This is a genomic window from Paraburkholderia sp. EB58 (assembly GCF_050436665.1).
Taxonomy (GTDB): Bacteria; Pseudomonadota; Gammaproteobacteria; order Burkholderiales; family Burkholderiaceae; genus Paraburkholderia.
Genome location: NZ_JBNDMQ010000028.1, coordinates 1 through 56,389, shown reverse-complemented (window position 1 = coordinate 56,389; position 56,389 = coordinate 1). Strand labels below are relative to the sequence as shown.

The window sequence follows — 56,389 nt, the reverse complement described above, 5'->3', positions numbered from 1 at the left end:
ACGCCCTGCTTCCTATCCATTCGGTGCCGCGCAACCGCGCGGCGTTTTCACCCGCCAGCGTCTCTACCGAACGCCGGCATTCAAGAGAGACCGTCATGAGCCTACTCGATACATTTGGTTCCTTGCTCGGCCAGTCGCCCCAAGGCGGCGGCGGACAGCAGGCCCTTCTCAGCACCGCGCTTGAGTTCGTCAATAACCAGCCGGGCGGCCTGAATGGCCTGATCCAGCAGTTCAAGGACAAAGGCGCTGGCGACATCATCAGTTCTTGGATCAGCAACGGCGAGAATCAACCCATCGCCGCAGACACGCTGCATAGCGTGCTCGGCTCGGATACCGTCACCAACCTTGCGGCCAAGGCTGGCGTGCAGCCCGATCAGATCACGGGACTGCTGTCGCAGATCCTGCCGCACGTCGTCAATGCGGCCACGCCAACCGGTGAGGTCCCCGCGGAAGGCCAACTGAACGCGACGAGCGTACTGGGCGCACTCGGTGGTCTGGAGTCGCTGCTCGGCAAGGGCAACGCGTAACATCTGAACGTATCACCCGCTGGCTGCCGATTCGGGCGCGCCGCGGCAAATACGCCTCGACAAATAAAAAGGGCAACGAATCGAATTCGTTGCCCTTTTGCCTTCGCTCGTCAGGCGCGGCTTAACCATCGCCGCCCCGCAGATCGCGCTTAGTGCACGACCCGGTCGAACACCAGCTTGCCGCCCTCGACCTCGACCGGAATCACATCCTTCGGGCCGAACTTGCCGGCGAGAATCAGCTTGGCGACCGGATTCTCGATCTCCTGCTGGATCGCACGCTTCAACGGCCGTGCACCGAACAGCGGGTCGTAGCCAACCTTGCCGATCAGATCGAGCGCCTCGTCCGACACGACCAGTTGCATGTCGAGCTTCGCCAGCCGTTCATGCAGCCGTTGCAACTGGATCTTCGCGATCGACTGGATGTTCGAGCGATCGAGCGCATGGAATACGACGACATCGTCGATCCGGTTGAGGAATTCGGGGCGGAAGTGCAACTTCACTTCTTCCCACACCGCATCCCTCACGGCTTCCTGCGGTTCGCCGACCATCGACTGGATCACCTGCGAACCGAGATTCGACGTCATCACGATCACCGTGTTCTTGAAGTCCACGGTGCGCCCTTGCCCATCGGTCATGCGGCCATCGTCGAGCACCTGCAACAGCACGTTGAAGACGTCCGGATGGGCCTTCTCGATCTCGTCGAGCAGGATCACGCTGTACGGCTTGCGACGCACGGCCTCGGTCAGGTAACCACCCTCTTCATAGCCGACGTAGCCCGGTGGCGCGCCGATCAGCCGCGCGACGCTGTGCTTCTCCATAAACTCGCTCATGTCGATACGGATCAGATGATCTTCCGAATCAAACAGGAACGACGCCAGCGCCTTGCACAGTTCGGTCTTGCCCACGCCCGTCGGGCCGAGGAACAGGAACGAGCCATACGGACGATTCGGGTCCGACAGGCCCGCACGCGAACGGCGGATGGCATCGGCGACCGCTGTGATCGCTTCGTCCTGACCGACCACGCGGTCATGCAACTTTGCTTCAATCTGCAGCAGCTTTTCGCGCTCACCCTGCATCATGCGCGAGACCGGAATGCCGGTGGCACGCGACACGACTTCGGCGATTTCCTCGGCGCCCACTTGCGTGCGCAACAGACGGGGACGGGTCGGGTTGTTCTGCTCCTTCGCTTCGGCCTGTGTCACTTCCTTCAACTGCGCTTCGAGCCCCGGCAGCTTGCCGTACTGCAGTTCGGCGACCTTCTCCAGTTTGCCTTCGCGTTGCAGCCGGATGATTTCCGCGCGGGTCTTCTCGATCTCTTCCTTCAGCTGCGCGCTGCCCTGCACGGCGGCTTTTTCCGCGGTCCAGATTTCTTCGAGGTCCGAATAATCGCGGTTCAGCTTCTCGATTTCTTCCTCGATCAATTGCAGGCGCTTCTGCGACGCTTCGTCTTTTTCCTTCTTGACGGCTTCGCGTTCAATCTTCAACTGGATCAGGCGGCGATCGAGCCGGTCCATCTCTTCGGGCTTCGAATCGATTTCCATCTTGATCTTCGAAGCCGCTTCGTCGATCAGGTCGATGGCCTTGTCCGGCAGAAAACGGTCCGTGATGTACCGATGCGACAGTTCCGCCGCCGCGACGATCGCCGGGTCGGTAATATCCACGCCGTGGTGCAGCTCATACTTCTCCTGCAAGCCGCGCAGAATGGCGATGGTCGCCTCCACTGACGGTTCGTCGACCAGCACCTTCTGGAAGCGGCGTTCGAGCGCGGCATCCTTTTCGATGTATTTGCGATATTCATCGAGCGTGGTCGCGCCGACGCAGTGCAGCTCGCCACGCGAGAGCGCCGGCTTCAGCATGTTGCCTGCATCCATCGCCCCTTCGGCCTTGCCCGCGCCGACCATGGTGTGGATTTCGTCGATAAAGACGATGGTCTGGCCTTCGTCCTTGGCGATATCGTTCAGCACGGCTTTCAGGCGCTCTTCGAATTCGCCGCGATACTTGGCGCCGGCCAGCAGCGCCGCCATATCGAGCGACAGCACGCGCTTGCCTTTGAGCGTTTCCGGCACTTCGCCGTTGACGATACGCTGCGCGAGGCCTTCGACGATGGCCGTCTTGCCGACGCCCGGCTCGCCGATCAGCACCGGGTTGTTCTTGGTACGGCGCTGCAGGATCTGAATCGACCGACGAATCTCGTCGTCGCGGCCAATCACCGGATCAAGCTTGCCCGCGCGCGCACGTTCGGTCAGATCGACGGTGTATTTCTTCAGCGCCTCGCGCTGGCTTTCGGCGTCCTGGCTATGCACTTGCGAGCCGCCGCGCACCGCGGCAATGGCCGCTTCGAGCGACTTGCGCGACAAGCCGTGCTGACGCGCGAGGCGCCCGGCTTCGCCCTTGTCGTCGGCGACCGCGAGCAGGAACATTTCGCTCGCGATAAATGTGTCGTTGAGCTTCTGGGCTTCTTTATCGGCCTGATTGAGCAAACCGGTCAGTTCGCGGCCGATCTGGACGTTGCCGTCAGTGCCTTGGACCTGCGGCAGACGCGTAATCGCGTCGTTGAGCGCCGTTTGCAACGGCTGAACATGCACGCCAGCGCGCGACAGCAGCGAGCGAGCCGCCCCGTCCTGTTGCGCGACCAGCGCAGCGAGCAGGTGGAGCGGTTCGATGTATTGATTGTCATGGCCAACGGCCAGACTCTGCGCATCCGCCAACGCTTCCTGGAATTTAGTGGTGAGCTTGTCGACTCTCATCAAGAGACCTCCAATTTTCGAATATCACCAAAATGAGGCGTTTTTTGCGGGTTTCAAGCGCTTTTTTGCACGCGGGAGCAAGTATTTAACAATTGACGCGAACAACCGCTTCATTTCGGTCAATCGACGGGCGCCGTCCCGCCGTCGCCGGAGGTCGCCATGGCAATCGGGATGACCTGCCGCATGCCGAGCAACGCCGCGAGCGGTCCCGCGGGCTCGGCCAGTTCACCGATTGTGTGGCGATCCAGTTCGGACAGAAAGGCGTGGCGCGCCACCTCCAGCACGCCTTTCAGCCGGCATTGCGACTGGATGACACAATCCCGGTGGCTCCCGCCTTCGACCGGGAAACAGCCCACCAGCGCGAAATCGCTCTCGGTCGCGCGCACCACTTCTCCGACCGTGAGCGAGCCCGAGTGCTCGAAGAGCCGCAGACCGCCATTGCGGCCACGCACCGTCTCCACCCAGCCCAGTTCTCCGAGCCGCTGAACGACCTTCATCAAATGGTTCTTCGAAATACCGTAGGCGTCCGAGATATCCTGGATCGTCGCCAATCCCTCGGCGCGAACTGCGAGGTACAGCATGACGCGCAGTGAATAGTCCGTGTAGTCAGTCAGTCTCATAAGCGCAAAGCCACGATGAGCGACGGCGGCGATCCGCTGAAAGACCGTGTCGACGCGAGGGTTGTCCGTCAAGCCGCTTCGCAATAACATGCAGTAGTCGCGCATGTTATTGAGGGCTTTCCGTAATGTGTTCCATTCTGAATGGTATCGTTTGACCGTAGCGTTATTTTTCTGAATAACGCGGGTGGGAAGCACTATTTCTCGCAGTACTCATTGCATTTGAGTTTGTCCCTGGTCACCGCATGAATCCGACTTTTACCCCTGTGGCTGCTGCACCGCGACACACGGAACCAAACGAAGCCAATATTCGCGAGCTCGTCTACGCGTTCTATGACCGCGTGCGGGCCGATTCCGTCCTCGGTCCCGTCTTCGAGCAGACGCTTGCAGGACGCTGGGACGAGCATCTGCCGAAGATGTGCATGTTCTGGGCGAGTCTGGTGCTCGGCGCGAAGCAGTATCGCGGCAATGTGCAGCAGGCGCACCAGCCGCTGCCGGGCCTCGAGCCCCAGCATTTCAGTCACTGGCTCTATCTGTTTCTCGACACGGTGGAGTCGCGCTACGAGCCGGCGGCCGCGATCCGTTTCATGGAGCCGGCGTTGCGCATTGCGCAGAGTCTGCAATTGAGCCGTTTTGGGTGGAATTACACCATTCCCGCCGAGCAGCAGGATTTACTCGACCGTATCGCACCCGCGAGGCGTGAGCGCGAGGAAGGCGATCCGTCGGCGCACGCCGCAGCGGCCAAACCGCGCGGTGAACCGTTTCCGGCGAAGATCATTGGGCGCTCGAATGACGCCTAGCTGAACGAAGGACCGCCCTTCATTCGGACTTCGTATTAATCGAGCCGATACCCCAGCGCGCGAGCGCGGCGTCATCGGTTACACGGGCATCGACCCAGCGCTCGCCTTGGTCGGTCTTTTCCTTTTTCCAGAAGGGCGCCTCGGTTTTCAGGTAGTCCATCACGAACTCGCACGACGCAAACGCGTCGCCGCGATGCGCCGACGTCGTCGCCACCAGCACGATCTGGTCGAGCGGATACAGCTTGCCCACGCGGTGGATGATCAGCACCTCGATGCCCGGCCAGCGCCCGCGTGCCGCTTCGACGATCGCCGCGAGCGACTTCTCCGTCATGCCCGGATAGTGCTCGAGTTCCATGGTTTCGACCGCGCTGCCGTCGTTCAGATCGCGCACGGTGCCGACAAAGCAGGCCACCGCGCCCACCTTGGGATTCTGCGCGCGCAAGGCCGCCACCTCGGTGGTCAGGTCGAAGTCTTCTGTCTGGACGCGAACCGTCATGCCATCTACCTCAACCGCCCGTTACGGGCGGAAAGAACGCGACCTCGCAGCCTTCGGTAATGCGGGTGCCGGCGTCGGTCATCACGTGATTGCAGGCCATGCGCAGCGCGCGCCCCTCGGTGAGCGTCTCCGCCCAGATGCCGCCGCGCGCCCGCAGCCACACCCGCACGTCGCCCACCGTGGCCACGCTGTCGGGCACATCGACCGTTTCGTCGGCGGTACCGAGTGCTTCACGCACGCTTGCAAAAAATTTCAGCTGGATCTTCATCTGGGTCGTCGCCGGACGTTGCCGGCGTCAGTTCAACAATTCGGAAAAGGGAATGAAATGCACGGTCTCGCCGGCGCTGATCACATGATTGGGCGGGTTGTCGATCAGGCCGTCGCCCCACACCGTCGAAGTCAGCACGGCCGAACTCTGGTTCGGGAACAGATCGAGCCCGCCCGCCGGATTGACCCGGGCGCGCAGGAATTCGTTGCGCCGGTCGCCTTTGGACTGGGTGAAGTCGGCGCGCAACGACAGCGCGCGCGGCGTCACGGTCCGCACACCCGACAGGCGCAGCACGAACGGACGCACGAATAGCAGGAAGGTGACGAAGCTCGACACAGGGTTACCCGGCAGGCCGATGAGGAAGGCTTCTGCCGGCGCCTCGGGGTTGGAGGCGTTTGAGGCGTGCCCAGCGGCCTCGACGGCCGACGCGCCAGAGGCGCCGCCCAGCACGCCCTTGCCGCCCGCGAAAGACGCATCTACGGCATCCACCGTCCCACGCCGCACCGCGCCGAACGCCAGCGGCTTGCCCGGCTTCATGGCGATTTGCCACATCGACAGGCGCCCTTCCGCCTCGACCGCCGGCTTCACATGGTCTTCCTCGCCCACGGAGACGCCGCCGCAGGTAAGGATCAGGTCGTGCGCGTGCGCAGCCTCGCGCAAGGTCGCACGGGTCGCATCGAGCCGGTCGGGGACAATGCCGTAGTCGGTCACGTCACAGCCGAGCTTTTCGAGCAGCCCGCGCAGCGTGAAGCGATTAGAGTTGTAAATGGCGCCGGGCTTGAGCGGCTCGCCCGGCATAGTCAGTTCGTCACCGGTAAAAAACACCGCCACTTTGACGCGCCGTAGCACCGACAGCTCCGCACAGCCCACGGATGCAGCTAGCCCCAGCGCCTGCGGGGTCAGACGCGTACCCGCCGGCAAGATCACCGCGCTGCTGCGGATGTCCGCGCCCTGCAAGGTGATCCATTCGCCCGCTTTCGGCATGTGCAGAATAGTGACGGTATCGTCGGCGGCTTCAGTCTGCTCCTGGATGACGATCGCATCGGCGCCAGGCGGCACCGTCGCGCCGGTGAATATGCGTGCCGCCGTGCCGGCCGCGAGCGGCTGCGGCGCGTGCCCCGCCGGGATGCGCTGCGAAACCGGCAGGCGGCGTTCGCCCTGGGTGAGGTCGGCGATCCGCACCGCGTAGCCATCCATCGCGCTGGTGTTCATCGGCGGCACGTCAAGCGGCGAAACAACATCAACGGCCAGCACCCGGTTCAGCGCATCGAGCGTGGGCAGCGTTTCCTTGCCGGCAACGGCGCTGGCGGCGCCGAGCAGCGTTGCAAGGGCGTCGGCAGTCGAAAGCATCGGGGCGCGAGGCGCGGGAGATGTGGGCGTGGACATCGGTCGGAGGGCGCGGAGGACTGAAAGGAATATTGTAGCGGTCTGCGGCTTTCGCCGGGGCGATGTAGCCGTATGGACAGGTTTTGCGCAGGGTTGCGGAGGCGCGAGAACGCCACAAGAAAAACGGCCATGGGGCCGTCCCTGCCAGCAGGGCCTGCACCATGGCCGTCGAATCAAGCGCGTCGGAGGCTGCCAGCCGTGCGGCGCTACATCGCACCGTTCACGGCGGGCACAAGCGGGCAAACCCTGCGCCCACTCGCGCCCTTATCACCCTCGCCTGTTAATAGCCCGACTCGTCCTTAATCGCCCCTCAGTCGCCCGTGTGGGCGACCACGAAGTCCTTCACGCGCTGCACATCCGCCGGCAGCACCTCGAAGCGCTGCGGCAGCGACTCGATCCCGGAGAACGCCGCCGGCCGCTCCGGCTCGCGCAGCAGCGCTTCGCGGATCGTCTCGCCAAACTTGATCGGCTGGGCCGTTTCCAGCACGATCATCGGGATTCCAGGTTGCAGATGCTCGCGCGCCACCTTCAAGCCGTCGGCCGTATGGGTGTCGATCATCGTGTCGTAGCGTTCGAACACGTCGCGGATCGCCTCGACGCGGTCCGCATGGCTGCTGCGGCCCGACACGAAACCGAATTGCTTGACCCGCACGAAATCGCCACTCGCCGCCAGATCGAAACCGCCCTTCTCTTCAACGTCGCGGAACAGTTGCAGCACCCGCGCCGGATCGCGCCCCAGCAGATCGAACACGAAGCGCTCGAAATTCGACGCCTTCGAAATGTCCATGCTCGGGCTGCTGGTGTGATACGTCTCGGCTGCCTTGCGCACGCGGTAGATACCGGTGCGGAAGAACTCGTCGAGCACATCGTTCTCGTTGGTCGCAACCACGAGCTTCTCGATCGGCAGCCCCATCATCCGTGCGATATGCCCCGCGCAGACGTTACCGAAGTTGCCCGACGGCACCGTGAACGACACGCGCTCTTCATTCGACTTCGTGGCAGCGAAATAGCCCTTGAAGTAGTACACGACCTGCGCGACGACACGCGCCCAGTTGATCGAATTGACCGTGCCGATCTTGTACTTCGCCTTGAACGCGTGATCGTTCGAGACGGCCTTGACGATGTCCTGGCAGTCGTCGAAATTGCCTTCAACCGCGAGGTTGAAAATGTTCGGGTCCTGCAGGCTGTACATCTGCGCCGTCTGGAACGCGCTCATCTTCTTGTGCGGCGACAGCATGAACACGCGAATGCCCTTCTTGCCGCGCATGGCGTACTCTGCCGCGCTGCCGGTATCGCCCGAGGTGGCGCCGAGGATGTTCAGCGTCTCGCCGTGCTTCGCCAAGGCGTACTCGAACAGGTTGCCGATCAACTGCATCGCCATGTCCTTGAACGCGAGCGTCGGGCCGTTCGAGAGCTCGAGCAGCGACAGCGGCGCACCGTCCTCGATGCCGAGCGTTTTCAGCGGCGTGATCTGCTCGGCGCTTTCATCGTCGCGCACGTTGCAGTAAGTCGCGGCCGTGTAGGTGCGGCGTGTGAGCGTGCGCAGGCCTTCGGCCGGGATGTCATCGCTGAATTTCGACAGGATCTCGAAGGCGAGGTCCGCGTACGGCAGCGTACGCCAGCGCGCGAGTTCGTCAGCCGAGACCCGCGGGTATTCCGCTGGCAGATACAAGCCGCCATCCTTGGCGAGACCGCCCAGCAGGATGTCGGAAAACGTATGGCGCTCGCCGGCTCCGGCGCCGCGCGTGGAAAGGTAGTTCATATCAGTCTCTGGCCTAGTTCAGCGCTTCCATGCGCAGCTTGGTCACCTGCGACACCACGGTCTTCAGTGCCTCGATGTTCTTGATCGCGGCATTGACGTGCTTCTCGACCGTTTCGTGGGTGATCAGGATGATGTCGGTTTCGCCCTTGCCGTTGGCGTCGACCTGCTCCGATTCCTTCTGCAGCAACGCATCAATCGAAATGCCGGTGTCCGCGAGGATGCGGGTGATATCGGCGAGCACGCCGGTCACGTCCGCCACGCGCAGGCGCAGGTAGTAGCCGCTCGTCACTTCCTCGATCGGCAGGATCGGCGTGTTCGACAGGCTGTCCGGCTGGAACGCCAGATGCGGCACGCGATGTTCCGGATCGGCAGTGTGCAGACGGGTCACGTCGACCAGATCCGCCACCACGGCCGATGCCGTTGGCTCCGCACCGGCGCCCTTGCCGTAGTACAGGGTGGTGCCGACCGCATCGCCATGCACCACCACCGCGTTCATCGCGCCTTCGACGTTCGCCAGCAGGCGCTTCTCCGGAATCAGCGTCGGATGCACGCGCAGTTCGATGCCCTTGTCGGTACGGCGCGCAATGCCCAGAAGCTTGATCCGGTAGCCGAGTTCTTCGGCATATTTGATATCGATCGCCGCCAGCTTGCTGATGCCTTCGACGTACGCCTTGTCGAACTGCACCGGCACGCCGAACGCGATGGCGCTCATGATGGTCGCCTTGTGCGCGGCGTCCACCCCTTCGATGTCGAAAGTCGGGTCGGCCTCGGCATAGCCCAGTTCCTGGGCGGCCTTCAGCGCGGTCGCGAAGTCGAGACCGCAGTCACGCATCTCCGACAGAATGTAGTTCGTCGTGCCGTTGATGATGCCGGCGATGTACTGGATCCGGTTCGCCGTCAGGCCTTCGCGCAACGCCTTGATGATCGGGATGCCGCCCGCCACCGCCGCCTCGAACGCCACCATCACGCCGTTGGCGCGCGCCGCTTCGAAGATCTCGGTGCCGTGCACCGCGAGCAACGCCTTGTTGGCCGTCACGACATGCTTGCGGTTGGCGATAGCGCGCAACACCAGCTCGCGCGCAATGCCCGTACCGCCGATCATTTCCGCGACGATGTCGATGGACGGATCGTTCACCACGGCGTCGAAGCTATCGGTGACCTCCACCGTGCCGGCTGCGTTGCCGAGCGCCGCCGTGGCCTTGGCCGGATTGCGCACGGCAATGCGCGCAATCTCAATGCCGCGCCCGGCGCGCCGTTTGATTTCTTCCTGATTGCGGCGCAGTACCGTGAAGGTGCCGCTGCCCACCGTGCCGAAGCCCAGCAGTCCAACTTTGATCGGTTCCATGCAGCGTGTGTTTTCGAGTAAGGATTAAGGGAAACGGGTGTCGAGGTCTGTTGCGCGCAGGCTGTGTGGCCGCCGCGTCAGACCGAATGACGTTTTCGATAGCCGTCGAGGAAGCGGGCGATCCGGTTGATCGAATCCGCCAGGTCATCGACATTCGGCAGGAACACGACCCGGAAGTGGTCCGGCGACTTCCAGTTAAAGCCGCTGCCCTGCACCAGCAGCACCCGCTCGGCCAGCAGCAGTTCCAGGATGAATTGCTGGTCGTCTTCGATCGGGTACATTTTCGGATCGAGGCGCGGGAACATGTACAGCGCCGCTTCCGGCTTCACGCAGGTCACGCCGGGAATCGCCGTCAGCATGTCATACGCGAGTTCGCGCTGTTTGTACAGGCGACCGCTCGGCATGATCAGGTCGTTGATGCTCTGGTAGCCGCCGAGCGCGGTCTGGATCGCGTACTGGCCGGGCACGTTCGGGCACAGGCGCATCGAGGCGAGAATGCCGAGCCCCTCGAAATAGTCTTTCGCGCGGCGCCGGTTGTCGCCGGTCAGACCCGAGATGAACATCCAGCCGGCGCGGTAGCCGCACGAACGGTAGCTCTTCGACAAACTGTTGAAGGTCACCGTCAGCACGTCCTCGGAGAGCGCCGCCATCGACGTATGCTGCTTGCCGTCGTAGATAATCTTGTCGTAGACCTCGTCCGCGAAGATCACGAGGCCGTGCTGGCGCGCAATCTCGATCAGGCCGAGCAGCAGTTCGTCCGAGTACAGCGCGCCGGTCGGGTTGTTCGGGTTGATGACGACGAGGGCCCGGGTGTTCGGCGTGATCTTGGCGCGAATATCGTCCAGATCGGGCATCCAGCCGTTCGATTCGTCGCAGATGTAGTGTATGGGCGTACCGCCCGACAGGCTCACGCCCGCCGTCCACAGCGGATAGTCCGGCGCCGGCAGCAGCACCTCGTCGCCGTCGTTGAGCAGGCCCTGCATCGCCATCACAATCAGTTCCGACGCGCCGTTGCCGATGTAGATATCGTCCAGCTCGACGCCGTGCACGCCCTTTTGCTGGGTGTAATGCATGATCGCCTTGCGTGCGGCGAACACACCTTTCGAGTCGGAATAGCCTGACGAACCCGGCAGATTCAGGATCATGTCCTGGATGATCTCGTCGGGGGCGTCGAAGCCGAACGGCGCGAGGTTGCCGATGTTCAGCTTGATGATGCGGTGGCCCTCTTCTTCGAGCCGTTTCGCATGTTCGAGGACGGGCCCGCGGATGTCGTAGCAGACATTTAACAGCTTGTTGGATTTGAGAATCGGTTTCACGGCGGGCACTTCATCCTGGGTAAATAATGGGCCGGCCCGCAACACAACGGGCCAAGGAGCATCTGGGCGCGGAGTGGCCCGAAGTGGTCACTTCGAGGCGCACTCCCGCGGGCTGGTCTGATTCGCGCTGACGGCGGGTTGCGCCGGGGTGCTCGGGGTACTTCAGGGGACCGTTCAAGGAACCCTCAGGAAATCTTAAGAGAGCGCTGATAAGGTGTTTGGCCTTGCCGGATCCGGCGTACCGACCAGTGTCCGGCGTCGGCTTCGGGTGCGGCTTATGGCGGCACGCAAAGCAAGGAGCGCCGCCGGGCGGCTAAAAAGTTATAATTTAGCGGATTTTGGCCGACTTCCGCAATGCACCAAGCGCATGCGGAAGCCCTTTCGGCCCCTTCGTAGCCATTGCGCGACGCCTTTCTGCCGGATCGTCCGGCAAGAACGACTTCGGAAAACGAATTTGAAATTACACCAAGATTCGAGCGGCGCCCTCAACACCGTGACCGGCTACGGCGCCGGCTATGTCGAAATCAATCTCCAGCGCCATGTGGGCAGCATCCTCGTGATGCCGGAAGCGCCTGTCATCCCCTGGCCAGTGGCTTCTTTCGAAGCGCTGACCCCGGAGCATTTCGCCATGCTGGTCGAACCGGCGCCCGAAGTGGTCATTTTCGGCAGTGGCGAACGGTTGCGTTTCCCGCATCCGCGGCTCACCGCGGCGCTCGCAGCTCATCGGATCGGCGTCGAGACCATGGACTTCAAGGCCGCCTGCCGCACCTACAACATTCTGATGGCCGAGGGTCGCAAGGTTGCGGCCGCCTTGCTGATCGAAGGGTAATAGGCGCTGCGCGCCCGCTGCCGCGTCGTGCCGATATCGTAAACTGCGCGTCGGCAGCCGGCGGCCGGCCTTGCGCATCCCTCGCCGCGCGCGACTCGCCGTCCGCAAGCGGCCCTCCGCTCCTAACAACACCGAAACGCCGCCTGTGCGGCGTCGCAAAAAAACAGGCTAACAATCCATGAACGATATGCCTTCCCGGCTACCGCTCAACCGCAGCACCATCCTGCTCCTGGTGCTTGTCCTCGCCGTCGTCTGGTTCGTGCCGCTTGGCTGGCGCCACCTGCTGCCGAGCGACGAAGGCCGCTACGCCGAAATGGCGCGTGAGATGTTCCTGACCGGCGACTGGATCACGCCGCGCTACAACGGCTACAAGTATTTCGAGAAGCCGCCGCTGCAAACCTGGGCGAACGCGCTGACTTTCGCGTGGTTCGGCATCGGCGAATGGCAGGCCCGGCTGTACACGGCCCTGACCGGCTTCGCGGGCGTCCTGCTGATCGGCTTCACCGGCGCGCGCGTCTTCAACGCCGCCACCGGCGTGTTCGCGGCAATCGTGCTGGCGACCTCGCCGTACTGGAACCTGATGGGCCACTTCAATACGCTGGACATGGGCCTGTCGTTCTGGATGGAACTGACCCTGTGCGCACTGCTGCTGGCGCAGCGCCCCAACCTGCCGACCGGTCAGGTGCGGCTGTGGATGTGGCTATGCTGGGCGTCGATGGCGCTCGCGGTGCTGTCGAAAGGCCTGATCGGTGTGATCCTGCCGGGCGCGGTGCTGGTGCTGTACACGCTGATCGCCCGCGACTGGGCCGTCTGGAAGCGCCTGCACCTGATCGGAGGCGTGATCCTGTTCTTCGCGATCGTCACGCCGTGGTTCGTCCTGGTTCAAGAGCGCAATCCGGAATTCCTGAACTTCTTCTTCATCGTCCAGCAATTCAAGCGCTATCTGACGCCCGAGCAGAACCGTCCTGGTGCGTTCTACTACTTCGTGCCGGTAATTCTGGTGGGCTTCCTGCCGTGGCTGTCGGTGAGCGTGCAGAGCATCCGCCATGCGCTGCGCCTGCCGCGCCAGCCGAACGGCTTCTCGCCGGTCACGATGATGCTGGTGTGGACAGTGTTTATCTTCCTGTTTTTCAGCGCGTCGCATTCGAAACTCCTGTCGTACACGCTGCCCATCGCCCCGGCGCTGGCGCTGCTGATCGGCCTGTACCTGCCGCTCGTGACGCCGGCCATGCTGCGCCGCCATCTGGCCGGGTACGCCGTATTTCTGGTGGTGGCGGCGATCGGCGCGTTGTTCATGAGCCGCTTCGGCGACGACCGCAATCCCACCGAGTTGTATGTCGCCTATCGCGTCTGGGTGCTGGCCGCCCTTGGCGTCGCCTTTGCGTTGACGCTTGCAGCGATGTGGCTGAACCGCCACAGCCGCACCGGCATTGTCGGCGCTACCGCCATGTTCGGCGCGGCCTGGCTGCTGCTCGGCACCATCGCCGGCACCGGGCACGATGTCTTCGGCCGCCTGAGCTCCGGCGCGCCGCTCGCGCCCGCCATCAAGGCCGCCATCGCCAAACTGCCGCCCGACACGCCGTTCTACTCGGTCGGCGTGCTCGACCACACGTTGCCGTTCTATGTCGATCACACCATGATCATGGTCGAACATCCGGATGAATTGGCGTTCGGCGTCTCCGTCGAACCGCAGAAATGGGTGCCGACAGTGGACGAGTGGGAGAAGCGCTGGGATGCGGACCGCTACGCCCTCGCCCTGCTCCCACCCGCTCGCTACGACGCGCTGCTGGCTCAGCATGTGCCGATGCAGATCGTCGCCCGCGACTCGCGGCGCGTGATCGTAGAGAAGCCCGTCGCAGCCGGCGCTGACGCGTCCGCCGCGGCCCAGCCCGCCGTAGAAAAACCGCAGCAATGACCCCATATAGGACCTGAGCTCTTGATGAACCCGATTTCGCTCTTCTGTATCCTCGCCGGCGTGACGCTGAACGCCTGCGCGCAGCTCCTGCTGAAGGCCGGCACGAATGCCGTTGGACACTTCGAATTCAGCCGTGCGAACATCCTGCCCATCGGCTTCAAGCTGGCGACGCAATTGCCGATCATCGGCGGCCTGGGTTGCTATGTGATCAGCGTCGCGGTGTGGGTGATCGGGCTGTCGCGGGTGGATGTGTCGATCGCCTATCCGATGCTGTCGCTCGGCTACGTCGTCAACGCTTTCGCGGCGTGGTATCTGTTCGGCGAGGTGCTGTCGGTCCAGAAGCTGGTCGGGATCGGCATCATCCTGCTTGGCGTCGTCATACTGGCGCGCAGCTAGACGCCGCGCGCGTTTAAACGGGTTTGAGCCGGCTCGCGCCGGCCGCTGCCGGAAGCAGTTTGTTCACCTTGAGTAGCGGCACGACAAACCGGGAAGGACTGGCTGGTAAGGGGTGGTAAGCACCCCGCGAGAGACGCCGTATACTCGCTCGCCGCGCCCCGGATTGCCGCAGTATCCTTGCAGATCGCCGTCCTTGTTGGTTGCCGCCCCTATTTCTTTCGAGCGAAGCATTCATGAGCCAGTCATCAGTCCCGTTTTTGCCGTTTGTCCGTCCGGAAATCGATGAAGAGACCATCCAGGGCGTGGCCGAGGTGCTGCGCTCCGGCTGGATCACGACCGGCCCGCAGAACCAGGCGTTCGAAGCCGCGCTGTCGGAGTTCTGCGGCGGCCGTCCTGTGCGCACCTTCAACTCCGGCACGGCCACACTGGAAATCGGCCTGCGCATCGCCGGAGTCGGCGAAGGCGACGAAGTCATCACCACGCCCGCCTCATGGGTCTCCACCAGCAATGTGATCTACGAAACGGGCGCAACGCCGGTGTTCGCCGACATCGATCCGAAGACCCGCAACATCGATCTGGATCTGCTCGAGAAAGCCATCACGCCGCGCACCAAGGCGATCATCCCGGTTTATCTGTCGGGCCTGCCGGTCGACATGGACCGGCTCTACGAAATCGCCCGCGCCTACAAGCTGCGCGTGATCGAGGACGCCGCGCAGGCGTTCGGCTCCACCTGGAAAGGCGAGCGCATCGGCAAGCTCGGCGACATCGTCTCGTTCAGCTTCCACGCCAACAAGAACCTGACTTCGATCGAAGGCGGCGCCTTGGTGCTGAACAACGAGGAAGAAGCCATCCTCGCCCAGAAATACCGGTTGCAGGGCATTACCCGCACGGGCTTCGACGGCATGGACTGCGATGTGCTCGGCGGCAAATACAATCTCACGGACGTGGCTGCGCGCGTCGGCCTCGGCCAGTTGCCGCATCTGGAACGATTCCTCGCCCAGCGCAAGAAGCTCGTGCGGGCCTACTTTGCGGGCTTCGAGGGCGGTGCCGCAGTCAAGCTGGGTATGGGTCTGCCGGTTGCTGACTTTGAAAACAGCAACTGGCACATGTTCCAGATCACGCTGCCGCTGGAAAAACTGTCCATCGACCGCGCCGGTTTCATGGGCGAGTTGAAGGAGCGCGGCATCGGCTCGGGCGTGCATTACCCGGCGATCCACCTGTTCACGCTGTACCGTGCGCGCGGCTTCAAGGAAGGCATGTTCCCGCATGCGGAGCGTTTCGGCGCCACCACGGTCACGCTGCCGCTCTTCACGCTGATGAACGAAGGCGACGTGGCGCGCGTGTGCCGGGCGGTCAATGAAATTTGCGAACAATACGGAAAATAAGCGGAAATGAGTCAAACGGAACATCGCTACCCGATGTCTGATACGCCGGAAGTTTCGGTCATCATCCCGGTGTACAACGAGGAGGCTGGACTGGCCGCGCTGTTCGCGCGCCTGTATCCGGCGCTCGATGCGCTCGGCACCGCCTACGAAGTGATCTTCATCAACGACGGCAGCCGCGACAAGTCCCCCGCGTTGCTGGCCGAGCAGTTCCGAAAGCGCCCGGACACGTCGCGCGTGATCCTGCTCAACGGCAACTACGGTCAGCATATGGCGATCCTCGCCGGCTTCGAGCAGTCGCGTGGCGATATCGTCATCACGCTCGACGCCGACCTGCAGAACCCGCCGGAAGAAATCGGCAAGCTGGTCGAGAAGATGCGCGAAGGCTACGACTATGTGGGCACGATCCGCCTGCAGCGTCAGGACAGCCTGTGGCGCCGCAAGGCCTCGCGCGCGATGAACCGTCTGCGCGAGCGCATCACGCGCATCAAGATGACCGACCAGGGCTGCATGCTGCGCGCGTACAGCCGCCACATCATCGACACGATCAACCGCTGCGGCGAAATCAACACCTTCATTCCGGCGCTGGCCTACACGTTCGCGCAGAACCCGGTTGAAATCGAAGTCGCGCACGAAGAACGCTTTGCCGGCGAATCGAAGTATTCGCTGTACTCGCTGATTCGCCTGAACTTCGACCTCGTGACCGGCTTCTCGGTCGTGCCGCTGCAGTGGCTGTCGTTTATCGGCGTGATCCTGTCGCTCGGCTCCGCCGCCCTGTTCGTGCTGCTGCTGATTCGGCGCTTCATCATCGGCGCGGAAGTGCAAGGTGTGTTCACGCTGTTCGCCATCACGTTCTTCCTGCTCGGCGTAATCATCTTCGCGCTCGGTTTGCTGGGCGAATACATTGGCCGGATCTACCAGCAGGTGCGTGCGCGCCCGCGTTATCTGGTGCAGACGATTCTCGAACAGCGCGACGGCACCACCGTCGCCGAGGCGCCACGCCAGGCCGTGGTGCAGGCGGTCCAGCCCGCGCCGCTCATCGATCAGGGACCCAACCCATGAAGCCACGCGCGGTCGTATTCGCGTATCACAACGTCGGCGTGCGCTGCCTGCAGGTGCTGCTCGCGCGCGGCGTGGAAGTGGCGCTGGTCGTCACCCATGAGGACAACCCGAGCGAGAACATCTGGTTCGGCAGCGTGGCCTCCGTCGCCGCGAGCTACGGCATTCCCACCGTAACGCCGGCCGACCCGAAGAGCGCCGAGCTGCGCGCCGCGGTCAGCGCCGCGCGCCCGGATTTCATCTTCTCGTTCTATTACCGTCACATGTTGCCGGTCGACCTGGTCGCGCTCGCCGCGCGCGGCGCCTACAACATGCACGGCTCGCTCCTGCCGAAGTACCGCGGCCGCGTGCCGACCAACTGGGCGGTGTTGAAGGGCGAAACCGAAACCGGCGCGACCCTGCACGAAATGGCCGCCAAGCCCGATGCAGGCGCGATCATCGCCCAGACGCCGGTGCCTATCCTGCCGGACGACACCGCCGCGCAGGTGTTCGACAAGGTCACGGTGGCCGCCGAGCAGACTCTCTGGCGCGTGCTGCCGGCGTTGCTCGCCGGTGAGGCGCCGCATCTGCCGAACGATCTGGCGCACGGCAGCTACTTCGGCGGACGCAAGCCGGAAGACGGCCGGATCGACTGGAGCCAGCCGGCGCAGGACGTGTACAACCTGATTCGGGCGGTGGCACCGCCCTATCCCGGCGCGTTCACTGAGATCGACGGCCTGCGCTTTATCGTTGCGCAGGCGCGCCTCGCCCGCCCTGGCGCGCTCCGCTCGGATTTGCCCCCGGGCCTCCACGTAAGCGATAATGCCGTTTTTGCGGTGTGCGGCGATGGCCGGGCCATCGCCATCCACGAATTGCGGCGCCAGCACGAGGGCCAAGAGTCCGTCGTCTCCCCAGCCGAATTCACCCAGCTCATTCAATCTTCCCGTCATTCATGAAAAAAGTCCTGATTCTGGGTGTCAACGGCTTCATCGGCCATCACCTGTCCAAACGCATTCTCGAAACGACCGATTGGGAAGTATTCGGGATGGACATGCAGACCGAACGCCTCGGCGACCTCGTCAATCACGAACGGATGCATTTCTTCGAAGGCGACATCACGATCAACAAGGAGTGGGTCGAGTATCACGTGAAGAAGTGCGACGTGATCCTGCCGCTCGTCGCGATCGCCACGCCGGCTACTTACGTCAAGCAGCCGCTGCGCGTATTCGAACTGGACTTCGAGGCGAACCTGCCCATCGTGCGTTCGGCTGTGAAGTACGGCAAGCACCTCGTGTTCCCGTCCACCTCCGAGGTCTACGGCATGTGCACGGACGAGCAGTTCGACCCGGAAGAGTCGCAACTGTCGTATGGCCCGATCAACAAGCCGCGCTGGATCTACGCGTGCTCGAAGCAGTTGATGGACCGTGTGATCTGGGGTTACGGCATGGAAGGCCTGAACTTCACGCTGTTCCGTCCATTCAACTGGATCGGCCCGGGCCTCGACTCGATCTACACGCCGAAGGAAGGCAGCTCGCGCGTGGTCACGCAGTTCCTCGGCCATATCGTACGCGGCGAGAACATCAGCCTCGTCGACGGCGGCGCGCAAAAACGTGCCTTCACGGACATCGATGACGGCATTGGCGCGCTGATGAAGATCATCGAGAACAAGGACGGTGTGGCGACGGGCAAGATCTATAACATCGGCAACCCGACCAACAACTTCTCGGTGCGTGAGCTCGCACACAAGATGCTGGCACTGGCCGCGGAATTCCCGGAATACGCGGAAACCGCCAAGCAGGTGCAACTGGTCGAAACGTCGTCGGGCGCGTACTACGGCGCGGGCTATCAGGACGTGCAGAACCGCGTGCCGAAGATCGACAACACGATGCAGGAACTCAACTGGGCGCCGAAGTCGACCTTCGACGAAGCGCTGCGCAAGATTTTCGAAGCGTACCGCGGACACGTCGCCGAAGCGCGCGCCCTCGTCGAACAGCAATAAGGGCGCTCGCCTTGCCTCGTATCGTTCTGAAGATCGACGTCGACACGCTGCGCGGCACTCGCGAAGGCGTGCCGAATCTCGCCCGCATCTTCGACCGTTTCAAGGCGCGCGCCACCTTCCTCTTTAGCCTCGGGCCCGACCATACAGGTTGGGCGATGCGCCGCGTGTTGCGGCCGGGCTTTCTGCAGAAGGTGTCGCGTACCTCGGTGGTCGAGCACTACGGCATCAAGCAACTGATGTACGGCGTGCTGCTGCCCGGACCGGATATCGGCGCGCGGGCGTCGTCGGACATGCGTGCGATCCACGAAGCCGGTTTCGAATGCGGCATCCATACGTGGGACCACGTTTATTGGCAGGACAACGTGCGCACGCGGGCGCGCGACTGGACCGTCGCGCAGATGCAGAAGAGTCACGACCGTTTCGTCGACATCTTCGGCACGCCGCCCGTCACACACGGCGCAGCCGGCTGGCAGATGAACGGCCATGCGTTCGAGCAGATCGACGCCTGGGGCATGCGGTATGCGTCCGACGGGCGCGGCCATTCGCCGTATTTCCCAGTGGTGGATGGCAAGACGCTCTCGCATGTGCAGATGCCGACCACACTGCCCACGCTCGATGAAGTGCTCGGCGTCGATGGCGTCGAACTGGACAACGTCGCCTCGTGGATGTTGAAGCGCACCGAGAACAATCCGCACGATCAGGTGTTCACGCTGCACGCCGAACTCGAAGGGCAAAAGCTCGCCCCCATCTTCGAGCAACTGCTGGAAGGCTGGCGGGCTCAAGGCCACACGTTTGCGACGATGGGCGACTATCACGCCACGCTGGACCGCAGCACGCTGCCATCGTACCCTGTCACCTGGGGTGAGATATCAGGCCGTTCCGGCGAATTGATCGTGCAGCCATCGTGAGCCGGTCGCGGTAGATCAGCCTGACGCCTGACCATAACAACCGGAGAACCCCGTGCCCATCGCAGTCGACCAACCCGTCCCCGACTTTACCGCCCCCGCAACCGGTGGCGACATCACGCTGTCCAGTCTTCGGGGCAAGAAGGTGGTGCTGTATTTCTATCCAAAGGACAACACGCCGGGCTGCACGACCGAAGGTCTGCAGTTCCGCGACCTGTATCCGAAGTTCAAGAAAGCCGGCGCCGAGATCCTCGGCGTGTCGCGCGACAGCCTGCGCTCGCATGAGAACTTCAAGGCCAAGCTCGAACTCCCCTTCCCGCTGATCTCCGATCCGGAAGAAAAGCTCTGCGCGCTCTTCAACGTCATCAAAATGAAGAAAATGTATGGCAAAGAAGTACGGGGAATCGAACGCTCCACGTTTGTCATCGACAGCGAGGGCGTCCTGCGCCACGAGTGGCGTGGCGTGAAAGTACCAGGTCATGTCGATGAAATTCTGGAGGCTGTACAAGCGCTGTGAGGCGCGTTATATTGGGCTGCAATGAGTGCCTGTCCACCCCATTCTTTCCGCGGCTGCGCCGCACATCATGCCTCAGTGGTTGAGGCAGAGAGGCGCAACGCGATGACCGAAGTCGAGCCGCTTGCCCCGTTTATCGGGGCGGCGGCTTTTTTAATTGCGCGAAGCCGTTCATTTGTTCGGCCACGCGCTCTCGTCAAGGAGCCGATCGAAAACCAGGCGAACCGGCATTTCTAGACCGAAAGCGCGCCTCCGGGCGCAAACTGCGTGTGCCATACGGCACACCGGCAGAATGCGACAGGCGGCGCACGATATGTGACCCGATTTTTTCGAGGGAAACCATGCCTTTGCCTACCGCACCCAGCAAGCTCGGCAATCTCCTACCGCCTGACGAATACAAGGCCAAGGCCACGCCGGCCCGGTCTGCAAAAAAACAGGCGAGCGAAGGGGAGCAAGCAGAGTCCGCCGATTTCGGCCCCGCCAGCGTTGCCACGCCCATGGCGCGCGCTGCCAACGCAGCCACCACCTTGCGGCCGGTCCCAGCCTCTTCTTCCGGCGACACCGTCGAGCAGGCTGCTCCTGCACGTAGCCGGAAAAGCAAACAAACCGCCGCGTTGCTGCAACCGGTGCCGACACCTGCCGTCCGTCAGGAATCGGCTCATGCCGAACCCGCCCAGCCGGCAACGGCCGAACCGGTCGTCGCACGCGCCGGCAAGCAGCCCGCCACCAGCACCACGGCCGCCCCCGCGACGACCACTCGCGGCAGCGCCAAAAAGCGCGGCAGTGCGGCCGAGCAGATCGAAACCCGCAAGCTGTTCGTGCTGGACACGAACGTGCTGATGCACGATCCGACCTGCCTGTTCCGTTTCGAGGAACACGACGTCTATCTGCCGATGATGACGTTGGAAGAACTCGACAACCACAAGAAAGGCATGTCGGAAGTCGCGCGTAACGCGCGCCAGGTCAGCCGCACGCTGGACGCACTCGTGGCCAACGGCGGCAATATGTCGGACGGCATTTCGCTGTCACGCCTAGGCAGCCGCGAGGCCGCCGGACGCCTGTATTTCCAGACCAAGCTGACTGATATCGAACCGGTTGAAGGCCTGCCGCAAGGCAAGGCGGACAACCAGATTCTCGGCGTCGTGCGCGCGCTGCAACGCGACCGCATGGACCGCCAGGTCGTGCTGGTGTCGAAAGACATCAACATGCGGATCAAGGCGCACGCGCTGGGTCTGCCCGCTGAAGACTACTTCAACGACCAGGTTCTCGAAGACAAGGATCTGCTCTATTCCGGTATCCGCGCGCTGCCGCAGGACTTCTGGACCAAGCACGCCAAGGGCATGGAGAGCTGGCAGGACACCAAGACGGGCACCACGTATTACCGTGTGACCGGACCGCTGTGCGCCTCGATGCTGGTCAACGAGTTCGTTTATCTGGAACCGCAGAACGGCGAACCGGCATTTCACGCGCTAGTGCGTGAACTGAATGGCAAGACTGCGCTTCTGCAGACCTTGCGCGACTACGGCCACCACAAGAACAACGTGTGGGGCATCACGGCGCGCAATCGCGAGCAGAATTTTGCGCTGAACCTGCTGATGAATCCGGAGATCGATTTCGTCACGCTGCTGGGTCAGGCCGGTACCGGCAAGACGCTCGTCGCACTGGCGGCGGGTCTCGCGCAAGTACTCGACGACAAGCGTTACAACGAGATCATCGTGACGCGGGCGACGGTACCGGTCGGCGAGGACATCGGCTTCCTGCCGGGTACGGAAGAGGAAAAGATGCAGCCATGGATGGGTGCATTCGACGACAACCTCGAAGTGCTGCAGAAGACCGACGACGCAGCCGGCGAATGGGGCCGTGCTGCAACCCAGGAACTGATCCGTTCGCGCCTGAAGATCAAGAGCATGAACTTCATGCGCGGTCGCACTTTCGTCGACAAGTATCTGATCATCGACGAGGCGCAGAACCTGACGCCGAAGCAGATGAAGACGCTGGTCACGCGCGCGGGTCCGGGGACGAAGATCATCTGTCTCGGCAACATCGCGCAGATCGATACGCCGTATCTGACGGAAGGTAGTTCAGGCCTCACCTACGTGGTAGATCGCTTCAAGGGCTGGGCGCACAGCGGGCACGTGACGCTGGCGCGCGGTGAGCGCTCGCGCCTCGCGGATTACGCGTCCGATATTCTGTAGGCTGAGTCGCCTTACCTTTGTTGCTTGAGTTGTTCGAAAGCCACGCCCGGGTCACACCGGGCGTGGCTTTTTTTCGCCTATACAAGGGCCTGCCGGGATGGGGAGGACCTGGCTTCGATAGCGGGTAAGGCCGGCAAAGCAACACTTAGCGCGTAAACTTCAAGTAATTTATCAACTTTGCTTGCTCACGCCATGGTGGACGGGCTACCATCCCGACATCGCCCGCTTTAAGCGAGTGTTTACGCTCGCCTTGTCTTCATGCGCCGACTTGGGTTTTCGCTGCTGATCCTTCTGCTGCTCGCCGCCTGCTCCAGCGCGCCGCAGCGGGTTTCGCGCAACTCGAGCGGCTCTTCGTCAGCGTCCAACGGCGCCTGGCGCACTACCCCGCCCGGCTTCCCGAACTTCGTCGATCACAGCATTGGACGCGAGGAAATCTCCATCCAGGCGATGAGTCTTGTAGGCATCCCATACCGTTGGGGCGGTAATACGCCCGATAGCGGCTTCGATTGTAGCGGCCTGGTTCGCTATGTCGTCGCGCGCTCGGCCTCGGTGAATCTGCCGCGTACGACCGCCGATATGAGCGGCAGCGGCGCGTCGATCGAACCGGATGAAGTCGCCGCCGGCGACCTGATCTTCTTCAACACGACAGGACGGCCCCATTCCCACGTCGGCATTTATGTGGGCAAGCTGCGCTTCGTCAATGCGCCTTCGACGGGCGGCACGGTTCGCATCGATTACCTGACCAATCCGTATTGGGCCAAGCGCTTCGACGGCATTCGCCGGGTGGCTGCACCCACTCACGCGCCGACGCCGTTCGAGACGCCGACTTATCAGGCATCGAACCCGCCGCCAGAGAGGGTGACTCCGGTTCCGGCGGAGCCGCAGACGTCTTATGCGGGCGCTGCGGTGACCCCAACTCAACCGGCAGCCGGGTCGCAGCCGTCCTATGCAGCGGCTGAGCCTGCAATTGCGCCGTCGCAACAATCGCAGCGCGTCGCAGCCACGATGCGTGCGCCGCTGACGACGACCGCCGTCCAATCCTCGCCTCAGCCTGCTGCCGCATCCGCGGATGCCTTTGAGCCGCCGCCACCAGCGATGAGCGCTGCACAGATGCAGGCGCGTGAAGCAGGCGCCGTCACGCCGGCGACCGTTTCCGCTGAGCGGACTCAAGCCGACGCAGGCGCCATGGCCGCGACCTCGGCCACCTCTAACACCTCCACTACCGCCGAAGCGCCTGTGCGGTCCGCTGTGCCAGTGAGCGTCGCCCACGCGTCGGACCCGATCGACGCCGCCGCCGACGCCTTCGAACCACCTCCACCCGCCTCCGTCGCGGTTCACCAGGAACAGCAGGCCGGCTCGAGCGGCGGGGTGCAGATCATGCGCGCGTCGACCCATTCGCGCGCCATCCCCGCCCCCACGCAGTCCAGCGACGACCCGATCGCGCACTTCGCGAACGGCAACTTCTGATCGACGGGCGCGGGCCGCCCTCGCCCCGCCCTTGCCTCGCACTCACCCAAGTCCCGCCATTGAATGCGCCCGTGACCACGCGCGACTATGCTATCTGCTATCGTCCCCGATATTCCTTCGACGGCAGGTACTCACCATGGATCTTGGACTGAAAGACAAAGTAGTGCTGGTCACAGGCGGCAGCAAAGGGATCGGCCTTGCCTGCGCACGCGCGTTCGCGGCCGAAGGCGCGAAGGTGGCGATCGTCTCGCGCGATCCGGCGAATCTCGCCCGCGCCCGCGAACAACTGGCGAGCGAAGGCTTGCACGTGCACCTGACGCGTGCCGACCTGCACGAGCCGCATGGCGCGGCCGATATCGTCGAAGAAGTCACCACAGCGGTCGGCCCGATTGACGTGCTGATCAACAGCGCGGGCGCCGCCCGCCGCTACGACCCGGAGACGCTCGATGCCGCCGCCTTCAGGGCTACCATGGAGGCGAAGTACTTCCCGTACATTTACCCGCAGCAGGAAGTGCTGCGCCGCATGGCAGAACGGGCGAAATCAGGTGAAGCCGCCGAGCCGGGCACGATCGTCAACATCATCGGCATGGGCGGCAAGGTGGCGAGCGACATCCATATCGCCGGCGGCGCCGCCAATGCCGCGCTGATGCTGGCGACCGTCGGGCTCGCGCATTACTACGCGCGCTACGGCATCCGCATCAATGCGATCAATCCGGGGGCCACCCTGACGGAGCGCGTCGAGGAAGCGTTGAAACTGGAAGCCGGCCAGCAAGGGATAGACACCAAGGAGGCGCTGGCGCGCGGTCAGGCCAAAGTGCCGCTCGGGCGCTTCGCCAAACCGGAGGAAATTGCCGACGTCGCGCTGTTTCTGGCGAGCCGGCGCGCGAGCTATGTGACGGGCGCGATCGTCCCGATGGACGGTGGCAGCGCGCCGCTCATCTGAACGCGGCGCGCCGGCATGGCAAGGACAGCTGGGCGCTACAGGAAGCGGTGACCGAGCCACCAGCCCGCTGCGGCCAGCACCGCTGAGGCGGGAATCGTCAGAATCCACGCCCAGACGATATTGCCGGCCACACCCCAGCGCACGGCGCTCAACTTCTGCGTAGCGCCTACGCCGACAATGGCGCCGGTAATCGTATGCGTGGTGGAGACCGGAATGCCGAGGAAGGAGGCAATAAAGAGCGTGATCGCCCCGCCCGACTCCGCGCAAAAGCCGCCCACCGGCTTGAGCTTGGTGATCTTCTGCCCCATCGTGCGGACGATGCGCCAGCCGCCGAACAGCGTGCCCAGACCCATGGACAGATAGCAGCCGCCGATCACCCAGAGCGGCGGCGCATCGGCAAGCGACGACGCGTAGCCCGTCGCGATCAGCAGCATCCAGATGATGCCGATGGTCTTCTGCGCGTCATTGCCGCCGTGCCCGAGGCTATACAAGCCGGCGGAGATCAGCTGCAGGCGCCGGAAGCGCCGGTCGACCTTGCTGGGTGGCGTGCGGAAGTAGATCCACGAGACCGCCAGCATGAAGAACGAGCCCAGCACGAAGCCGAGCAGCGGCGAGATAAAGATGAACGCGACCGTCTTCATCAGACCGTCGAAGTTCAGCGAGTGCCAGCCCGATTTGGCGAGCGCCGCACCCACCAGCCCGCCAATCAGCGCATGCGACGAACTGGACGGAATGCCGTAGTGCCACGTGACGATGTTCCAGCCGATCGCGCCAACCAGCGCGCCGAAGATCACATAGTGATCGACGATGGCCGGGTCGATCGTGCCCTTGCCGACCGTCTGCGCGACCTTTAGGTGGAAGATGAAATAGGCAATGACGTTGAACGCCGCCGCGAAGGCGACCGCCTGTTGCGGCTTGAGGACGCCGGTGGACACGACGGTGGCAATCGAATTCGCCGCGTCGTGAAAACCATTCATGAAGTCGAACACCAGCGACACGGCGACCAGGAGGGCGACGGCCCAGATGGCAAGTTGTATCGATTGCATTAGGCGTTTTCCAGCACGATGCCTTCGAGAATGTTCGCCACGTCCTCACATTTGTCGGTGATCGTTTCGAGCAGTTCGTAGACCGCCTTCAGCTTGATCAGCGTCTTGACGTTGTCTTCCTCGCGAAAGAGCTTCGATATGCCCGCGCGCAGCACGCGGTCGGCTTCGGATTCCAGACGGTCGATTTCCTCGCACGCCTTCAGGATCTGGCTCGCCTGCTTCATATCCGACAGCAGGCTGACCGCAAACTGCACGCGCTCGGCGGTCGCTGTGCAGATGTGCGCCAACTGGCTCGCCTCGGAGGTCACGGCCTGCACGTCGTACAGGGAAATCGCGGTGGCAACGTCCTCCATCAGGTCGAGGATGTCGTCCATCGTGGTGATCAGCTTGTGGATTTCGTCGCGGTCGAGCGGCGTGATGAACGTCTTGTGCAGCAGATCGATGGTTTCGTGCGTGAGCTTGTCTGCAGCCTTCTCGGCCTTCTGCACGTTTTGCTTATGGATCTCGGCGTCCTGCAGATTGTCGATCAGCAGCTCGAGTTCGTGGCTCGCCGAGACAATGCACTTTGCGTGCTCGTTAAAAATTTCAAAGAACTTGCCCTCGGTGGGCATGAATCGACCGAACATTGGGATCCCGGAATTTTGGTCACGTCATGGCTGACATAAAACCGCAATATTGTACCGTTACCGGGGTTCGGTCGCACTTTTGAAAGCGCCGTTGCAACAGCGCTTTCACTAATCTCTTTACTCGCCGTAGAAATTCTGCGCGCCCGCAAAATTATCAAACTTCGTGTATTGACCGTGGAATGTGAGGCGAACAGGACCGATCGGGCCGTTACGCTGTTTACCGATGATGATTTCCGCAGTGCCCTTGTCCGGGCTGTCGGGGTTGTAGACCTCGTCGCGGTAGATGAACAGGATCACGTCGGCATCCTGCTCGATAGCGCCCGATTCGCGCAAGTCCGACATGATCGGACGCTTGTTCGGACGTTGTTCAAGACCCCGATTCAACTGCGATAACGCGATGACCGGAACGTCGAGTTCTTTGGCCAGACTCTTGAGCGAGCGCGAGATTTCCGAGATTTCGGTTGCGCGGTTTTCGCCCGAAGACGAACCACTCATCAGCTGCAGGTAGTCGATGATGATCAAGCCCAGCTTGCCGCACTGGCGCGACAGCCGGCGCGCCCGCGAACGCAGTTCCATCGGGTTCAGACCGCCGGTTTCGTCGATGAAGATTTGCGCTTCGCTCATCTTCTGCACGGCGTGGGTCAGCTTCGGCCAATCCTCGTCGGTCAGGCGGCCCGTCCGCATGCGGTGCTGGTCGAGCCGGCCCACCGAGCCGAGCATACGCATCGTCAGCTGGGTGCCCGGCATTTCCATGGAGAACACTGCGACCGGCAAACCGTATTCAACGGCCACGTACTCGCCGATATTCATCGAGAACGCCGTCTTGCCCATCGACGGCCGGCCCGCCACGATGATGAGTTCGCCACCGTGCATGCCGGAGGTCATCCGGTCGAGGTCGACGAAGCCCGTCGGCGTGCCGGTCACGTCGCTCGGATTGGCGGTGTGATATAGCGTGTCGATCCGCTCGACCACCTGGGTCAGCAGTGGCCCAATTTCCAGAAAGCCCTGCGTGCCGCGTGCGCCGTCTTCGGCGATCGAGAACACCTTCGATTCGGCCTCGTCCAGCAACTGGCGGACTTCCTTGCCCTGCGGATTGAATGCATCCGCGGAGATTTCGTCCGCAACCGACACCAGACGCCGCAACACGGCGCGATCACGCACGATTTCCGCGTAACGGCGGATATTGGCCGCGCTCGGCGTGTTCTGCGCCAGCGCATTCAGGTACGCGAGACCGCCAACCTCCTCCGCCTTGCCCGAGGTACCAAGCGCCTCATAGACCGTGATCACGTCGGCCGGGCGCGTCGCCGCGATCAGCTTGCCGATGTGTTCGAAGATGATGCGGTGGTCATACCGGTAGAAGTCGCTCTGCGACAGGAAGTCGGCAATGCGGTCCCATGCGGCGTTGTCGAGCAGCAGGCCGCCCAGCACCGATTGCTCGGCCTCGATCGAATGCGGCGGGACTTTCAGCGACTCGAGTTGGGGATCTTTGGACGGTGCGTTCATGGGATGGAATTATCGGGGTAAATGAGCGCCGAGGGAAATCTAAACTCGCGATTTTGCTGCCCGAGCCACGGGGCCGGAAAACAAAAAATCGGGCAACAAAAAAGGCAGGGGCCGGTCACCCGGCCCCTGCCCTTCGCCAGTCAAACTACCTGGCAAATACTGCCTGGGTGCTTAGACGTGTTCGCCCAGCACCGACACCGTCACATCGACGAGAACGTCGGTGTGCAGCGAGATTTGCACCGGATGGTCGCCGACCATCTTCAGCGGGCCTTCCGGCAGGCGCACTTGCGCCTTTTCCACTGCGAAGCCTTGCTTGACCAGTGCGTCAGCGATGTCAGCGTTCGTCACCGAGCCGAACAGACGGCCGTCGACGCCAGCCTTCTGGCCGATCTGAACCGTCGAGCCTGCCAGCTTTTCGCCTTGAGCTTGAGCAGCTGCCAGCTTTTCAGCGGCAACCTTTTCCAGTTCTGCACGGCGAACTTCGAATTCAGCGATTGCGTCCTTCGTTGCGCGGCGTGCGTGCTTGTTCGGGATCAGGAAGTTACGTGCGTAACCATCCTTCACCTTGACGATGTCGCCCAGGTTGCCCAGGTTGACGACTTTTTCCAGAAGAATAACTTGCATTCTGATGCTCCTTGTCGCGTCGTCGGGTTAGGCCTTGTGCTGGTCGGTGTACGGCACGAGCGCGAGGAAACGCGCGCGCTTGATTGCCGTGTCCAGCTGGCGTTGATAGTGCGACTTCGTACCCGTGAGACGCGCCGGCGTGATCTTGCCGTTCTCGCCGATGAAGTCCTTCAGCGTTTCGATGTCTTTGTAGTCGATCTGGTCGACACCAGCTGCCGTGAAACGGCAGAACTTCTTGCGCTTGAAGAGCGGATTTTGTTGCTGACGACGCTTGTCGAATTTCTTACCAGTCGGGCGGGGCATGTTCAGTCCTTTCCAATGTCCTGCAATGCTGTGATGTGAAATACCAGGGTTCTTGCGTTGCGGCTTTTCTTCGCCAGGAAGCCGGTGAAGAGCGTTTCGACGCCCATTACACAGCTTTCCAGCTTGCCGCTCGCCTCGCCGGCCGCCACCGCGGGCATCGTCAATTCAACTTGCCGGGCAATGCCGGCTTCGACGACTTCAGTGCGGTGTTGCAACGTGCAGCTTGCGATCGGAACGCCGGCGGGGGTATACCGCACCGGTTCGCGTTCAACGACGCTGGCTGTGAGTTGCAGCCGATTCACGAGAGCGACGCTTTGGCCTGGTAGCTTAAATAGTGTGTCTTAAGCCTGCGCTTCGGACGGCTGCGTAGCAGCTGCCTTCTTGGCTTCTTCGCGCTGCACTTCCTTCATCATCGGCGACGGGCCGGTTTCGGCCTTCTTCATCTTGACGATCAGGTGACGCAGAACGGCGTCATTGAACTTGAATGCGTGTTCCAGCTCGTCGAGCGTGGCTTGGTCGCATTCGATGTTCATGCAGACGTAGTGAGCCTTCGCGAGTTTCTCGATCATGTAGGCCAGTTGGCGACGGCCCCAGTCTTCGATACGGTGGATCTGGCCACCGTGCGACGTGATCGTAGTCTTGTAACGCTCGATCATGGCGGGCACCTGCTCGCTCTGATCGGGATGCACGATAAAGACGATTTCGTAATGACGCATATTCACTCCTTGTGGATTAAAGCCACCCGGGCGTCGGACCGGTGTGGCAAGTGAGAAGCCGAAGATTGTAGCCCGAATGGGGCCGGGTTGCAACATATCCCGTTAATTCGCCGCCCGATTCGGGTGTGTTTTCAAGGGTTTAGGGCCAAAAACCGCTGCGCACACCATCCGGCACTGAAATAAAGTCTCGGGCACGCTGTCCCGGCGCCACTCCGGACATGCCTGATCGCACCGTAGATCACGCCCGGAGCGCACCCCGCAAGCCCATCGACGTGCTAATACGTGGCGCGGTTCCAGTAGTCCTCGCTCGCGTAGACCTCTTTCAGATAATCGATGAAATAGCGCACCTTCGCCGGCACATAACGCTGCTGCGGGTAGACCGCGAGGATGTCGTAATCCGGCAGCGCGAATTCGTCGAGCACCGTTTCCAGCTCGCCGCGTGCGAGTTGCTGATGGATTTCCCAGGTCGAGCGCCAGCCGAGGCCGAGTCCTTCAGACGCCCAGCGGTGCAGCAATTCCCCGTCGTTGCAGTCGAGCGTGCCACCGACCCGCACCGTCGCCAGTTTGCCGTTGCGCCGGAAATACCAGCCGCGGTTCTGGCCCCCTTGCAGGTTGAAGGCGAGGCAGTTGTGCTGCGGCAGGTCTTCGAGCGTTTTCGGCCTGCCGTGTGTGCGGAAATACTCCGGGGTGCCGCACACCACACGCCGGTTCGAGGCCAGCTTCACTGCGACGAAATTCGGATCGACCGCGCCGCCGATGCGAATCGACAGGTCATAGCCTTCGCGCACGAGGTCCACCACCCGGTCGGTCAGATTGAACGAAAGCTGCAATTCGGGCTTGTCGGCGAGAAATGGCGGCGCGAGCGGCGCGACATGTTTGCGGCCGAACGCGGCCGGCGCCGACACGATCAGATGCCCGCTCACCGCCCGGCGGCCCGCCGCGAGTTCGTTTTCGGCCTGATCCCATTCCGACAGCAGCCCGCGGCAGCGCTCCAGAAACGCGGCGCCCTCTTCGCTTACTACGAGGCGCCGCGTCGAGCGGTACATCAGCTTCACGCCGAGGCGCTTTTCCAGCGCATCGATACGCCGCCCAAGGATCACCGGCGATACGCCCTCCTCCAGCGCCGCAGCGGCCAGGCTGCCAGCGTCGGCCACGCGCACGAAGGTTTCGATCTGTTTGAAGCGGTCCATTGTCGTCTCCTGTCGACCGGAGTTAGCGCTTTAGCGCTTACTCCCATCCCATGCAAGCGGGTTGCAACCGCCTTGCGCCCGCCGTCATTCCATACTTTTTGTTTCGAAATAAGCGACCCGGACTGATCTTATCAAACCTTTGGGTCAGGCCTAAAGTGGCTCTCAACCCCTTCGATCCGCATTCACAGACATTCAGGAGACATTCATGGCCAAGATGAGAGCCGTCGACGCAGCCGTGCTGGTGCTCGAAAAAGAAGGCATCGACACCGCTTTCGGTGTACCGGGCGCCGCCATCAACCCGTTCTACTCGGCCATGCGCAAGGCCGGCAACATCAGCCATGTGCTGGCGCGTCACGTCGAAGGTGCATCGCATATGGCCGAAGGCTATACGCGGGCCCAGCCGGGCAACATCGGCGTGTGTATCGGCACGTCGGGCCCCGCCGGTACCGACATGATCACCGGTTTGTACTCCGCTCAGGCTGACTCGATTCCTATTCTGGCTATCACGGGTCAAGCGCCACGCGCGCGTCTGTACAAGGAAGACTTCCAGGCCGTCGATATCGAATCGATCGCCAAGCCCGTCACCAAGTGGGCCGTCACCGTGCGCGAACCGGCGCTGGTGCCGCGGGTGTTCCAGCAGGCCTTCCATCTGATGCGCTCGGGCCGCCCGGGTCCGGTGCTGGTCGATTTGCCGATCGACGTGCAGCTCGCCGAGATCGAATTCGATATCGACACCTATGAACCGCTGCCGGTCTACAAGCCGAAGGCAAGCCGCAAGCAGATCGAAGCCGCCCTCACGCTGCTCAACGATTCGGACAAGCCGCTGATCGTCTCCGGTGGCGGCGTGCTCAACGCAGCCGCGGAAGACCTGCTGGTCGAATTCGCTGAAACGGTCGGCGTGCCTGTGATTCCCACGCTGATGTCGTGGGGCGCCATCCCTGACGATCATCCGCTGATGGCCGGCATGGTCGGCCTGCAGACGTCGCACCGCTACGGCAACGCGACGATGCTCGCCTCCGACTTCGTGCTCGGCATCGGCAATCGCTGGGCCAACCGTCATACGGGCAGCGTCGAGGTTTACACCAAGGGCCGTAAGTTCGTGCATGTGGACATCGAGCCGACGCAGATCGGCCGTGTGTTCGGCCCGGACCTCGGCATCGTGTCGGACGCGAAGGCCGCACTCGAACTGTTCGTCGAAGTGGCGAAAGAATGGAAGGCTGCCGGCAAGCTGAAAGACCGCAGCGCATGGGTCGCAGATTGCCAGCAACGCAAGCGCACGCTGCAACGCAAGACGCACTTCGACAATGTGCCGATCAAGCCGCAACGCGTCTACGAAGAGATGAACCAGGTGTTCGGCCGCGATACGTGCTACGTGAGCACGATTGGCTTGTCGCAGATCGCCGGCGCGCAGTTCCTGCACGTCTACAAGGCACGTAACTGGATCAACTGCGGCCAGGCCGGCCCGCTCGGCTGGACGATCCCGGCAGCACTCGGCGTACGTGTCGCGGACCCGCAACGTCCGATCGTCGCTTTGTCTGGCGACTACGACTTCCAGTTCATGATCGAAGAACTCGCAGTCGGCGCGCAATTCAAGCTGCCCTACGTGCACGTGGTCGTGAACAACTCGTACCTCGGATTGATCCGCCAGGCACAGCGTGCATTCGACATGGACTTCTGCGTGCAGCTCGCGTTCGACAACATCAACGCGCCGGAAGTGAACGGTTATGGCGTGGATCACGTGGCAGTGGCCGAAGGTCTCGGTTGCAAGGCGATTCGCGTGTTCAAGCCGGAAGAGTTGAAGCCGGCGCTGCAAAAGGCGCAGTCGATGCTCTCCGAGTTCAACGTGCCGGTGATCGTCGAAGTGATCCTCGAGCGTGTGACCAACATCTCGATGGGCACCGAAATCGACGCCATCAACGAGTTCGAAGAACTGGCGGCCAAGCGCGAAGATGCGCCGAGCGCCATCAGCATGCTCGACTGAGCCTGCCTAGTTTGCATGCTTAGTTTGATCTGATCCGTCGCGCGGTTCAGCGTGTTCCACATCCACACGCTGCGCCGCGCGGATCGAAGTTGTTCCATTGACCGACCAACGAGACCCCAGCACCATGCCGAAATTTGCAGCCAATCTCACCATGCTGTTCAACGAAGTCCCGTTCCTCGACCGCTTCGTGGCCGCAGCGGACGCGGGCTTTCACGCCGTCGAATTCCTGTTCCCGTACCCGTACCAGATCGCCGAACTGGCCGAGCGTCTGCAGCAGAACCGTCTGAAGCTCGTCCTGCACAACCTGCCCGCCGGCAACTGGGAAGCGGGTGAACGCGGCATCGCCTGCCTGCCGGATCGCGTTGGCGAGTTCCAGGAAGGCGTCGGCCGCGCGATCGAATACGCGAAGGCCCTAAAAGTGCCGCAACTGAACTGTCTCGTCGGCATTCCCGGCCCGGGCGTCGATCCCGGCCGCGCCCATGCGACGATCGTCGACAACCTGCGCTTCGCTGCCGCCGCGCTGAAGAAAGAAGGCATCAAGCTGCTGGTCGAGCCGTGCAATTCGTACGACATCCCAGGCTTTGCGCTGAACCGTTCGTCCGAGGGGCTGGATGTGATCCGCGCCGTCGGCTCGGACAACCTGTTCCTGCAGTACGACATCTATCACATGCAACGGATGGAAGGCGAGCTCGCCGCCACCATCAAGAAGAACCTGACTTCGATCGCGCACATCCAGTTGGCCGATAACCCGGGCCGCAACGAACCGGGCACGGGCGAAATCAACTACCCGTTCCTGTTCGACCTGCTCGACTCGCTCGGCTACAACGGCTACATCGGCTGCGAATACAAGCCGCGCACGACGACCACCGAAGGTCTGGACTGGATACAGCGCGTGGCCGGCCAGGCACGCGGCGCGGCGCACGTAGCCGCCTGAGCGGCATCAACAACGCCCTCGTCCCGACACAGACTCTCGCCCCCAACCCACTGGAGACATAAACAAATGGCAAAGATTGGTTTTATCGGCCTCGGCATCATGGGCGCGCACATGGCGCGCAACCTCATCAAGGGCGGTCACTCGCTGTTCGTGAATGGCGCGTATCCCGTCCCGGAAGATCTGAGCAAGACGACTACGGTAGTCGCGGATTCGACGGCTGTTGCTCAAGCGGCTGACATCGTGATCATCATGGTGCCGGACACCCCTGATGTCGCCAACGTGCTGTTCGCCGACGACGGCGTCGCCAAGGGTCTCACGCAAGGCAAGCTGGTGATTGACATGAGCTCGATCTCCCCGCTCGACACGCAAGCCTTCGCGAAGAAGATCAACGCGCTGGGCGCCGACTACCTCGACGCACCGGTTTCGGGCGGCGAAGTCGGCGCGCGCGAAGCCTCGCTGACGATCATGGTCGGCGGTCCGGAAAAGGCTTTCGCACTCGCCAAGCCGCTGTTCGAACTGATGGGTAAAAACATCTCGCTGATCGGCGAGAACGGCGCGGGTCAGACCTGCAAGGTCGCGAATCAGATCATCGTCGCGCTGAACATCGAAGCGGTGGCTGAAGCGCTGCTGTTCGCCGCGCGCTCGGGCGCCGATCCGGAGCGCGTGCGCAAGGCATTGATGGGCGGCTTCGCATCCTCGCGGATCCTCGAAGTGCACGGCGAGCGCATGACCAAGCGCACTTTCGACCCAGGCTTCCGTATCGAACTGCACCAGAAGGACCTGAACCTCGCACTCGACGGCGCACGCAAGCTCGGCATCGCGCTGCCGCATACGGCGAGCGCGCAGCAACTGTTCAGCGTCTGCGCTGCAAACGGCGGCAAGGCATGGGATCACTCCGCGATGGTGCGTGCACTGGAAATCATGGCGAACTTCGAAGTGGCTCAAGCGCCGGGCAAGGAAGCGAAGGCGGCTTAACGCCGACCGCAATATCGGTTGCCGTGGGCTTCACGGCAACCGGCAGGTGGGGCGTCCGGTGCGGTGCGCGGCACGCGCAGCGCACCGGACAAATCGTGCCGCTCTGGGCTGAGAGCGGCAAGTGGGGTCCGCAGCGGCACCCGGCGACGCCGGGGAAGCCTTGGTCGGTCAGACGTCGTTGTCGGGTGTCCGGCTGTCGGATTTCAGGGTCCACCACTTCTTTTATTTACGATCAAAGCGAGCGGATTTCACGATCGCTTATGCAGCCATGTGGCACAGCGCCCAGGCTGCGCGTTGACTTCGGCGCACGCCGGCACAAATAACAACGCGGCAATAAGGGCAGGTCACCCCTATTGCCGCGTTTTCGTTGAGGAGGCCGGTCAACGCGCGAAAGACGACGCGCGGCTCTTCCCGCTCAGTACGTATCGAAGATTTTCTGCAGCGCCACCGCCCCCGTGCCCCCAGCCGCGAGCGCCAGCATCAGCAGCACGCGCGCCTTGTATGGATTGAGCGAGCCCGCCGTGACAAACCCAAGTACATCATCCGGCGCGGCGCCGTTGCGCATCACATGGCCCGAGCCGACCCGCGACGAGCGCACCACCACCACGCCCTGCGTCACGGCATCGACCAAGGCCTGCTGCACCGACGAATGAATCGAGCCGTTGCCTGTGCCGGCGACGACGATGCCGCGCACGCCCGCCGCCACCAGCGCGTCGACGGCGATCCGTGAAACACCCGCATAGCTCACGACGAGCTCGACATTCGGCCACTTGGTGCCGATCACAAATTCCGTGTCAACCGTATGCGGACGCACGACCTTGCGCTGGAATTCGACGCGGCCGTCCTGCACCCAACCGAGCGCGCCGACTTCCGGCGACTGGAACGCATCGACCGCGTAGGTGCTGGTCTTGACGACGTCACGCGCGCAATGAATGCGGTTGTTGAAGGCCACCAGCACGCCCTGCCCGTGCGCGGCCGCGCTCGCCGCGACCGTCACGGCATTGAGCAGATTCAGCGGGCCATCGGCGGAGAGCGCCGATGCGGGCCGCATCGCCGCGGTCAAGACAACCGGTTTGGTCCCTTTGACGGTCAGATGCAGCAGATACCCGGTTTCTTCGAGCGTGTCGGTGCCGTGGGTAATCACGACGCCGTCGATTTCGTCGCTTGCCAGCAGCGTGTTGACGCGTTGCGCGAGCGTGGTCCACAGCGCGAGCGACATGTCCTTGCTATCAACGCTGGCAATCTGCTCAGGCTGGATCTGCGCGACGCCCGACAGCGCGGGCACAGCCTCGAGCAGGCGGTCTACGCCGACCACGCCGGCCTGATAGCCCGAAGTATTGGCGGCATCGGCGGCGGAGCCGGCAATTGTGCCGCCCGTCGCCAGGACAGCAATGCGCGGCAGCCCGGGCGCCCCGGCAGCCGGTGTTCCAGAGGAGGAGGAAGTCAAAGTATTCATGGCGGCGATTGTAAGCGATGCGCCGCTCGCCGCCATGCGGTCAAACGGGAATGCCGGGCGTGAGTCACAACCTCGCTACTGGCCAGGCAGTCCCCGTCAGGGGCCGAATCCGGCGACGCGCCGATGCCCCGCCGTCAGTCCACTGCCCGCAATTGCGCGGCGATGTCGGCTTCCTTCAGCTGCGGCGCGAACATTTCCAGCAGACGATAGGCGTAGGACCGCAGGAACGCGCCCTTGCGCAAGCCGACGCGGGTCGTGCTCGCCTCGAACAGATGCTCGGTATCGAGCGCAACCAGCTCCGTGTCGCGCTTCGGATCATAGGCCATCGCCGCGACCACACCAATGCCCATGCCGAGCTCGACATAGGTCTTGATCACGTCCGCGTCGATGGCGGTCAGCACCACGTCGGGCAACGCCCCCGCTTTGGCGAACGCCTGGTCGATATGCGAGCGGCCAGTGAAATCCTGATCGTAGGTCACGATCGGAAACTCGGCGATCTCATCGAGCGTCAGGTTCTGACGGCCCACCAGCGGATGGTCCTTCGGTACGACTACGATGTGGTGCCACGAATAGCACGGGAACGTGACGATGTCCGGGAAGCGGTCGAGCGCCTCGGTCGAGATGCCGATATCCGCTTCGCCGTTGATGATCATCTGCGCGATCTGCTGCGGACTGCCCTGGCGCAGGGCCAAATGCACCTTCGGGAACACCTCGGTGAACTGGCGGATCACCTTGGGCAGCGCGTAGCGCGCCTGCGTGTGAGTCGTCGCCACCACGAGGTGGCCGCTGTCCTGGTCCGCATACTGGCGCGCGACCCGGCGCAGGTTTTCCGCGTCAAGCAGCATCCGCTCGATCAGCTGGTGCACCGCCTTGCCCGGCTCCGTCAATCCCGTCAGGCGTTTGCCGCGACGGATGAAGATATCGACGCCGAGTTCGTCCTCGAGGTCCTTGATCTGTTTCGACACGCCCGACTGCGACGTGTACAGCACGTTCGCGACTTCGGTCAGGTTCATGTTCTGGCGCACGGCCTCGCGCACGAAGCGCAGTTGCTGGAAGTTCATTTATATGTCTCCGGTTCAGCCAGATTCAAGTTATGCAATATAGGTTAGCCGGGCTGTCTCAGTGCGCCGGAAAGACGCGCAACGCACGCGGCACCGCCGTTACGCCGTCGCCGACCGCCAGTTGCAGTGCTCGCCACGCTTCTCGATCCAGCTCCGCTTCGAGCACGTTGCCCTCGCGCCCGGCGAGTTCGACGCGCACCGAGCCGCCGAGCGTCACGACACGCCGCACGTCGACGACGATGCCGTCGCGGTGACCCGAGGCCTGCGGATAAAGCTGCAGGTCGTGCGGCCGCACATAGGCGAACGCCGGGCCTTCGAAACCGGCCGCCGCCGCAACCGGCAACGCAGCGCCGTCTACCACGAAACCGTGCTGATCCACCGTGCCGCGCAGCCGGTTGGCCGCGCCTAGAAACTCGTAGACAAACGAGGTCTGCGGATGATCGTACACGTCCTGAGGACTCCCCACCTGTTCCACATGACCGCGGTTCATCACGACGATGCGGTCCGCGACCTCCAACGCTTCTTCCTGGTCGTGCGTCACGAAGATCGTCGAGATATGCAGATCGTCGTGCAAACGGCGCAGCCAGCCACGCAGTTCCTTGCGGACCTTCGCGTCCAACGCGCCGAACGGTTCGTCCAGCAACAACACCTTGGGCTCGACGGCGAGCGCACGCGCCAGCGCAATCCGCTGACGTTGCCCGCCCGAGAGCTCCGACGGATAGCGTTGCGCCAGCCAATCCAGTTGCACGAGCTTCAGCAACTCATGCACCTTCTCGCGGATCACCGCCTCCGACGGCCGCTCCTTGCGCGGTTTCACGCGCAGGCCGAAGGCGACGTTCTCGAACACGGTCATATGACGGAACAGCGCGTAATGCTGAAACACGAAACCGACCTGCCGCTCGCGTGCGCCCACCGTCGCGACGTCCTGTCCTTGTAACACGACCTGACCCGAGTCCGCATATTCGAGCCCGGCGATCACGCGCAACAGCGTGGTCTTGCCACAACCCGACGGCCCGAGCAGCGCAACCAGTTCGCCCGGCGGAAAGTCGAGCGAGACGTTATCGAGCGCAGTGAAATCGCCAAAGCGCTTTTGCAGGTTACGGACGGTGATACCCATTGATTACTCCTGCGTCGGCGCAAGCGCCATTGAAGACTTTGAAGTTGTGGGGCCGGCGTGCGCGGGTACATCACGCGCGGCCGCCAGTTCCGCCGACATATGGCGCTCGGCGAGCAGCTTGAGGCCCAGCGTCACGAGCGCGAGTAGCGCGAGCAATGACGCCACGGCAAACGCCGCCGAAAAGTTATATTCGTTGTAGAGGATTTCGACATGCAACGGGATCGTGTCGGTCTGGCCGCGAATATGGCCTGAAACCACCGAAACCGCGCCGAACTCGCCCATCGCCCGTGCATTACACAGGATCACGCCGTACAACAGACCCCACTTGACGTTCGGCAAGGTGACACGCCGGAACGTTTGCCAACCGGAAGCGCCGAGCACGTGGGCGGCTTCCTCTTCGTCGTTACCTTGTGCCTGCATCAGCGGAATCAACTCACGCGCGACGAACGGGAACGTCACGAAAATCGTCGCCAGCACGATGCCTGGTACTGCGAAGATGATCTGGATGTTGTGATCCTGCAGCCACGGGCCGAACCAGCCTTGCGCGCCGAACAGCAGCACGTAGACGAGACCGGAGACGACCGGCGAGACGGAGAACGGCAGGTCGATCAGAGTCGTCAGGAGCGCCTTGCCCTTGAATTCAAACTTCGCGATACACCAGGAGGCGGCGAGCCCGAAAACCAGGTTCAACGGTACTGCGATCGCGGCGGTCAAGAGCGTCAGCTTGATGGCGGAGACGGCATCGGGATCGGCGAGCGCTTCGAAGTAAAAGCCGATGCCCTTGCTCAACGCCTGATAGAACACCGCGACGAGCGGGACCACCAGAAACAGCGCGAGAAACAGCAGCGCGATGCCGGTGAGCACCCAGCGCACGAGCCGCGGTTCGGTCACGGGATCGGCACGGCGAGCCGCATCCGAAGCGGCACGCTGTACGGGCGGCAGCGGCGGGAGCGCAGCGGAATCCTGGCTCATTGCGCACCTCCTGCAGTGCCCGTCGTAATCGTTGTGGCGGTCGCAATGGGCAGTGCCGGTCCGGCCGCGCCACGGCGCGTGCGACGCTGCAGATACCACTGCAACGTGTTGATCAAAAGCAGCATGAGGAACGACACGACCAGCATCACCACCGCCAGAGCGGTTGCCCCGGCGTAGTCGTACTGTTCGAGCTTCGTGATGATCAGGAGCGAGGTGATCTCCGATTTCATCGGCACGTTCCCGGCAATGAAGATCACCGAGCCGTATTCGCCCAGTGCCCGCGCGAAGGCCAAAGCGAAACCGGTCAGCAGCGCCGGCAACACGGCAGGCAGGACGACGCGGCGAAACGTCAGCCAGCGCGATGCACCGAGGCACGCGGCGGCTTCTTCCTGCTCGCGCTCGAACTCTTCGAGCACCGGTTGCACAGTGCGCACCACGAACGGCAGGCCGATGAAGGTCAACGCAACCAGCACGCCAGCGGGCGTAAACGCAATCTTGATGCCGAGCGGCTCAAGAAACTGGCCGATCCAGCCGTTGCCTGCATACACCGCCGCGAGTGAAATGCCTGCGACCGAAGTGGGCAACGCGAACGGCAGATCCACGACAGCGTCGACCAGACGCTTGAACGGGAACGAATAACGCACCAGCACCCAGGCGACCAGAAAACCGAACACCGCATTGATCAACGCGCCGCCGAGCGCGGAGAAAAAGGTCAGCCGGTACGACGCCAGCACGCGCGGCGAGGCCACGGCGCGCACGAACTGGGACCAGTCGAGCGAGGCCGTCTTGAGAAAGGTCGCCGCGAGCGGAATCAGTACCACGAGGCTCAGATACGCCACCGTGATGCCGAGCGTCAGGCCGAAGCCGGGTAACGCGCTTGGCTTGCGGAAGGTCAACGTCGTCATGCAGGATGCTCTATCAGGGTAAAAATCGCTGCGGCCACCGTGGGCCAAACGTGCGGCCCAAATCGGTGACCAAAAGCACGCCACAAGGGCGTGCCGGATTGCGTTCTACGGATTGCGCCTTACTGCGGCGAGTAGATCGAATCAAACACACCGCCATCCGCAAAGTGAGTCTTCTGCGCATTCGCCCAGCCGCCGAACGAGTCATCCACCGTGTACAGCTTCAGCTTCGGAAACTTCGCGGTCAGTGCAGTCGGCACCTTGTCCGAACGCGGCCGGTAGAAATTCTCGGCTGCGATTTCCTGGCCTTGCTCGCTATAGAGGAAGTTCAGGTATGCCTCGGCCAGCTTGCGGGTGCCGTGCTTGTCCACCACTTTGTCGACCACCGCCACCGGCGGCTCGGCCAGAATGCTCACCGACGGCACGACGATCTCGAACTTGTCCGGACCGAATTCCTTCAACGACAGGAACGCCTCGTTTTCCCAGGCAATCAGCACGTCGCCGATGCCGCGTTGCACGAAGCTCGTGGTCGCACCACGCGCGCCCGAGTCGAGCACGCCGGCGTTCTTATAGAGCTTCGAGACGAAATCCTTGGCCTTCTGATCGTTGCCGCCCGGCTGATGCTCGGCATACGCCCATGCCGCCAGATAGTTCCAGCGCGCGCCGCCTGAGGTCTTCGGGTTCGGCGTGACGATCGACACGCCCGGCTTCACCAGGTCGTCCCAGTCCTTGATGTGCTTCGGATTGCCCTTGCGCACGAGGAACACGATCGTCGAGGTGTACGGTGCCGCGTTGTCCGGAAGGCGCTTTTGCCAGCCCTTGTCGACGAGGCCCTTGCTGGCGAGCGCGTCGATGTCGTAAGCCAGCGCCAACGTCACGACGTCCGCCTGCAGGCCGTCGAGCACCGAGCGCGCCTGTGCGCCCGAGCCGCCGTGCGACTGCTTGAACGTGATCGTCTCGCCGGTTTGCGCCTTCCATTGTTTGCCGAACGCCTGATTGACCTGCTGGTACAGCTCGCGCGTCGGGTCATAGGACACGTTGAGCAGCGTCGTATCCGCCGCGGCCGTCTGGGCCACCAGACCGAGTGCCGCTGCGGCGCCTAACGCCAGCACCGTGATGAGTTTCCTGGTCTTGCCTGCGAGCCCCGTGCCCTGATCGATCATCCACCTTCTCCGCGTTGTGGTTGGTTGGGACAGCGCGTCCCGTGTTGTATGTGTCGAGCTGGAGGCCAGTCTATCGAAGGGCTTTCATCATTAAAAATAATGTTTCTTCATTTTTTAATACGCAAAAGTGGTAATGACAGCCAGACGCGGCGTTGCGGCACGAAAACGGCTGTTCCGACGCCCGAAACCGGCGCTTCAACGACACCCAGGGACACGAACTTAAAGTAAAGCTTGAATTGCGCCGAATACTGTATAAAAATACAGTCACCTGTCTATCCATACAGTGGCGCCATGACCAAACTCACCGCACGACAGCAAGAAGTTTTCGATCTGATCCGCCGGGCTATCGAACGCACCGGCTTTCCGCCCACCCGCGCGGAGATCGCCGCCGAACTGGGCTTCAGCTCAGCCAACTCGGCGGAGGAGCATCTGCGGGCGCTGGCCCGCAAGGGCGTGATCGAACTCGCTGCGGGCGCTTCGCGCGGCATCCGGCTGCTGCTCGCCGGTCAGGACGACTCGCCGCACCAGTTCACGCTGCCGCACGCCAGCATCATGCAGTTGTCGCTGCCCCTGATCGGCCGGGTGGCCGCGGGTAGCCCGATCCTCGCGCAGGAACATATCTCGCAGCATTACGCCTGCGACCCGGCGCTGTTCTCGAGCAAGCCGGACTACCTGCTGAAGGTACGCGGGCTGTCCATGCGCGACGCCGGCATTTTCGACGGCGATCTGCTTGCCGTGCAGAAGAAAAGCGAAGCAAAAGACGGCCAGATCATCGTTGCGCGGCTGGGCGACGACGTGACGGTCAAGCGTCTCAAGCGCCGGCCGAATGGAATCGAGCTGATCGCCGAGAACCCCGATTACGAAAACATCTTCGTTCAGGCCGGCAGTGCGGAATTCGCATTGGAAGGCATCGCGGTTGGGCTGATCCGCCCGTCCGAGTTCTGAACCCTGCTCTGAACAACGCCTGGAGAGACTCATGGAACGCCTTGCCCGCCTGCTGCCCTTCCGCCAGTTTGGTCGTCTGCGCCATTTGCGCAGCCTCGTGCCGTGCGCACCGATCGAGGCGTCCAGCGCCACGCCTTCGTTATTCGACGTAGCGGCGCCGCAGACCTCAACCTTGCCGTCGGCGCTGCCGGCCTTTGCGCGGGTCTCGCTGAATTCAGGGCTCAATACAGCAGAACCGGCCCGGCGCGCGCCGGTGCGGGTCTACCACGGCCCGTCGCGTCTCATCATGGTCGGCACCGTCGACGCGGTGTGCCGGATGATCGACCGTTGCATCGCGGAAGAACGGGCCGGCGTGCAAAACGCGCTGTTCGAGTAAGGGCTGTATCGCGGACGGCCCGGAAGCCCGGGCTGATCTCTCTTCGGGTTCGGCATCATGCGTTGTAGATGAGCGCCGGGCAAAGCTGGCAAGAAGGTGGCATCGGGTGAAATCGCCAGGATCGCGTGAAGCTTGCGGGGATCGTTTTCCTGCGGCAGCGGTCCACGTTAGATCACCTACAGCGGAGAATCTCGCCCGATGGCTGTTTCAACACCTGCAAAACGCGGCTCTTCGCGGCCGCTGATCGTTGTACTCGTGGTGATTGCGGTCGTGGCCGTGCTGGGGTACGGCTATGCGTCGCCCTATCTCGCGCTTGATCGCCTGAAGCGCGCCGCCGATGCGCGAGATGCGCAGACCGTCAGCGAGTACGTGGACTATCCAGCATTCCGCGAAAGCCTGAAAGAACAGATTGGCGGCTTGTTGACGAGGCGGCTCGAAGCGCGCGCGAACGGCAATCCGCTCGCAGCCATAGGGGCAATGATCGGCATAGCGCTGATTGGTCCCTTGGTTGACGCCTATGCCACCCCCGACGGCGTGGCCGCGCTACTGAACGGCATGCCGCCACGCGGCGATCTCACCCAGCGTCCGCCTGCTCACCAGAATACTGGCGCCAATACGCCTGCCGGCCCGGCAGATACAACACCGGCCCCCGCAGCGCCCGCGCCGGGCAATACAACCACACCGCCGCAACCGCCGCAACCGCCGCAAACCACGGCAGGCTACCGCAGCATCAACGCATTCGCCGTCACGTATCAACACGGCGTCGGCGATGCGCGCTATTCCGCCATTCTGCGGCGCGAAGGGCTGTTTACGTGGAAGCTGGCTGCGGTAGAGCTGAACGCGAACTGAATGCGAGTTGAGGGCGCGCTAAACAGTGAGTCAGCGCGCTTCCAATCTTGTCCACCCTGTTCCGCTCTACGCCGACTCAGGCCGCCTCAGCCGCTTGCTGCTGCTCCTGCACCGACGAGCACGCCACCAGAATGCTGCACGAGACCCGGTCGAGCAGAGGCGTATTGCCCGCCCCCATCCACCAGCGCGACAGGCCGGTGCGGCATCGGTGGCCAACCACCACTAGATCCACTTGCAGCTCGTTAGCCAGGTTGGCGATTTCGTCGATCGGGTGGCCGAACGCAAAATGGCCTTGCGCGGTGACACCGCGCTCGGTGAGCCAGTCGACCCCTTCCTGGAGGATGTCGCGGGCGGTCTTTTCGAAGCTGCCACAGGCCACGTCGGTCAACAGCCCCGCGCTCTGCGCGATGCTCGAGCGCATATCGACCACCGACAGCAGATGCGTTTCCGCTTTGAGGTCTAGCGCCAGATCGGCGCCGCAACGCAGGGCCTTGCGGCCTTCGCGCGAGCCGTCGTAGCACAACAGGATTTTCTTGTAGCTCGCCATGTGGTTCTCCCTACCGCGTTCATCGCGGTTCTGTCCTAATCATGGTGCGCCGCAATTCAGCATGCAAGGGATGGAAAACGCTAACTAAATGCTAACGAAGCACTCATTGCATGAGAGCCGCTAAACGCATCATGCCGCAGCGCAAGAACCCGCACCCTCGCAGTGCATCAGCGTCAACAGCCGCGCGCCGATGCCCTAGAATGGGCAGCCTCACCGGCCGTTCACGTCTTTCGGAATCCCTATTGACCTATGTCTGAATCCGCCATTGAATTCCTGCAGGTCCATAAGCGCTATGCCGGTAAGACCGTCGTCGACGGCCTGTCGTTCCACGTCCAGCAAGGCGAGTGTTTCGGCCTGCTCGGACCGAACGGTGCGGGCAAGACCACCACGCTGCGCATGCTGCTCGGCATTGCGGCACCGGATGCCGGCACGATTCGCCTGTGCGGCGAGCCGATCCCGGCACGCTCGCGTTTCGCGCGGGCGCGCGTCGGTGTCGTCCCCCAGTTCGACAATCTCGATCCGGACTTCACGGTGCGCGAGAACCTGCTGGTGTTCGGCCGCTACTTCGGCATGAGTGCGGCGCAGACCCGCGCCATGGTGCCGTCGCTGCTCGAATTCGCCCGCCTCGAAAGCAAGGCGGACGCGCGTGTCGGTGAGCTGTCCGGCGGCATGAAGCGGCGCCTGACGCTGGCCCGCGCGCTCGTCAACGATCCGGACGTGCTGATCATGGATGAGCCCACCACTGGGCTCGACCCTCAGGCGCGCCATCTGATCTGGGAGCGGTTGCGCTCGCTGCTCGCGCGCGGCAAAACCATTCTCCTGACCACGCACTTCATGGAAGAAGCGGAGCGGCTCTGTCACCGCCTGTGCGTGATCGAGGAAGGACGCAAGATTGCGGAAGGCGCGCCGAATGAACTGATCGCCTCGGAAATCGGCTGCGACGTGATCGAAATCTACGGTCCGGATCCCATCGCCTTGCGCGACGAACTGGCGCCGCTTGCGGAACGCACCGAGATCAGCGGCGAGACGCTGTTCTGCTACGTCACCGACGCGGAACCGGTCCACGCGCGCCTCAAGCAGCGCGCGGACCTGCGCTATCTACACCGGCCGGCCAATCTCGAAGACGTGTTCCTGCGGCTTACGGGCCGCGAAATGCAGGACTGACGGCACAACCACACGCGCGAGGCACACCGACGCATCCGCGCCTGAAACCCGCACCCGAAACCCAGCCCGCCTCGACACCCACCCGCCATGGACGCACGCACCTACGACACAACCAGCCAGGCCGCCCCGGCCAGCGAGCCGTTCGCGGCCCTCCCCGCCAATGCCGTCAACTGGATCGCCGTGTGGCGCCGCAATTATCTGGTGTGGCGCAAGCTCGCGCTGGCGTCGATGTTCGGCAACCTCGCCGATCCGATGATCTATCTGTTCGGTCTGGGCTTCGGGCTCGGCTTGATGGTCGGGCATGTCGACGGGGTGTCGTATATCGCCTTTCTCGCTGCCGGCACGGTGGCCTCGAGCGTGATGATGTCAGCCAGTTTCGAGTCGATGTATTCGGGCTTTTCGCGCATGCACGTGCAGCGCACGTGGGAGGCGATCATGCACACGCCGCTCACGCTCGGCGATATCGTGCTCGGCGAAGTGATGTGGGCGGGCAGCAAGTCAATGCTGTCCGGGGTGGCGATCATGCTGGTGGCCGGTGCGCTCGGCTATGCGAACTTCCCTTCGATGCTGCTCGCGCTGCCCGTCATCGCGCTGACCGGGCTCGCGTTTGCCGCCGTGGCGATGATCGTGACGGCGCTCGCACCGTCGTACGATTTCTTCATGTTCTATCAGACGCTCGCGCTCACGCCCATGCTGCTGCTCTCCGGCGTGTTCTTTCCGATCGCGCAGCTGCCGCCCATCGCCCAGCATGTGACGCAGTTGCTGCCGCTCGCGCATGCGGTCGATCTGATCCGGCCTGCGATGCTCGGCCGGCCGCTCGACCACGTGGCGCTGCACGTCGCCGTGCTGGCGGCCTACGTGGTGGTGCCGTTCTGCATCTCGGCAGTGCTGTTCCGACGCCGGATGATGCGCTAGGCGCGTGTACCGCGCGCCTGCCGGATTCAGTCCTCGTCATCCGTCCAGGGAATATCGACGTCGGAGATGAACGCGACCGTCGCGAACGGGCCGCCTTCCTGTCGGCCGATCTTGCCGTCCGCGCGCTGCCATTCGACGCGAAACAGCGTGCCCGGATCATCGGCAATCAGGCGCACAGTGCGCACCTCGTCGGGATCGGATTCTTCCACCGGGCCGTCGAGCGACACCAGCAGTTCCTGTGGCCACAGGCCGTCGGCGGGATCGTAAATGCGATCGCCATCGGGAATCAGCGTGAAGGCTTCCACGCCGATCGTCGCCGATGCGTCGATGATCATTTTGCCCAAGGCACGCAGCAGCGCAGTGGCACGCGCCGAGTTCGCCTGGCGGATCGCGAGGTCCCCGCGCGTCAGCGCCTGTTCAAGTTTCGGGTTTGTTTTTTGTTGCGCCATTCGATTTCCTGATTGCTTTCGCTCGAGTGTATGCGGCGGCTCGCCTAAGCCCGTATCGCCTGCACCTACATCGCCTGCGCACATGTTGCGAAGGGGCACGCCGCTTGTGATTTTTTTCGGGCTGAATCGTACCACTGGTGGGCATCCCAGCCGCATCGAACGTGACCATCGCTCGATCCAGACGCCCCCAGTTCCCCAGTTTAGGTCGTGATTCGACAACTGGCAGCGAGATTTATCGGGCAACGTGGGCGAGGTCGCAGGCGCCGCCCACGGATTCAGAATCCAAGCGCGACAGCAAGTCCACCGCCCACCACCCCAAACAGCACGACCGACACCGCCACCAGCGTCAGGAGACGCGGCCGGAACGAGCGTGCCAGCATCGCCAGCGACGGCACGCTGATCGGCGGCAAGGTCATCAGCAGCGCGCCGGCCGGCCCAACGCCCATGCCGAGCGAAAGCATGGCCTGAATGATCGGCACCTCGCCCGCGGTCGGAATCACGAACAACATGCCGGCGACCGCCAGTGCAACGATCCAGCCAAACTGGTTGCCGATCTCCGGGCCGACGTGCGGGAACAGCCACGCGCGCGCGGCGCCGAGTAGCAGGATCAGGACGATATATTCGGGAATCAGACGCAGCGCCATGCGGGCAAAGAGGTTTAGCCAGCGCACGAAGGCGTTCCCGCGCTGCTGCTGCTCCTGCAGTGCAGCAAGTTGCGCCAACTGGCCATCTGCGGCCGCGGCCTCTTCGCGGGTCACGAGCCGGTTCACCAGATAGCCCAGACCGAACACCATCAGCACGCCCAGTACGAGGCGCAGCGCCGCCCAGTTCCAGCCGAGCACGAACCCCATAAAAACCAGCGTGGCCGGATTGAGCACCGAGTTGCCGAGCCAGAACGCAATCGCGCCGCCGGGCGAAGCCTGTCGCTGCCGCAAGCCAACTACAACCGGCGCCGCGCAGCAGGTGCACATCATGCCGGGGATCGCCAGCAGGCCGCCGGCCGCGACGCTGCCAAAGCTGGTCTTGCCGAGCACCCGGGCGATCCATTGCACCGGCAATAGAACCTGTACGGCCGAGCCGAGCAACAGGCCGAGCACCATCGCCTGCCAGATCGCTTTGCCGTAAGCAAGCGCATAACTGAGCGCGGCCGCCAGCGAAGGTGCAGGCGGATTTGCGTCGGTCCCCATCAGGATCGATTTGCCGATTGAATGCGTCTCCGCCGCTGTGAAGGCCCGGTGGTAATACGGAAACCACTTCACATAAAAGAGCCCGGCGACGGCGAGCAGCAGGAAAATCACCCATCCGGATGCGGGTTGAGTCTGGCGTGTGGTGTTCATCGTTATGGTGTGTTCTGGTTTGAAGCGGAGACTGTGGAGCCGGAAACGGCTGGAGACTATTGGGGTTTGACGGGAGCCGGCCGCTCTCGCCCGCCGGCCGGCAAGCCGACCTCAGCGCCGCTGGCAACCGCAGCAGGGGACGCGGCATGCGCAGCGCCGGCGACGCGGTGCGGGGCGCCCGCGGGTGCCTTGCCACTGGACTTCTCATCGGCGTTGCTACCGGCCTGCGCGAGGCTCGCCAGTAACGCCGCGGCCTGCCCCACACTGTCAGCCGCGTTCGGCCTGAAGCTGAAGCGCAGCGCCTCGTCAAGGTGGCTGAAATGCTGCCGGCTACTGCGCTGGTAGGCCGGATCGTAGTGCCGCTCGATCAGCTCGCCAAACAGCTCGGCACGCGCGGCCGCTGCGCCTGCGCCGCCAGCAGCGCCCCCACTGCCCGCGTCGATCAACTGCTGCCAGTGCTTGACCTGTTCGCGGCTATGCAAGCCGATCAGGCGGTCGAGCTGATGCTTGAACGAGTCCGGGTTGTCGAACAGATGCGCATAGTCCTGCAGCAAAAACGTGATGCGGTCGGCATGCGTGGTCTCAACTTCCACACAGGGGCCGCCCTGAAAGCGCTCGAGCAGCGTCTGCGGCAAAGTGATCGCTCCAATCCTCCGGCTCTCCGCTTCCACGAACACCGGACGATGCACGTCGAAGCGCGACAACACGCTGACGAGTGCCGTATCGAAGGCTTTTTGTGCCGGTTGCGGCTGATCCGGCAACGCGCCGAGCAGCGAGCCGCGATGGCAGGCCAGCGCTTCCAGATCGAGCACCTGGGCACCCGCTTCGCGCAGCGCCTGCAACAAGCGGGTCTTGCCACTGCCGGTATGGCCGGTCAGCGCGACATAGTCGAACTGGCCCGGCAGACGCTTGAGCGTCTCGAGCACGGAACCCCGATACGCCTTGTAGCCGCCGTCGAGCTGACGCGCCTGCCAGCCGATCAGGTTGAACCAGGTCGTCATCGACCCGGAGCGCTTGCCGCCGCGCCAGCAATAGATCAGCGGGCGCCAGTTGCGCGGACGGCCGGCAAAGGTCGTTTCGAGGTGATGCGCGATATTGCGCGCCACCATCGCCGCGCCGACCCGCGTGGCCTCGAAGGGCGACACCTGCTTGTACATGGTGCCGACGATCACGCGCTCCTCGTTACTCAGCACCGGCGCGTTGATCGCACCCGGAACGTGATCTTCGGCAAACTCGAGCGGCGTGCGCACGTCCACGATCTCATCGAATCGCGTCAGTTGATCGAGGGATACCAGCAGGTTTTTCAATTGGACGACGCGTGGAGAAAGGCTGCTTTCGAATGAAATAGCCGGAATGAACGAGATGGAGGCAACGGTTAAGCGGAATTATGGCATGCGGCGGGTCCGCGTCGGCTGAGGCGCCCTGATCAACACGAAGCCGTCGTCCGCAAAAGTCGCGCGAGTTTTGCCTTTTTGGCAACGAAAGCTTCGAAATGCGATTATTGTGACAACCGATACGGCCTCCTGGAATCGATCGCAAGCTGAACGCTGCGGCCGAGGGCGCGGGATCGCGCACCGTGTGTCGCAGCCAGCGTTCTGGCATTCGTATCCGAACGATCTGTCGTCTATAGCCCGCCACCGGAGACAACCTTGACCCGCAACCAGGCCATCCAGCACGCGACGCACTACTTCGATTCCGGTGCCTTTCTCGCCGACCTCAACCGCCGCGTCGGATTTCGCACCGAGAGCCAGGAAACGGACCGCGCCGCCATCCTGCTCGCCTATCTGACCGATGAGATCGTCCCCGAGGCCGAGCGGCTCGGCTTCGAGACGCGCATCGTCGACAACCCGGTGGCGGGCGCCGGCCCCTTCCTGATCGCGACGCGACACGAGAGCGACGACCTGCCGACCATGCTGACATACGGCCACGGCGACGTGGTTCGCGGCTACGACAACCAATGGCGCGAACCGCTGACGCCGTGGACGGTGAAGGTCGAAGGGAAGCGCTGGTACGGCCGCGGCACCGCCGACAACAAGGGGCAGCACACCATCAATCTCGCGGCGCTCGCCAGCGTGCTCGACGCGCGCGGCGGCAAACTCGGCTTTAACGCCAAGCTGCTGATCGAAATGGGCGAGGAAACCGGCTCACCGGGACTCGATGCGTTCTGCCATACGTATAAGGAGGCGCTCGCCGCTGACGTGCTGATCGCCTCGGACGGGCCGCGCCTTGCCGCGCGGCGTCCAACCGTGTTTCTCGGCTCGCGCGGCTCGGTGAATTTCCAGCTCTCGCTGAACCCGCGTGACGGCGCGCATCACTCGGGCAACTGGGGCGGCCTGCTGCGCAACCCGGCCACGGTTCTTGCCAACGCGCTAGCGAGCCTTGTCGATGCACGCGGCGTAATCGCCGTCGACGGCCTGCGTCCGCCGCCGATTCCCGAGGCGGTGCGGCGGGCGCTGGCCGATATCACCGTCGGTGGTGGCACGGGCGACCCCGCCGTCGACGATAACTGGGGCGAACCGGGCCTCACGCCCGCGGAACGAGTCTTCGGCTGGAACAGCTTTGAAGTGCTCGCCTTCAAGGCGGGCAACCCTGACAACCCTGTCAACGCGATTCCGGCGGCCGCCTTTGCGCACTGCCAGTTGCGCTTCGTCGTAGGCACCGATTGGCAAAACCTCGCCCAGCACCTGCGCTCCCATCTGGATGCGCACGGCTTCACGATGGTCGATCTGACGGTCGAGAGCGGTGCGCCGGCCACGCGTCTGGATCCTGACGATCCTTGGGTCACGTGGGCGATCGCGTCGCTCGAGCAGACCACGGGCAAAAAGACTGCGGTATTGCCGAACCTCGGCGGCACGCTGCCGAACGAAGTGTTCGCCGACACGCTGGGCCTGCCGACCATCTGGGTGCCACATTCGTACCCGGCCTGCTCGCAGCACGCGCCGAACGAACACCTGCTCGGACCCGTCGCACGTGAAGGACTGCAGATCATGGCGGGGCTCTTCTGGGATCTCGGGGAGAACGCGCCCAAGACGGTTGCAGCCCGCGCCTGACAAACGGTGGTTGGCGCTGCTGATGCTGGCGCCGGGTTTCTAGCTGATGTCTTGCGTGAGTTTTGCGCGCGTTTTGCGCGATGCTCAGCCTGATCGCGCTGTACGCGCTGAGAGCGAAACGCCAGATTCGCTGAGCGCCAGCCCGGCGCTCAAGCAACCGGGCCCGCCTGTTTGCGCCCCACGCTTAAGGCGCTGGATTCGGCTGCACTTCATGCAACGCGTCGATTTCCGCCAGCACCTCGGGCGACAACTTCACATCAACGCTCGCGATGTTTCCCTTCAACTGCGCGAGCGAGGTCGCACCGATCAGGTTGCTCGTGAGGAACGGCCGGCTATTGACGAACGCCAGCGCGAATTGCGCGGGCGACAGGCCGTGCCGCTTCGCGAGTTCGACGTAGCGGCTGGTCGCCTGCACCGCTTCGGGCTTGCTATAGCGCTTGAAGCGTTCGAACAGCGTGATGCGGGCGCCCTCAGGACGCGCACCCCCTTCGTACTTGCCCGATAGCCAACCGAACGCAAGCGGCGAATAGGCGAGCAGGCCAATGCCGTCACGATGGCTGTATTCCGACAGACCCACTTCGAAAGTACGGTTCAGCAAACTGTACGGATTCTGGATGCTGACGATGCGCGGCAAGTCGAGCTTCTCCGCCGCACGCAGGAACTGTGCGACACCCCACGGCGTTTCGTTCGACACGCCGATATGCCGCACCTTGCCTTCCTTCACGAAGTCAGCCAGCACCGACAGCGTTTCTTCGATCGGCACCGTGTACGCATCTTCAACCCAGGGATAGGCGGTGCGGCCGAACGTCATGGTGCTGCGATCAGGCCAATGCAACTGGTACAGGTCGACGTATTCGGTTTGCAGGCGCTTGAGACTGTGGTTCAGCGCTTCGGTGAGATTCTTGCGGTCGAACTGATTGCCTTCGCCGCGGATATGGCGCGGATTATGCGGCTGACGCGCCGGGCCGGCGATCTTGGTGGCGAGCACGATTTTCCCGCGCGCGCTGCGATGCTGCGCGAGCCACGTGCCGATGTAGCGTTCTGTTGCGCCTTGCGTCTCGGGACGCGGCGGCACAGGATACATCTCGGCGGCATCGATCAGAGTGACGCCTTGATCGAGCGCGTAGTCGATCTGCTCATGCGCTTCGCGTTCGGTGTTCTGCTCGCCCCAGGTCATTGTCCCGAGACCGATCAGACTGACCTCGATGTCACTGTTGCCTAGTTTGCGGTATTCCATCGCACTGTCCCTGTTGGTTCAACAATCGAAAAGCATTGAACTTACCACGGCCGCGCGATACCTGCAGGGCAGCTAAAATGCGGCTGCCCGCCGGGTTCGGCAACCACACTCTCTGGGACTAAAGCGATGAATCCGGAACACCTGGAATTGCTGGTCACTCGCGTCATGCCCTACGGAAAATATAAAGGCCGCCTGATCGCGGATTTACCGGGACACTATCTGAACTGGTTTGCGAGCCAAGGTTTTCCGCCAGGCGAAATCGGCCAATTGCTAGCGCTAATGCATGAGATCGATCACAACGGCCTGAAGTCATTAATCGAACCGTTACGAAAACGCTGAGTCACGGCAAATAACAGGAAGGAGTGGCAAACCGGCAAGCCCTTGCCAGACAGACCTCAGGCTTTCAGTTTTCCAAAATCGGTCGACAATCGCATCACTACATCAATACAAAGTGAAAGCTGTCGAGCGTGCTATTTCTTCTGTAAAAAAATCTAACTTTTTGTCGCTTGACCCTTGTGTGCCCATCGGTTGTAATCAGCAACACTTGATCGGTTTCTCTCTGCAGATCTCGTGTGCCTCTATGAACAATCCCGGTCTCATTCACCTATTGGAATACATCGGTCACGATATGTCGCCCGTGTCGGCGGTCATCGCGTTCTTCGTGTTCGGCTATCTCATCGTGGGCCTGCCGGTCCACTTCCGCCAGGGTCCGGCATCGCGCGACGTCTGGGGCACAGCCGCCGGAGTGACGATGGCCGCGGTGTATGCCGCATTCCTCGTGTGCGTGTACCCGATCCTGCACCACTCGCTGCACCTGCTGGCGCCGATCAGCGCGGCCCACTAAGCGCTGCGGCGAGCGCCGCAAACGCATCGCACGCTGCACTCCGATAGGCACCGCTACGCCGCAGCAGCACGGCTGTGCGTCGTGGCAAAGCCGGTTTCAACGCGACGGAATGCAAGCCCTCATGCTCGCGCGCGATCGCATCGGGCAAGACCGTGGCAAGCCGTCCGCGCCGCACGATCTCCACCACCGCACTGAGCGAATTGACCTCGATTGCCACGCGCGGCGCGATGCGTTGCTGCCGGCAGTACAGATCGATGTAACGCCGCGTCGCAAACTTCCCGCTCAACAGCACCAGTGACTCCTGCTCCAGGTCCCGCACGGCCAACGGCGCTTTTTGCGCCGCGCAGCGATGGGCCGCACCGACCACGAGGCTGAGCGACTCAACGAACAGCACTTCGCTTTCGATATCTGGTGAGCGGACCTCGTCGAACGCAATGCCGATATCGAGCAGGTCGTCGGCCAGCGCCGCTTCGATGCGGTCCTGAGTGGTCTCCTCAAGACTCACCGTGATGCCTGGGTAAAGCTCGTTGAAACGGGCCAGCAAAGGACCGATCAGATAAGCCGTGAACGTCGGCGTGACGGCAAGCCGCAATGTGCCGCGGCTCAGGTCCTGCACGTCGTGAATGGCGCGCCGGCCGGCATCGAGATCCTGCAACGCGCGCCGGGCGTGGCGCAGATAGGCCTCGCCCGCATCGGTTACGCGCACCGTGCGGCCTGAACGGTCGAGCAGTTGCACCTGCAGAACGTCTTCGAGTTGCCGGATCTGCTGCGACAGCGTCGGTTGCGACACATGCAACGCCTCGGCGGCGCGTGTGAAATTCTGGTGTTCTGCGACCGCCTGCAGATAGCGGATATGCCGTAGCAGCATGGAGATTCGAGTATAGGTGTCACTTATTGGATCAATCATAATCCGGTCTTGGACCCTATAGTTAGACAGGTTCATCCTTTCGTTATTGCTCTGTGCCGGGAGAGACTCATGCAGGACATCATTGAAGGCTTTCTGAAATTTCAGCGGGAGGTGTTTCCCGCCCATTCAGCGCTCTTCAAGCGCCTCGCCAATAGCCAGAACCCGGGCGTGCTGTTCGTGACCTGCTCGGACAGCCGCGTGGTGCCGGAGCTGCTGACGCAACGCGAGCCCGGGGACATGTTCGTGATCCGCAACGCCGGCAATATCGTGCCGTCCTATGGACCGGAACCGGGCGGCGTCTCGGCGACCGTTGAGTATGCGGTCGCGGTGCTGCGCGTCACTGACATCGTGATATGTGGGCATTCTGACTGCGGCGCAATGACGGCCATCTCGACGTGCATGTGTCTCGATCATCTGCCCGCGGTGGCCGCCTGGTTGCGGCATGCCGATTCGGCCAAAGCCGTGAATGCCGCCCGCACGCATGCTTCGCCGCAGGCGCGGCTCAATGCGCTGGTGCGCGACAACGTCGAGGCGCAGCTTGCCAACATCAAAACCCATCCGTCGGTTGCGGTAGCCCTCTCACAGGGTAAGTTAAACCTGCACGGCTGGGTCTATGACATCGAAAACGGTGCGATCGACTCGCTCGACGGCAGCGCGAAGCCGCCGCGTTTCGTTTCGCTCGCGGCGCATCCCGACGCCTGTGCGCTGCGGACACACGTTGACGCGCCCGCTGATAGCGCCAAATCCGACTAGCAGCACCCACCCTGAACACTCCCGCAACCCACGAAAGGACCCACCATGCGATTCCAGCGACGGCTCGCTCGCGGTTATCAAGCTGGATGGCAAGTTTCTGCCTTATAAGCCGTTCTGAGCGCGGGCGGCCTGCGCCGCTTTCGTCTGGTTTATTATCTGCCCATGGCCGCTCTCCGCGGCCACGGCACCGCCCCTCCCGCTGACGTCACCTCGCCTCGCACTCCCCTCCTGTCACGCCGCTCCGTACAAACCCGAAGTTGAGTCAGGCTCATACCTGAGATCAAAAAACATCAATTCTTCGGCGACGGCAACGACCAGCACAATCAAGTACACCGTCGATGGCGCAGCGATTTCGAATCGCACAGCACATCGTGGCAGCCGGCTATCAAACCGGGCGCGGTCACGACTCACTAGAAAAATACATTCAGACAAAACATAGGAGACAGTCAACCATGAAATTCAAGCACCTTCGCGCGGCGTTCCTGAGCATCGCGTTACTCGCAACCGGCACCGCTCACGCGGCGGACACCTGGTGCGGTTCGGGCAAGACCGTGCACTTTGCCGGCATCACATGGGAAAGCGGCGCGTTCGCCACCGAGGTCCTGCGGCAAATTCTCGAGAAAGGCTACGGCTGCAAGACCGATGAGGTGCCCGGCAGCACCGCCGCCACCGAAACCGCTCTCGCCCACAACGACGTGCAGGTCTGGGCCGAACAATGGACCGGCCGCAGCGAGATCACCGCAAAGGCTGTCGCTTCGGGCAACGTCAAGCTGGTCGGCGATACGCTGCCGGGCGGCACCAAGGAAGGCTGGTTCGTGCCCGACTACGTCGTGAAGGGGGACACCGCGCGCGGCATCAAGCCGTCGGCGCCGGGCCTCGTTGCCGTGGCCGATCTGCCGAAGTACAAGGATGTGTTCACGGATGACGAGGAGCCCAACAAGGGCCGTTTTCTCAACTGCCCGAGCGGCTGGGATTGCGAACGCGTCAATACGCGTCTTCTGAAGGTGCTCAAGCTCGACGATTCGTATACGAACTTCCGGCCGGGCACGGGCGCAGCGCTCGATGCGGCGATTGCGTCGGCCTACACGCGCGGCAAGCCGATTCTGTTCTATTACTGGGGCCCGGCTGCGCTGATGGCCAAGTACAAGCTCACCGAACTGAAGATGCCGCCTTACAACGCCGATTGCTGGAAGACGCTGCGCGACGAGAGCAGCACGTCGCAGTGCGCATCGTCATACATGGTCTCGCATGTGACGGTGGGCGTGTCGACGCCCTTCTACAACGACGACCCGCAGTTGATGGAACTGTTCACCAAGGTCAAGTTTCCGATGGACTTCCTGAATCAAACCATCCTCGACATGAGCGTGAAGAAGGTCGACGGCAGCACGATGGCCACGCAATTCCTGCGATCGCATCCGGAGATGTGGAAGCAGTGGGTGCCGGCCGATGTCGCGTCGAAAATCCAGGCGAGCCTGGCAAGTTAAGACCCCGAGTAGAAGATGAACTCGTTTTTCCTGCATCTGTCGATTGCCGACTGGGTGAACGACGTGGTTCAGTCGTTCGTCACCCAGTACGGTGACAGCTTTCACAACTTCAGCAT

General features: G+C 62.8%; 55 protein-coding genes and 1 pseudogene. 28 read left to right on the top strand and 28 right to left on the bottom strand.

The window, feature by feature from the left end:
- The first annotated feature begins 23 nt into the window (after positions 1-23).
- Positions 24-527, top strand: coding sequence for a YidB family protein (locus tag P3T40_RS31710; protein ID WP_429271669.1), 504 nt, complete (start codon positions 24-26; stop codon positions 525-527).
- Between the two features lie 149 nt (positions 528-676).
- On the opposite strand, the gene clpB is transcribed toward P3T40_RS31710, so the two are convergent.
- Both clpB and P3T40_RS31700 read right to left on the bottom strand, forming a co-directional pair.
- Positions 677-3,274, bottom strand: coding sequence for an ATP-dependent chaperone ClpB (gene clpB / locus P3T40_RS31705; protein WP_429271668.1), 2,598 nt, complete (start codon positions 3,272-3,274; stop codon positions 677-679).
- A 119-nt stretch (positions 3,275-3,393) separates the two neighbouring features.
- Positions 3,394-3,894, bottom strand: a complete 501-nt coding sequence (locus P3T40_RS31700; protein ID WP_429271723.1) for an Rrf2 family transcriptional regulator — start codon at positions 3,892-3,894, stop codon at positions 3,394-3,396.
- A 242-nt stretch (positions 3,895-4,136) separates the two neighbouring features.
- On the opposite strand from P3T40_RS31700, the gene P3T40_RS31695 reads away from it, so the two are divergent.
- Positions 4,137-4,691 (top strand): group III truncated hemoglobin, encoded by a 555-nt coding sequence (locus P3T40_RS31695; protein ID WP_429271667.1) that lies wholly within the window; start codon positions 4,137-4,139, stop codon positions 4,689-4,691.
- Between the two features lie 19 nt (positions 4,692-4,710).
- Here P3T40_RS31695 and moaE read toward each other — a convergent pair whose 3' ends face one another.
- The 6 genes from moaE to P3T40_RS31665 form a co-directional block, all read right to left on the bottom strand.
- The gene (gene moaE / locus P3T40_RS31690; protein WP_429271666.1) at positions 4,711-5,187 is read right to left on the bottom strand and encodes a molybdopterin synthase catalytic subunit MoaE; all 477 of its coding nucleotides are present in this window, start codon (positions 5,185-5,187) and stop codon (positions 4,711-4,713) included.
- Between the two features lie 10 nt (positions 5,188-5,197).
- Positions 5,198-5,455: a molybdopterin converting factor subunit 1 gene (gene moaD, locus P3T40_RS31685; protein WP_429271665.1), complete on the bottom strand. Its 258-nt coding sequence runs from the start codon at positions 5,453-5,455 to the stop codon at positions 5,198-5,200.
- Positions 5,456-5,482: 27 nt separating this feature from the next.
- A complete protein-coding gene (locus tag P3T40_RS31680; protein WP_429271664.1) occupies positions 5,483-6,805 on the bottom strand; it encodes a molybdopterin molybdotransferase MoeA in 1,323 nt (440 codons plus the stop codon).
- 346 nt (positions 6,806-7,151) lie between these two features.
- The gene (gene thrC, locus P3T40_RS31675; RefSeq protein WP_429271663.1) at positions 7,152-8,603 is read right to left on the bottom strand and encodes a threonine synthase; all 1,452 of its coding nucleotides are present in this window, start codon (positions 8,601-8,603) and stop codon (positions 7,152-7,154) included.
- A 13-nt stretch (positions 8,604-8,616) separates the two neighbouring features.
- Positions 8,617-9,948, bottom strand: coding sequence for a homoserine dehydrogenase (locus P3T40_RS31670; RefSeq protein WP_429271662.1), 1,332 nt, complete (start codon positions 9,946-9,948; stop codon positions 8,617-8,619).
- Between the two features lie 77 nt (positions 9,949-10,025).
- Positions 10,026-11,273, bottom strand: a complete 1,248-nt coding sequence (locus tag P3T40_RS31665) for a pyridoxal phosphate-dependent aminotransferase (RefSeq protein WP_429271661.1) — start codon at positions 11,271-11,273, stop codon at positions 10,026-10,028.
- Positions 11,274-11,718: 445 nt separating this feature from the next.
- On the opposite strand from P3T40_RS31665, the gene P3T40_RS31660 reads away from it, so the two are divergent.
- The 13 genes from P3T40_RS31660 (at position 11,719) to P3T40_RS31600 (ending at position 24,847) form a co-directional block, all read left to right on the top strand.
- Positions 11,719-12,093 carry an Mth938-like domain-containing protein gene (locus P3T40_RS31660; protein ID WP_429271660.1) on the top strand — a complete coding sequence of 125 codons (375 nt, stop codon included), beginning with the start codon at positions 11,719-11,721 and terminating at the stop codon, positions 12,091-12,093.
- 178 nt (positions 12,094-12,271) lie between these two features.
- Positions 12,272-14,008, top strand: coding sequence for a glycosyltransferase family 39 protein (locus P3T40_RS31655; RefSeq protein WP_429271659.1), 1,737 nt, complete (start codon positions 12,272-12,274; stop codon positions 14,006-14,008).
- Positions 14,009-14,032: 24 nt separating this feature from the next.
- Positions 14,033-14,404 carry an SMR family transporter gene (locus P3T40_RS31650; protein ID WP_429271658.1) on the top strand — a complete coding sequence of 124 codons (372 nt, stop codon included), beginning with the start codon at positions 14,033-14,035 and terminating at the stop codon, positions 14,402-14,404.
- Between the two features lie 233 nt (positions 14,405-14,637).
- Positions 14,638-15,789 carry a DegT/DnrJ/EryC1/StrS family aminotransferase gene (locus tag P3T40_RS31645; RefSeq protein ID WP_429271657.1) on the top strand — a complete coding sequence of 384 codons (1,152 nt, stop codon included), beginning with the start codon at positions 14,638-14,640 and terminating at the stop codon, positions 15,787-15,789.
- Positions 15,790-15,795: 6 nt separating this feature from the next.
- A complete protein-coding gene (locus P3T40_RS31640; protein WP_429271656.1) occupies positions 15,796-16,848 on the top strand; it encodes a glycosyltransferase in 1,053 nt (350 codons plus the stop codon).
- Complete coding sequence (locus P3T40_RS31635) at positions 16,845-17,780, top strand: formyltransferase (protein ID WP_429271655.1); 936 nt, start codon at positions 16,845-16,847, stop codon at positions 17,778-17,780. Before P3T40_RS31640 ends, P3T40_RS31635 begins: the two co-directional genes overlap by 4 nt.
- A complete protein-coding gene (locus P3T40_RS31630) occupies positions 17,777-18,823 on the top strand; it encodes a bifunctional UDP-4-keto-pentose/UDP-xylose synthase (protein ID WP_429271654.1) in 1,047 nt (348 codons plus the stop codon). The genes P3T40_RS31635 and P3T40_RS31630 overlap by 4 nt, the downstream gene beginning before the upstream one ends.
- Positions 18,824-18,834: 11 nt before the next feature.
- Positions 18,835-19,731 carry a polysaccharide deacetylase family protein gene (locus P3T40_RS31625; protein WP_429271653.1) on the top strand — a complete coding sequence of 299 codons (897 nt, stop codon included), beginning with the start codon at positions 18,835-18,837 and terminating at the stop codon, positions 19,729-19,731.
- 52 nt (positions 19,732-19,783) lie between these two features.
- Entirely contained in the window at positions 19,784-20,245 is a 462-nt protein-coding gene (locus tag P3T40_RS31620; protein ID WP_429271652.1) for a peroxiredoxin, read from the top strand.
- Positions 20,246-20,347: 102 nt separating this feature from the next.
- Entirely contained in the window at positions 20,348-20,479 is a 132-nt protein-coding gene (locus P3T40_RS31615; protein WP_429271651.1) for a hypothetical protein, read from the top strand.
- Between the two features lie 104 nt (positions 20,480-20,583).
- Positions 20,584-22,437 carry a PhoH family protein gene (locus tag P3T40_RS31610; RefSeq protein WP_429271650.1) on the top strand — a complete coding sequence of 618 codons (1,854 nt, stop codon included), beginning with the start codon at positions 20,584-20,586 and terminating at the stop codon, positions 22,435-22,437.
- Between the two features lie 258 nt (positions 22,438-22,695).
- The gene (locus tag P3T40_RS31605) at positions 22,696-23,904 is read left to right on the top strand and encodes an NlpC/P60 family protein (RefSeq protein ID WP_429271649.1); all 1,209 of its coding nucleotides are present in this window, start codon (positions 22,696-22,698) and stop codon (positions 23,902-23,904) included.
- A 136-nt stretch (positions 23,905-24,040) separates the two neighbouring features.
- Positions 24,041-24,847 (top strand): SDR family NAD(P)-dependent oxidoreductase, encoded by an 807-nt coding sequence (locus P3T40_RS31600; RefSeq protein ID WP_429271648.1) that lies wholly within the window; start codon positions 24,041-24,043, stop codon positions 24,845-24,847.
- A gap of 35 nt (positions 24,848-24,882) precedes the next feature.
- Here P3T40_RS31600 and P3T40_RS31595 read toward each other — a convergent pair whose 3' ends face one another.
- The 8 genes from P3T40_RS31595 to P3T40_RS31560 all read right to left on the bottom strand — a co-directional run bounded on the left by P3T40_RS31595 (position 24,883) and on the right by P3T40_RS31560 (position 30,855).
- A complete protein-coding gene (locus tag P3T40_RS31595; RefSeq protein WP_429271647.1) occupies positions 24,883-25,893 on the bottom strand; it encodes an inorganic phosphate transporter in 1,011 nt (336 codons plus the stop codon).
- Positions 25,893-26,519 (bottom strand): DUF47 domain-containing protein, encoded by a 627-nt coding sequence (locus tag P3T40_RS31590; protein ID WP_429271646.1) that lies wholly within the window; start codon positions 26,517-26,519, stop codon positions 25,893-25,895. Before P3T40_RS31590 ends, P3T40_RS31595 begins: the two co-directional genes overlap by 1 nt.
- Before the next feature lie 117 nt (positions 26,520-26,636).
- Entirely contained in the window at positions 26,637-28,022 is a 1,386-nt protein-coding gene (locus P3T40_RS31585; protein ID WP_117333773.1) for a replicative DNA helicase, read from the bottom strand.
- Positions 28,023-28,193: 171 nt separating this feature from the next.
- On the bottom strand, positions 28,194-28,646 hold the full coding sequence (gene rplI / locus P3T40_RS31580) for a 50S ribosomal protein L9 (protein WP_429271645.1): 453 nt from the start codon (positions 28,644-28,646) through the stop codon (positions 28,194-28,196).
- Between the two features lie 27 nt (positions 28,647-28,673).
- Complete coding sequence (gene rpsR / locus P3T40_RS31575) at positions 28,674-28,949, bottom strand: 30S ribosomal protein S18 (protein ID WP_074264854.1); 276 nt, start codon at positions 28,947-28,949, stop codon at positions 28,674-28,676.
- 2 nt (positions 28,950-28,951) lie between these two features.
- Positions 28,952-29,251, bottom strand: coding sequence for a primosomal replication protein N (gene priB, locus P3T40_RS31570; protein WP_429271644.1), 300 nt, complete (start codon positions 29,249-29,251; stop codon positions 28,952-28,954).
- A gap of 39 nt (positions 29,252-29,290) precedes the next feature.
- A complete protein-coding gene (rpsF, locus tag P3T40_RS31565; RefSeq protein ID WP_429271643.1) occupies positions 29,291-29,665 on the bottom strand; it encodes a 30S ribosomal protein S6 in 375 nt (124 codons plus the stop codon).
- A gap of 275 nt (positions 29,666-29,940) precedes the next feature.
- Complete coding sequence (locus P3T40_RS31560) at positions 29,941-30,855, bottom strand: LysR substrate-binding domain-containing protein (protein ID WP_429271642.1); 915 nt, start codon at positions 30,853-30,855, stop codon at positions 29,941-29,943.
- A gap of 205 nt (positions 30,856-31,060) precedes the next feature.
- Between P3T40_RS31560 and gcl the strand changes: the two genes are divergently transcribed.
- The 3 genes from gcl to P3T40_RS31545 all read left to right on the top strand — a co-directional run bounded on the left by gcl (position 31,061) and on the right by P3T40_RS31545 (position 34,745).
- Complete coding sequence (gene gcl, locus P3T40_RS31555) at positions 31,061-32,836, top strand: glyoxylate carboligase (protein WP_429271641.1); 1,776 nt, start codon at positions 31,061-31,063, stop codon at positions 32,834-32,836.
- A 124-nt stretch (positions 32,837-32,960) separates the two neighbouring features.
- Positions 32,961-33,770 carry a hydroxypyruvate isomerase gene (gene hyi, locus P3T40_RS31550; RefSeq protein ID WP_429271640.1) on the top strand — a complete coding sequence of 270 codons (810 nt, stop codon included), beginning with the start codon at positions 32,961-32,963 and terminating at the stop codon, positions 33,768-33,770.
- Between the two features lie 66 nt (positions 33,771-33,836).
- Complete coding sequence (locus P3T40_RS31545) at positions 33,837-34,745, top strand: 2-hydroxy-3-oxopropionate reductase (RefSeq protein ID WP_429271639.1); 909 nt, start codon at positions 33,837-33,839, stop codon at positions 34,743-34,745.
- A gap of 415 nt (positions 34,746-35,160) precedes the next feature.
- On the opposite strand, the gene P3T40_RS31540 is transcribed toward P3T40_RS31545, so the two are convergent.
- The 6 genes from P3T40_RS31540 to P3T40_RS31515 all read right to left on the bottom strand — a co-directional run bounded on the left by P3T40_RS31540 (position 35,161) and on the right by P3T40_RS31515 (position 41,416).
- Positions 35,161-36,201 (bottom strand): asparaginase, encoded by a 1,041-nt coding sequence (locus P3T40_RS31540; RefSeq protein ID WP_429271638.1) that lies wholly within the window; start codon positions 36,199-36,201, stop codon positions 35,161-35,163.
- A 134-nt stretch (positions 36,202-36,335) separates the two neighbouring features.
- Positions 36,336-37,262: a CysB family HTH-type transcriptional regulator gene (locus P3T40_RS31535; protein ID WP_429271637.1), complete on the bottom strand. Its 927-nt coding sequence runs from the start codon at positions 37,260-37,262 to the stop codon at positions 36,336-36,338.
- 58 nt (positions 37,263-37,320) lie between these two features.
- Positions 37,321-38,379, bottom strand: coding sequence for a sulfate/molybdate ABC transporter ATP-binding protein (locus tag P3T40_RS31530; protein ID WP_429271636.1), 1,059 nt, complete (start codon positions 38,377-38,379; stop codon positions 37,321-37,323).
- 3 nt (positions 38,380-38,382) lie between these two features.
- A complete protein-coding gene (gene cysW, locus P3T40_RS31525) occupies positions 38,383-39,351 on the bottom strand; it encodes a sulfate ABC transporter permease subunit CysW (RefSeq protein WP_429271635.1) in 969 nt (322 codons plus the stop codon).
- Positions 39,348-40,256 (bottom strand): sulfate ABC transporter permease subunit CysT, encoded by a 909-nt coding sequence (cysT, locus tag P3T40_RS31520; protein ID WP_429271634.1) that lies wholly within the window; start codon positions 40,254-40,256, stop codon positions 39,348-39,350. Before cysT ends, cysW begins: the two co-directional genes overlap by 4 nt.
- 119 nt (positions 40,257-40,375) lie before the next feature.
- Positions 40,376-41,416: a sulfate ABC transporter substrate-binding protein gene (locus tag P3T40_RS31515; protein ID WP_429271633.1), complete on the bottom strand. Its 1,041-nt coding sequence runs from the start codon at positions 41,414-41,416 to the stop codon at positions 40,376-40,378.
- Positions 41,417-41,707: 291 nt separating this feature from the next.
- On the opposite strand from P3T40_RS31515, the gene lexA reads away from it, so the two are divergent.
- The 3 genes from lexA to P3T40_RS31500 all read left to right on the top strand — a co-directional run bounded on the left by lexA (position 41,708) and on the right by P3T40_RS31500 (position 43,586).
- Complete coding sequence (gene lexA, locus P3T40_RS31510; protein WP_429271632.1) at positions 41,708-42,361, top strand: transcriptional repressor LexA; 654 nt, start codon at positions 41,708-41,710, stop codon at positions 42,359-42,361.
- 31 nt (positions 42,362-42,392) lie between these two features.
- Entirely contained in the window at positions 42,393-42,737 is a 345-nt protein-coding gene (locus P3T40_RS31505; RefSeq protein WP_429271631.1) for a hypothetical protein, read from the top strand.
- Positions 42,738-42,935: 198 nt separating this feature from the next.
- On the top strand, positions 42,936-43,586 hold the full coding sequence (locus P3T40_RS31500; RefSeq protein ID WP_429271630.1) for a DUF2939 domain-containing protein: 651 nt from the start codon (positions 42,936-42,938) through the stop codon (positions 43,584-43,586).
- Positions 43,587-43,662: 76 nt separating this feature from the next.
- Here P3T40_RS31500 and P3T40_RS31495 read toward each other — a convergent pair whose 3' ends face one another.
- Positions 43,663-44,133, bottom strand: a complete 471-nt coding sequence (locus tag P3T40_RS31495) for a universal stress protein (protein ID WP_429271629.1) — start codon at positions 44,131-44,133, stop codon at positions 43,663-43,665.
- A 249-nt stretch (positions 44,134-44,382) separates the two neighbouring features.
- On the opposite strand from P3T40_RS31495, the gene nodI reads away from it, so the two are divergent.
- Both nodI and P3T40_RS31485 read left to right on the top strand, forming a co-directional pair.
- A complete protein-coding gene (gene nodI / locus P3T40_RS31490) occupies positions 44,383-45,297 on the top strand; it encodes a nodulation factor ABC transporter ATP-binding protein NodI (protein ID WP_429271628.1) in 915 nt (304 codons plus the stop codon).
- A gap of 87 nt (positions 45,298-45,384) precedes the next feature.
- Complete coding sequence (locus tag P3T40_RS31485) at positions 45,385-46,212, top strand: ABC transporter permease (RefSeq protein WP_429271627.1); 828 nt, start codon at positions 45,385-45,387, stop codon at positions 46,210-46,212.
- 26 nt (positions 46,213-46,238) lie between these two features.
- On the opposite strand, the gene P3T40_RS31480 is transcribed toward P3T40_RS31485, so the two are convergent.
- The 3 genes and pseudogenes from P3T40_RS31480 to mnmH form a co-directional block, all read right to left on the bottom strand.
- Positions 46,239-46,661, bottom strand: a complete 423-nt coding sequence (locus tag P3T40_RS31480; RefSeq protein WP_429271626.1) for a hypothetical protein — start codon at positions 46,659-46,661, stop codon at positions 46,239-46,241.
- A 275-nt stretch (positions 46,662-46,936) separates the two neighbouring features.
- A complete protein-coding gene (locus P3T40_RS31475) occupies positions 46,937-47,998 on the bottom strand; it encodes a permease (protein WP_429271625.1) in 1,062 nt (353 codons plus the stop codon).
- A gap of 218 nt (positions 47,999-48,216) precedes the next feature.
- Positions 48,217-49,305: pseudogene (gene mnmH, locus P3T40_RS31470) on the bottom strand (tRNA 2-selenouridine(34) synthase MnmH); the annotation flags it as partial.
- Between the two features lie 342 nt (positions 49,306-49,647).
- Between mnmH and P3T40_RS31465 the strand changes: the two are divergent.
- Complete coding sequence (locus P3T40_RS31465) at positions 49,648-51,048, top strand: M20 family metallopeptidase (RefSeq protein WP_429271624.1); 1,401 nt, start codon at positions 49,648-49,650, stop codon at positions 51,046-51,048.
- Between the two features lie 184 nt (positions 51,049-51,232).
- Here P3T40_RS31465 and P3T40_RS31460 read toward each other — a convergent pair whose 3' ends face one another.
- Positions 51,233-52,285, bottom strand: coding sequence for an NADP(H)-dependent aldo-keto reductase (locus P3T40_RS31460; RefSeq protein WP_429271623.1), 1,053 nt, complete (start codon positions 52,283-52,285; stop codon positions 51,233-51,235).
- A gap of 126 nt (positions 52,286-52,411) precedes the next feature.
- Here P3T40_RS31460 and P3T40_RS31455 point away from each other — a divergent pair, with 126 nt between their 5' ends.
- Both P3T40_RS31455 and P3T40_RS31450 read left to right on the top strand, forming a co-directional pair.
- Positions 52,412-52,624, top strand: a complete 213-nt coding sequence (locus P3T40_RS31455; RefSeq protein WP_429271622.1) for a DUF3820 family protein — start codon at positions 52,412-52,414, stop codon at positions 52,622-52,624.
- A gap of 241 nt (positions 52,625-52,865) precedes the next feature.
- On the top strand, positions 52,866-53,129 hold the full coding sequence (locus P3T40_RS31450; RefSeq protein ID WP_429271621.1) for a hypothetical protein: 264 nt from the start codon (positions 52,866-52,868) through the stop codon (positions 53,127-53,129).
- Here the strand turns inward: P3T40_RS31450 and cynR are convergent.
- The gene (gene cynR, locus P3T40_RS31445; protein WP_429271620.1) at positions 53,113-53,997 is read right to left on the bottom strand and encodes a transcriptional regulator CynR; all 885 of its coding nucleotides are present in this window, start codon (positions 53,995-53,997) and stop codon (positions 53,113-53,115) included. The two genes, P3T40_RS31450 and cynR, sit on opposite strands and share 17 nt — an antisense overlap.
- A 108-nt stretch (positions 53,998-54,105) precedes the next feature.
- On the opposite strand from cynR, the gene P3T40_RS31440 reads away from it, so the two are divergent.
- Together P3T40_RS31440 and P3T40_RS31435 are read left to right on the top strand one after the other, a co-directional pair.
- Positions 54,106-54,789 (top strand): carbonic anhydrase, encoded by a 684-nt coding sequence (locus P3T40_RS31440; protein WP_429271619.1) that lies wholly within the window; start codon positions 54,106-54,108, stop codon positions 54,787-54,789.
- A gap of 452 nt (positions 54,790-55,241) precedes the next feature.
- Positions 55,242-56,273 (top strand): ABC transporter substrate-binding protein, encoded by a 1,032-nt coding sequence (locus tag P3T40_RS31435; RefSeq protein ID WP_429271618.1) that lies wholly within the window; start codon positions 55,242-55,244, stop codon positions 56,271-56,273.
- Positions 56,274-56,389 lie beyond the last annotated feature (116 nt).

Coding starts and splice junctions, on each gene's coding strand:
- clpB (WP_429271668.1), bottom strand. CDS start 3,274: ATGAGAGTCGACAAGCTCACCACTAAATTCCAGGAAGCGTTGGCGGAT.
- P3T40_RS31700 (WP_429271723.1), bottom strand. CDS start 3,894: ATGAGACTGACTGACTACACGGACTATTCACTGCGCGTCATGCTGTAC.
- P3T40_RS31695 (WP_429271667.1), top strand. CDS start 4,137: ATGAATCCGACTTTTACCCCTGTGGCTGCTGCACCGCGACACACGGAA.
- moaE (WP_429271666.1), bottom strand. CDS start 5,187: ATGACGGTTCGCGTCCAGACAGAAGACTTCGACCTGACCACCGAGGTG.
- moaD (WP_429271665.1), bottom strand. CDS start 5,455: ATGAAGATCCAGCTGAAATTTTTTGCAAGCGTGCGTGAAGCACTCGGT.
- P3T40_RS31680 (WP_429271664.1), bottom strand. CDS start 6,805: ATGCTTTCGACTGCCGACGCCCTTGCAACGCTGCTCGGCGCCGCCAGC.
- thrC (WP_429271663.1), bottom strand. CDS start 8,603: ATGAACTACCTTTCCACGCGCGGCGCCGGAGCCGGCGAGCGCCATACG.
- P3T40_RS31670 (WP_429271662.1), bottom strand. CDS start 9,948: ATGGAACCGATCAAAGTTGGACTGCTGGGCTTCGGCACGGTGGGCAGC.
- P3T40_RS31655 (WP_429271659.1), top strand. CDS start 12,272: ATGAACGATATGCCTTCCCGGCTACCGCTCAACCGCAGCACCATCCTG.
- P3T40_RS31650 (WP_429271658.1), top strand. CDS start 14,033: ATGAACCCGATTTCGCTCTTCTGTATCCTCGCCGGCGTGACGCTGAAC.
- P3T40_RS31645 (WP_429271657.1), top strand. CDS start 14,638: ATGAGCCAGTCATCAGTCCCGTTTTTGCCGTTTGTCCGTCCGGAAATC.
- P3T40_RS31640 (WP_429271656.1), top strand. CDS start 15,796: ATGAGTCAAACGGAACATCGCTACCCGATGTCTGATACGCCGGAAGTT.
- P3T40_RS31635 (WP_429271655.1), top strand. CDS start 16,845: ATGAAGCCACGCGCGGTCGTATTCGCGTATCACAACGTCGGCGTGCGC.
- P3T40_RS31630 (WP_429271654.1), top strand. CDS start 17,777: ATGAAAAAAGTCCTGATTCTGGGTGTCAACGGCTTCATCGGCCATCAC.
- P3T40_RS31615 (WP_429271651.1), top strand. CDS start 20,348: ATGACCGAAGTCGAGCCGCTTGCCCCGTTTATCGGGGCGGCGGCTTTT.
- P3T40_RS31610 (WP_429271650.1), top strand. CDS start 20,584: ATGCCTTTGCCTACCGCACCCAGCAAGCTCGGCAATCTCCTACCGCCT.
- P3T40_RS31605 (WP_429271649.1), top strand. CDS start 22,696: ATGCGCCGACTTGGGTTTTCGCTGCTGATCCTTCTGCTGCTCGCCGCC.
- P3T40_RS31600 (WP_429271648.1), top strand. CDS start 24,041: ATGGATCTTGGACTGAAAGACAAAGTAGTGCTGGTCACAGGCGGCAGC.
- P3T40_RS31595 (WP_429271647.1), bottom strand. CDS start 25,893: ATGCAATCGATACAACTTGCCATCTGGGCCGTCGCCCTCCTGGTCGCC.
- P3T40_RS31590 (WP_429271646.1), bottom strand. CDS start 26,519: ATGTTCGGTCGATTCATGCCCACCGAGGGCAAGTTCTTTGAAATTTTT.
- P3T40_RS31585 (WP_117333773.1), bottom strand. CDS start 28,022: ATGAACGCACCGTCCAAAGATCCCCAACTCGAGTCGCTGAAAGTCCCG.
- rplI (WP_429271645.1), bottom strand. CDS start 28,646: ATGCAAGTTATTCTTCTGGAAAAAGTCGTCAACCTGGGCAACCTGGGC.
- rpsR (WP_074264854.1), bottom strand. CDS start 28,949: ATGCCCCGCCCGACTGGTAAGAAATTCGACAAGCGTCGTCAGCAACAA.
- rpsF (WP_429271643.1), bottom strand. CDS start 29,665: ATGCGTCATTACGAAATCGTCTTTATCGTGCATCCCGATCAGAGCGAG.
- P3T40_RS31560 (WP_429271642.1), bottom strand. CDS start 30,855: ATGGACCGCTTCAAACAGATCGAAACCTTCGTGCGCGTGGCCGACGCT.
- gcl (WP_429271641.1), top strand. CDS start 31,061: ATGGCCAAGATGAGAGCCGTCGACGCAGCCGTGCTGGTGCTCGAAAAA.
- hyi (WP_429271640.1), top strand. CDS start 32,961: ATGCCGAAATTTGCAGCCAATCTCACCATGCTGTTCAACGAAGTCCCG.
- P3T40_RS31545 (WP_429271639.1), top strand. CDS start 33,837: ATGGCAAAGATTGGTTTTATCGGCCTCGGCATCATGGGCGCGCACATG.
- P3T40_RS31540 (WP_429271638.1), bottom strand. CDS start 36,201: ATGAATACTTTGACTTCCTCCTCCTCTGGAACACCGGCTGCCGGGGCG.
- P3T40_RS31535 (WP_429271637.1), bottom strand. CDS start 37,262: ATGAACTTCCAGCAACTGCGCTTCGTGCGCGAGGCCGTGCGCCAGAAC.
- P3T40_RS31530 (WP_429271636.1), bottom strand. CDS start 38,379: ATGGGTATCACCGTCCGTAACCTGCAAAAGCGCTTTGGCGATTTCACT.
- cysW (WP_429271635.1), bottom strand. CDS start 39,351: ATGAGCCAGGATTCCGCTGCGCTCCCGCCGCTGCCGCCCGTACAGCGT.
- cysT (WP_429271634.1), bottom strand. CDS start 40,256: ATGACGACGTTGACCTTCCGCAAGCCAAGCGCGTTACCCGGCTTCGGC.
- P3T40_RS31515 (WP_429271633.1), bottom strand. CDS start 41,416: ATGATCGATCAGGGCACGGGGCTCGCAGGCAAGACCAGGAAACTCATC.
- lexA (WP_429271632.1), top strand. CDS start 41,708: ATGACCAAACTCACCGCACGACAGCAAGAAGTTTTCGATCTGATCCGC.
- P3T40_RS31505 (WP_429271631.1), top strand. CDS start 42,393: ATGGAACGCCTTGCCCGCCTGCTGCCCTTCCGCCAGTTTGGTCGTCTG.
- P3T40_RS31500 (WP_429271630.1), top strand. CDS start 42,936: ATGGCTGTTTCAACACCTGCAAAACGCGGCTCTTCGCGGCCGCTGATC.
- P3T40_RS31495 (WP_429271629.1), bottom strand. CDS start 44,133: ATGGCGAGCTACAAGAAAATCCTGTTGTGCTACGACGGCTCGCGCGAA.
- nodI (WP_429271628.1), top strand. CDS start 44,383: ATGTCTGAATCCGCCATTGAATTCCTGCAGGTCCATAAGCGCTATGCC.
- P3T40_RS31485 (WP_429271627.1), top strand. CDS start 45,385: ATGGACGCACGCACCTACGACACAACCAGCCAGGCCGCCCCGGCCAGC.
- P3T40_RS31480 (WP_429271626.1), bottom strand. CDS start 46,661: ATGGCGCAACAAAAAACAAACCCGAAACTTGAACAGGCGCTGACGCGC.
- P3T40_RS31475 (WP_429271625.1), bottom strand. CDS start 47,998: ATGAACACCACACGCCAGACTCAACCCGCATCCGGATGGGTGATTTTC.
- P3T40_RS31460 (WP_429271623.1), bottom strand. CDS start 52,285: ATGGAATACCGCAAACTAGGCAACAGTGACATCGAGGTCAGTCTGATC.
- P3T40_RS31455 (WP_429271622.1), top strand. CDS start 52,412: ATGAATCCGGAACACCTGGAATTGCTGGTCACTCGCGTCATGCCCTAC.
- P3T40_RS31450 (WP_429271621.1), top strand. CDS start 52,866: ATGAACAATCCCGGTCTCATTCACCTATTGGAATACATCGGTCACGAT.
- cynR (WP_429271620.1), bottom strand. CDS start 53,997: ATGCTGCTACGGCATATCCGCTATCTGCAGGCGGTCGCAGAACACCAG.
- P3T40_RS31440 (WP_429271619.1), top strand. CDS start 54,106: ATGCAGGACATCATTGAAGGCTTTCTGAAATTTCAGCGGGAGGTGTTT.
- P3T40_RS31435 (WP_429271618.1), top strand. CDS start 55,242: ATGAAATTCAAGCACCTTCGCGCGGCGTTCCTGAGCATCGCGTTACTC.